The 57671-nt window shown below is 36.2% G+C and carries 51 protein-coding genes and 1 pseudogene (1 of these 52 running past the window's edge); 19 read left to right on the top strand and 33 right to left on the bottom strand.

Annotated features, from left to right (window positions below; translation table 11 throughout):
• The 4 genes from ACQKIM_RS10080 to ACQKIM_RS10065 all read right to left on the bottom strand — a co-directional run.
• On the bottom strand, positions 1 to 446 hold the 5' portion of the coding sequence (locus ACQKIM_RS10080) for an SAM-dependent methyltransferase (RefSeq protein ID WP_427542821.1). 358 nt of this gene lie to the left of the window's left edge; 446 of the gene's 804 nt are visible here — the first part of the coding sequence; its start codon is at positions 444 to 446; its stop codon lies beyond the left edge, outside the window.
• A 24-nt stretch (positions 447 to 470) separates the two neighbouring features.
• Positions 471 to 1289: a diaminopimelate epimerase gene (locus tag ACQKIM_RS10075; protein WP_427542819.1), complete on the bottom strand. Its 819-nt coding sequence runs from the start codon at positions 1287 to 1289 to the stop codon at positions 471 to 473.
• Positions 1290 to 1577: 288 nt separating this feature from the next.
• Positions 1578 to 2492 (bottom strand): S-layer homology domain-containing protein, encoded by a 915-nt coding sequence (locus ACQKIM_RS10070; protein ID WP_427542816.1) that lies wholly within the window; start codon positions 2490 to 2492, stop codon positions 1578 to 1580.
• Between the two features lie 155 nt (positions 2493 to 2647).
• A complete protein-coding gene (locus ACQKIM_RS10065) occupies positions 2648 to 3352 on the bottom strand; it encodes a YjjG family noncanonical pyrimidine nucleotidase (protein ID WP_427542813.1) in 705 nt (234 codons plus the stop codon).
• A gap of 236 nt (positions 3353 to 3588) precedes the next feature.
• Between ACQKIM_RS10065 and yfkAB the strand changes: the two genes are divergently transcribed.
• Entirely contained in the window at positions 3589 to 4701 is a 1113-nt protein-coding gene (gene yfkAB / locus ACQKIM_RS10060) for a radical SAM/CxCxxxxC motif protein YfkAB (RefSeq protein WP_427542810.1), read from the top strand.
• A 47-nt stretch (positions 4702 to 4748) separates the two neighbouring features.
• Here the strand turns inward: yfkAB and ACQKIM_RS10055 are convergent, their stop codons facing one another.
• Both ACQKIM_RS10055 and ACQKIM_RS10050 read right to left on the bottom strand, forming a co-directional pair.
• Complete coding sequence (locus ACQKIM_RS10055) at positions 4749 to 5741, bottom strand: LLM class flavin-dependent oxidoreductase (RefSeq protein ID WP_427542807.1); 993 nt, start codon at positions 5739 to 5741, stop codon at positions 4749 to 4751.
• A gap of 75 nt (positions 5742 to 5816) precedes the next feature.
• Positions 5817 to 6242: a hypothetical protein gene (locus ACQKIM_RS10050; RefSeq protein ID WP_427542804.1), complete on the bottom strand. Its 426-nt coding sequence runs from the start codon at positions 6240 to 6242 to the stop codon at positions 5817 to 5819.
• 453 nt (positions 6243 to 6695) lie between these two features.
• Here ACQKIM_RS10050 and ACQKIM_RS10045 point away from each other — a divergent pair, with 453 nt between their 5' ends.
• The 4 genes from ACQKIM_RS10045 to ACQKIM_RS10030 all read left to right on the top strand — a co-directional run bounded on the left by ACQKIM_RS10045 (position 6696) and on the right by ACQKIM_RS10030 (position 10858).
• Entirely contained in the window at positions 6696 to 7214 is a 519-nt protein-coding gene (locus ACQKIM_RS10045; protein ID WP_427542801.1) for an RNA polymerase sigma factor, read from the top strand.
• Positions 7207 to 8097, top strand: a complete 891-nt coding sequence (locus tag ACQKIM_RS10040; protein ID WP_427542798.1) for an RsiV family protein — start codon at positions 7207 to 7209, stop codon at positions 8095 to 8097. Before ACQKIM_RS10045 ends, ACQKIM_RS10040 begins: the two co-directional genes overlap by 8 nt.
• 170 nt (positions 8098 to 8267) lie before the next feature.
• Positions 8268 to 9392, top strand: coding sequence for an endospore germination permease (locus ACQKIM_RS10035; RefSeq protein WP_427542795.1), 1125 nt, complete (start codon positions 8268 to 8270; stop codon positions 9390 to 9392).
• Positions 9392 to 10858 (top strand): spore germination protein, encoded by a 1467-nt coding sequence (locus ACQKIM_RS10030; RefSeq protein ID WP_427542792.1) that lies wholly within the window; start codon positions 9392 to 9394, stop codon positions 10856 to 10858. Before ACQKIM_RS10035 ends, ACQKIM_RS10030 begins: the two co-directional genes overlap by 1 nt.
• 91 nt (positions 10859 to 10949) lie before the next feature.
• Here ACQKIM_RS10030 and ACQKIM_RS10025 read toward each other — a convergent pair.
• Positions 10950 to 11147 (bottom strand): annotated as a pseudogene (locus tag ACQKIM_RS10025) (multidrug ABC transporter ATP-binding protein); the annotation flags it as partial.
• 570 nt (positions 11148 to 11717) lie between these two features.
• On the opposite strand from ACQKIM_RS10025, the gene ACQKIM_RS10020 reads away from it, so the two are divergent.
• Complete coding sequence (locus ACQKIM_RS10020) at positions 11718 to 12017, top strand: hypothetical protein (protein WP_427542789.1); 300 nt, start codon at positions 11718 to 11720, stop codon at positions 12015 to 12017.
• A 343-nt stretch (positions 12018 to 12360) separates the two neighbouring features.
• On the opposite strand, the gene ACQKIM_RS10015 is transcribed toward ACQKIM_RS10020, so the two are convergent.
• Positions 12361 to 13104: a CsxC family protein gene (locus ACQKIM_RS10015; RefSeq protein ID WP_427542884.1), complete on the bottom strand. Its 744-nt coding sequence runs from the start codon at positions 13102 to 13104 to the stop codon at positions 12361 to 12363.
• A gap of 568 nt (positions 13105 to 13672) precedes the next feature.
• Here ACQKIM_RS10015 and ACQKIM_RS10010 point away from each other — a divergent pair.
• The 4 genes from ACQKIM_RS10010 to ACQKIM_RS09995 all read left to right on the top strand — a co-directional run bounded on the left by ACQKIM_RS10010 (position 13673) and on the right by ACQKIM_RS09995 (position 16023).
• Entirely contained in the window at positions 13673 to 13804 is a 132-nt protein-coding gene (locus ACQKIM_RS10010) for a YjcZ family sporulation protein (RefSeq protein ID WP_427542786.1), read from the top strand.
• Between the two features lie 392 nt (positions 13805 to 14196).
• Entirely contained in the window at positions 14197 to 14307 is a 111-nt protein-coding gene (locus ACQKIM_RS10005) for a YjcZ family sporulation protein (protein WP_427542783.1), read from the top strand.
• A 617-nt stretch (positions 14308 to 14924) separates the two neighbouring features.
• Complete coding sequence (locus tag ACQKIM_RS10000) at positions 14925 to 15020, top strand: YjcZ family sporulation protein (protein ID WP_427542780.1); 96 nt, start codon at positions 14925 to 14927, stop codon at positions 15018 to 15020.
• A 613-nt stretch (positions 15021 to 15633) separates the two neighbouring features.
• On the top strand, positions 15634 to 16023 hold the full coding sequence (locus tag ACQKIM_RS09995) for a spore coat protein (protein ID WP_427542777.1): 390 nt from the start codon (positions 15634 to 15636) through the stop codon (positions 16021 to 16023).
• 1094 nt (positions 16024 to 17117) lie between these two features.
• Here the strand turns inward: ACQKIM_RS09995 and ACQKIM_RS09990 are convergent.
• Positions 17118 to 17318, bottom strand: a complete 201-nt coding sequence (locus ACQKIM_RS09990; RefSeq protein WP_427542774.1) for a ParA family protein — start codon at positions 17316 to 17318, stop codon at positions 17118 to 17120.
• A 359-nt stretch (positions 17319 to 17677) separates the two neighbouring features.
• On the opposite strand from ACQKIM_RS09990, the gene ACQKIM_RS09985 reads away from it, so the two are divergent.
• Both ACQKIM_RS09985 and ACQKIM_RS09980 read left to right on the top strand, forming a co-directional pair.
• Complete coding sequence (locus ACQKIM_RS09985) at positions 17678 to 18439, top strand: TerC family protein (protein WP_427542771.1); 762 nt, start codon at positions 17678 to 17680, stop codon at positions 18437 to 18439.
• Positions 18440 to 18800: 361 nt separating this feature from the next.
• Positions 18801 to 19310 (top strand): ferritin, encoded by a 510-nt coding sequence (locus tag ACQKIM_RS09980; protein ID WP_427542768.1) that lies wholly within the window; start codon positions 18801 to 18803, stop codon positions 19308 to 19310.
• Between the two features lie 118 nt (positions 19311 to 19428).
• On the opposite strand, the gene ACQKIM_RS09975 is transcribed toward ACQKIM_RS09980, so the two are convergent.
• The 21 genes from ACQKIM_RS09975 to ACQKIM_RS09875 form a co-directional block, all read right to left on the bottom strand.
• The gene (locus tag ACQKIM_RS09975; protein WP_427542765.1) at positions 19429 to 21510 is read right to left on the bottom strand and encodes an ankyrin repeat domain-containing protein; all 2082 of its coding nucleotides are present in this window, start codon (positions 21508 to 21510) and stop codon (positions 19429 to 19431) included.
• A 13-nt stretch (positions 21511 to 21523) separates the two neighbouring features.
• Complete coding sequence (locus tag ACQKIM_RS09970) at positions 21524 to 21862, bottom strand: hypothetical protein (protein ID WP_427542763.1); 339 nt, start codon at positions 21860 to 21862, stop codon at positions 21524 to 21526.
• 152 nt (positions 21863 to 22014) lie between these two features.
• Positions 22015 to 23313 carry a DUF4179 domain-containing protein gene (locus ACQKIM_RS09965; RefSeq protein ID WP_427542760.1) on the bottom strand — a complete coding sequence of 433 codons (1299 nt, stop codon included), beginning with the start codon at positions 23311 to 23313 and terminating at the stop codon, positions 22015 to 22017.
• The gene (locus tag ACQKIM_RS09960; RefSeq protein ID WP_427542757.1) at positions 23314 to 23787 is read right to left on the bottom strand and encodes a sigma-70 family RNA polymerase sigma factor; all 474 of its coding nucleotides are present in this window, start codon (positions 23785 to 23787) and stop codon (positions 23314 to 23316) included.
• Between the two features lie 113 nt (positions 23788 to 23900).
• Positions 23901 to 25082, bottom strand: a complete 1182-nt coding sequence (locus ACQKIM_RS09955; protein ID WP_427542754.1) for an iron-containing alcohol dehydrogenase — start codon at positions 25080 to 25082, stop codon at positions 23901 to 23903.
• A gap of 17 nt (positions 25083 to 25099) precedes the next feature.
• On the bottom strand, positions 25100 to 25945 hold the full coding sequence (gene ahlS, locus ACQKIM_RS09950; RefSeq protein WP_427542751.1) for an AhlS family quorum-quenching N-acyl homoserine lactonase: 846 nt from the start codon (positions 25943 to 25945) through the stop codon (positions 25100 to 25102).
• Positions 25946 to 25966: 21 nt separating this feature from the next.
• On the bottom strand, positions 25967 to 27388 hold the full coding sequence (locus ACQKIM_RS09945) for an aldehyde dehydrogenase family protein (RefSeq protein WP_427542748.1): 1422 nt from the start codon (positions 27386 to 27388) through the stop codon (positions 25967 to 25969).
• A 100-nt stretch (positions 27389 to 27488) separates the two neighbouring features.
• Entirely contained in the window at positions 27489 to 28484 is a 996-nt protein-coding gene (locus ACQKIM_RS09940) for a LacI family DNA-binding transcriptional regulator (protein ID WP_427542745.1), read from the bottom strand.
• Positions 28485 to 28590: 106 nt separating this feature from the next.
• Positions 28591 to 29811, bottom strand: a complete 1221-nt coding sequence (locus ACQKIM_RS09935; RefSeq protein WP_427542742.1) for an RtcB family protein — start codon at positions 29809 to 29811, stop codon at positions 28591 to 28593.
• Between the two features lie 975 nt (positions 29812 to 30786).
• A complete protein-coding gene (locus ACQKIM_RS09930) occupies positions 30787 to 32637 on the bottom strand; it encodes a dynamin family protein (RefSeq protein WP_427542739.1) in 1851 nt (616 codons plus the stop codon).
• Between the two features lie 204 nt (positions 32638 to 32841).
• Entirely contained in the window at positions 32842 to 33723 is an 882-nt protein-coding gene (gene rbsK / locus ACQKIM_RS09925; protein ID WP_427542737.1) for a ribokinase, read from the bottom strand.
• A 365-nt stretch (positions 33724 to 34088) separates the two neighbouring features.
• Positions 34089 to 34679 carry a 3-isopropylmalate dehydratase small subunit gene (leuD, locus tag ACQKIM_RS09920; RefSeq protein WP_427542734.1) on the bottom strand — a complete coding sequence of 197 codons (591 nt, stop codon included), beginning with the start codon at positions 34677 to 34679 and terminating at the stop codon, positions 34089 to 34091.
• A 30-nt stretch (positions 34680 to 34709) separates the two neighbouring features.
• Positions 34710 to 36119: a 3-isopropylmalate dehydratase large subunit gene (gene leuC / locus ACQKIM_RS09915; RefSeq protein ID WP_427542731.1), complete on the bottom strand. Its 1410-nt coding sequence runs from the start codon at positions 36117 to 36119 to the stop codon at positions 34710 to 34712.
• A 16-nt stretch (positions 36120 to 36135) separates the two neighbouring features.
• Positions 36136 to 37236, bottom strand: a complete 1101-nt coding sequence (gene leuB, locus ACQKIM_RS09910; RefSeq protein ID WP_427542728.1) for a 3-isopropylmalate dehydrogenase — start codon at positions 37234 to 37236, stop codon at positions 36136 to 36138.
• A gap of 174 nt (positions 37237 to 37410) precedes the next feature.
• Positions 37411 to 38949 carry a 2-isopropylmalate synthase gene (locus tag ACQKIM_RS09905; protein ID WP_427542725.1) on the bottom strand — a complete coding sequence of 513 codons (1539 nt, stop codon included), beginning with the start codon at positions 38947 to 38949 and terminating at the stop codon, positions 37411 to 37413.
• Entirely contained in the window at positions 38936 to 39970 is a 1035-nt protein-coding gene (gene ilvC / locus ACQKIM_RS09900; RefSeq protein ID WP_427542722.1) for a ketol-acid reductoisomerase, read from the bottom strand. Before ilvC ends, ACQKIM_RS09905 begins: the two co-directional genes overlap by 14 nt.
• A 97-nt stretch (positions 39971 to 40067) precedes the next feature.
• Complete coding sequence (ilvN, locus tag ACQKIM_RS09895; protein ID WP_427542719.1) at positions 40068 to 40583, bottom strand: acetolactate synthase small subunit; 516 nt, start codon at positions 40581 to 40583, stop codon at positions 40068 to 40070.
• Positions 40580 to 42346: a biosynthetic-type acetolactate synthase large subunit gene (gene ilvB, locus ACQKIM_RS09890; protein WP_427542716.1), complete on the bottom strand. Its 1767-nt coding sequence runs from the start codon at positions 42344 to 42346 to the stop codon at positions 40580 to 40582. Before ilvB ends, ilvN begins: the two co-directional genes overlap by 4 nt.
• 474 nt (positions 42347 to 42820) lie before the next feature.
• Positions 42821 to 44491, bottom strand: a complete 1671-nt coding sequence (gene ilvD, locus ACQKIM_RS09885; RefSeq protein WP_427542713.1) for a dihydroxy-acid dehydratase — start codon at positions 44489 to 44491, stop codon at positions 42821 to 42823.
• 358 nt (positions 44492 to 44849) lie between these two features.
• Positions 44850 to 46172, bottom strand: a complete 1323-nt coding sequence (locus ACQKIM_RS09880; protein ID WP_427542710.1) for a D-arabinono-1,4-lactone oxidase — start codon at positions 46170 to 46172, stop codon at positions 44850 to 44852.
• On the bottom strand, positions 46160 to 47335 hold the full coding sequence (locus tag ACQKIM_RS09875; RefSeq protein ID WP_427542707.1) for an amino acid deaminase/aldolase: 1176 nt from the start codon (positions 47333 to 47335) through the stop codon (positions 46160 to 46162). The genes ACQKIM_RS09880 and ACQKIM_RS09875 overlap by 13 nt, the downstream gene beginning before the upstream one ends.
• A 454-nt stretch (positions 47336 to 47789) precedes the next feature.
• Here ACQKIM_RS09875 and ACQKIM_RS09870 point away from each other — a divergent pair, with 454 nt between their 5' ends.
• Positions 47790 to 48338: a cysteine hydrolase family protein gene (locus ACQKIM_RS09870; protein WP_427542704.1), complete on the top strand. Its 549-nt coding sequence runs from the start codon at positions 47790 to 47792 to the stop codon at positions 48336 to 48338.
• 116 nt (positions 48339 to 48454) lie between these two features.
• Entirely contained in the window at positions 48455 to 48712 is a 258-nt protein-coding gene (locus ACQKIM_RS09865; protein WP_054771849.1) for a GlsB/YeaQ/YmgE family stress response membrane protein, read from the top strand.
• Between the two features lie 35 nt (positions 48713 to 48747).
• Here the strand turns inward: ACQKIM_RS09865 and ACQKIM_RS09860 are convergent, their stop codons facing one another.
• Complete coding sequence (locus tag ACQKIM_RS09860; protein ID WP_427542701.1) at positions 48748 to 49443, bottom strand: lytic transglycosylase domain-containing protein; 696 nt, start codon at positions 49441 to 49443, stop codon at positions 48748 to 48750.
• A 170-nt stretch (positions 49444 to 49613) separates the two neighbouring features.
• Between ACQKIM_RS09860 and mscL the strand changes: the two genes are divergently transcribed.
• From mscL to ACQKIM_RS09845, 3 genes are all read left to right on the top strand, one after another.
• Entirely contained in the window at positions 49614 to 50003 is a 390-nt protein-coding gene (gene mscL, locus ACQKIM_RS09855) for a large conductance mechanosensitive channel protein MscL (RefSeq protein WP_427542698.1), read from the top strand.
• Positions 50004 to 50365: 362 nt separating this feature from the next.
• Positions 50366 to 51481, top strand: coding sequence for a methionine biosynthesis PLP-dependent protein (locus ACQKIM_RS09850; protein WP_427542695.1), 1116 nt, complete (start codon positions 50366 to 50368; stop codon positions 51479 to 51481).
• A 2-nt stretch (positions 51482 to 51483) separates the two neighbouring features.
• Entirely contained in the window at positions 51484 to 52644 is a 1161-nt protein-coding gene (locus tag ACQKIM_RS09845) for an aminotransferase class I/II-fold pyridoxal phosphate-dependent enzyme (RefSeq protein ID WP_427542692.1), read from the top strand.
• Positions 52645 to 52703: 59 nt separating this feature from the next.
• Here the strand turns inward: ACQKIM_RS09845 and ACQKIM_RS09840 are convergent, their stop codons facing one another.
• Both ACQKIM_RS09840 and ACQKIM_RS09835 read right to left on the bottom strand, forming a co-directional pair.
• Entirely contained in the window at positions 52704 to 53330 is a 627-nt protein-coding gene (locus tag ACQKIM_RS09840) for a response regulator (protein WP_427542689.1), read from the bottom strand.
• Positions 53305 to 55425: an ATP-binding protein gene (locus ACQKIM_RS09835; RefSeq protein ID WP_427542686.1), complete on the bottom strand. Its 2121-nt coding sequence runs from the start codon at positions 55423 to 55425 to the stop codon at positions 53305 to 53307. The genes ACQKIM_RS09840 and ACQKIM_RS09835 overlap by 26 nt, the downstream gene beginning before the upstream one ends.
• Positions 55426 to 55749: 324 nt before the next feature.
• On the opposite strand from ACQKIM_RS09835, the gene ACQKIM_RS09830 reads away from it, so the two are divergent.
• On the top strand, positions 55750 to 56139 hold the full coding sequence (locus ACQKIM_RS09830; protein WP_427542683.1) for a hypothetical protein: 390 nt from the start codon (positions 55750 to 55752) through the stop codon (positions 56137 to 56139).
• Between the two features lie 14 nt (positions 56140 to 56153).
• A complete protein-coding gene (locus ACQKIM_RS09825; protein ID WP_427542680.1) occupies positions 56154 to 57026 on the top strand; it encodes an ABC transporter ATP-binding protein in 873 nt (290 codons plus the stop codon).
• Positions 57027 to 57671 lie beyond the last annotated feature (645 nt).

The raw sequence follows: 57671 nt of genomic DNA, 5'->3' as shown, positions 1-57671 counted from the left end.
AAGACTTCGGCACCTGTTCGTTCTGCAATCAATAATAAGGTCATAGGAAAAGCACCAGATCCCACTAATAGCACCTTTGATTGATTGGTAATTTGAAATCCTCCAAATTCCTTTTCAATACAGTCTTCAATATTACGAAAATAGTTAGCAATCTCCTCATTTTCATGTAATAATTTTAAAGCTCGATATTTTTCCATAATTTTGACGCAAATAGAGGAATTTGCTCTTAAATTCTTCATTAACGGTACTATTTCAATTGATGTCTCTAAATGAAGCCAATATTTTTCATGATCAGGGTTCGTAATAAATGAAGAATAGTCATCAATTATTTCTCGTAGCTCTAGATTTTCATTCTCCGCTTGATGCTGATTGCTTTGGTCTATCAAGAGCTGAAATTTTTTATCGAAGTCATGTAGTTTTCCTAAAAACGATTGTGCAACCTTCACATACTTCACTCCTATGCCTTGGAATTAAAGTTCAATATATGCTGTTCCCTTTGCTACTATTTCAACGACACCCTTAATGTGTGCATACTTTGATGTCTCTGTGTAGTTAGCAAAAACTTGGATAATGCCTCCGGGCTGCTTCACATTGGCCATAACCTCTGCCCTGTTTTTCCATGCTAAAAAATAACCAATAGATGCTGTTCCTGAGCCACATCCACTTTCCCATACCATGCTATCTAAAGCTGGTACAAAGATAAGAGGCTCTAACTCGGCACTTTCTTCTTTGTACAATAATATACCGATTAGCTGTTCATCCATTGCGCTTCCCAATAATCTAGCAAGACTCTCCGCATTTTCCTTTACAGCATTGTCAAAAGCATTCACTTTTACAATAATGTGAAGAAAACGGTCATATTTGATAAAGATTGTTTCAAGTTTGATTGCTCCAAAAGGAAGCTCTCTTCTCCAAACTTTATGAGGCACAGGCATAGTTACTTGGCACTCAAATTGCTGAGCATTTTTTTCAACAGTACAAATAACTAAATCCTCCATCCCTGAGGACTCCAGTACAACATTTTTTATACTTGGCTGTTCCGAAGCGAGTAAACAAGCAAGAGCCATACAAGCATTTCCACAAAATTCGCCACCTGACATGCAGAGTCTTGCATGTACATCATCAAGTGCTGATTCACATATAAAGCCAACTTGTTCAGCATGGACATTGCTATAGGACATTATTTTTGTCGCAATTTTTGCGTAATCTGCGATAGCATGAGGTGTTTTTATTAATACGGTCATATTTTCTGTAGGGTTCATTTTTATAAATTCAACTTCCTGTAACATAGAAAACTCCTTCTTAATATTTCACCCATATTTAGAAAAATAACGTTAATCGTAATGATTACTATTATCATTCATGTTTTTTAATTTACCATATTTTTCACGGTTGTCAATAGATGAAATAACAAATTTTGAAAACTTATCTTTGAAAAGCAATCAGCATATACTTCAACCACATAGGAGCAAATTCAAATTGATTCTGTACTTTTTGCAATGTAATTAAACAAATTTACTGATAAAAACAATAAAAAAAAAGTCGAGAGACATAATGTCCTCGACTTACTGTTGCTATTATAATCTTCCGGCAGCTTGTAATGAGACCGCTAGCATTTTAGCAAACTCTCCTCGTGTAATCGTTTGATTTGGTAATAAATTTATATTGTTGTTTAAAGCTCCAATGGCATATAATGTTTGCGTATGGTGCAATGCTTCCTCGTGTAGATTGAAGCTATCTTGATAAGGTAAAGCCACAAATCCTTCTTGAACAAAATCCACTGCATCCAATGTTCTACCAAGCATTAATATTGCCTGCTGTCGTGTTATTTCCCCATTAGGATCAAATAAATTTTGAGATTTTCCTTTAATAATTCCTAAAGAATGTAATGCACCAACATAGCCTCCATACCAGGATTTCTTGGCATTAATATCTTTAAATTGAGTTGCTTGAACTGGTTGAAAGCTGAAGGCACGAACTAGTAATGCACTAAATTGAGCACGTGTTAAAGAATCATTGACACCAAAACGATCTGCTGTTCTGCCTTGAACAATCCCCCGTTCCGCTAATGTAGAAATATACGTACTATACACTGAATGATCTGTATCTCGAAAGTAAATTGGCTGTGGATTGACAAATTTTAATTCTGCATTATTATGAATTGTGGCAATCACACGATCTCCTAAGTCTCGATACGCAACAGGCTCCATTACCCCTTTTTTAGCCACTTGTTTTAAAATTCCATCCCGTCCATTTTTGAAAATTTCAATTTCTAGAGGCTGGCGGTTATTGACGATAGTAGCTTTTATACTAAACGTATCACCCTTTTCAGAGGCATTAATTTTGGCACCATAGGCAGAGTAAACGATCATATTTGATGTTTTCATATGTACATAATCCGTGGGCTCTTGATAGGCGTGCGCTTGCAAAGGAGTTACCAATGAAATACTTAGTATTCCTACTAGTACTCCCACTCGAATTTTTCCTTTCATGTTGCTGCTCCTTTCTTTTCATCTAAAACTATCATACTGGAATACACTTTGTAAAAATATAGTATTTTTAGCATATACTCCATCAAGCTCTCTAGTCCTAGAAATTTTCCAACAAAAAACTACACCTCAATTTGCGAAGTGTAGTAAGTATGTTTCTATAGTATTGTTATTTTATTGTCTAATAAGACATGTAGCTCGTGTAGTTTTTTTATCTCGTAATGCGGTTGAATCGTACTTGTATTGTCAATATGGCGTATATTAAACCAGCATGTATCAATGCCTGCTTGTAATCCGCCTTTTATATCAGAGGTTAATGAATCTCCAATGATTAATGTTCTATTCTTTTGTAAACCATCAATACGTTCAAAAACGTAGTCAAAAAAGGCTGGCATAGGTTTCTGAAAGCCAGTTTGCTCTGAAATAAAGATGCCTTTAAAAAATTGAGCTAGCTGTGCATCCTGTAATCGTTTATTTTGAGTGCCTGTTTTGCCATTAGATACAACATATAAATCATAGTGGTTCGCTAGCTGCTCAATGACTTCATAGGCACCGTCAACATAATGGTGTGCCTCCTGCAAATATTTTTGAAAGATTGCTTCAAAATAAGCACCATCAACATCATAGCCGAATTCCTTTAATGCAGTGGAAAATCTCGTATTATGTAGCGTATCTTTAGCCATTTCACCGAGTTCAAAAGCACGCCACATAGATTCATTTATTTCTTTATAACGTGCAACCAATGTTGGGGTTGCTGTGATGTTTTCCTGCTTAAATAAATAATCAAGTGCTGTATTTTCAGCAACATCAAAATCTAATAAAGTGTCATCTACATCAAACAATAATGTTTCATACTTTGTCATGTTATTTCCTACTTTCTTTGGTGCTATGATACCATTTCGCTCTTTCTATCATAACGTTTTTCTAAAAAAATAACAGCTAAATCATTTTTCTTTATCCAATATTTGGTTTGAACAAGCAGATTATTCACTAAATGATGGTGAAAATTATCCTAAAAATAGCTAGTTTGATAATTTCATATTTGAAAATAGCAATGAATATGAGACAATAGATTGCTAGAAAGGAAGATGTACGAATTATGACTACCCTACAAAAAATTACGCCTGCATTTGATCCTTGGGAAGCGTATTTAGATGTTCAGCAACATGGGCACATGACCCTATCAAATATTGAATTTACAACAACAACCCTTTGTAATATGCGCTGTGCTCACTGTGCAGTTGGCTATACATTACAAACTAAAGACCCTGAGGCACTGCCAATGAACTTAATCACGAAACGCCTTGATGAGATTCCACACTTAAAAACACTCAGCATCACTGGCGGCGAACCTATGATGAGCAAAAAATCTGTACAAAACTACGTACTACCACTATTAAAGTATGCACATGCTCGAGGAGTCCGCACACAAATCAACTCAAACTTAACGTTGGAGCCAGAGCGTTATTTACTAATTGCCCCCTATTTAGATGTACTACATATTTCACATAACTGGGGTACTATTGATGAATTCGTCGAAACTGGCTTTGCGATGATGGAGAGAAAGCCGACGTATGAACAGCGTGCAGCTTTATTCCAACGCATGATTAATAATTCAAAAATGCTTGCTGAACATGGTGTCATGGTATCTGCGGAAACGATGCTCAACAAAAGAACATTACCTTATATAGAGCATATCCATCGTCAAGTTGTAGACGAAATGAAATGTGCTAGACACGAGTGGCATCCAATGTACCCTTCTGATTTCGCCAGTTCCCTCACCTCTTTATCATTAGAAGAAACTCGTGATGCGATTCATCATCTGCTGGATGTTCGAGATGAAAACACATGGATGCTATTTGGTACCCTACCGTTTTATCCATGCAGTATGAATGAAGAAGATCAACTGCTTTTAAAACGATTAAGAGCAGCAAAAAATGTAACAATGCGTAATGATCCCGATGGTCGCTCTCGCTTAAATATCAATATTTTCACAGGTGATGTAATTGTCACAGACTTTGGTGATACACCAGCACTTGGCAATATTGTGAATGACGAATTACCAGCTATTTTTGACAAATGGATGGGCACGGATTTAGCAAGGTCACTTAACTGTCATTGTCCAGCAGTCAAATGCTTAGGTCCAAATGTGCTTGTTAAAAATATGTATTATAAAGGATCGGAGTTTGTTAGTGGCTCTGCTAAAATATAAAAAAATGTCCAATGCGTAAATCAACAAGCATTGGACATTTTATGTTTCTATAATAACTCTTTTGCAAGAAGCTTATAGCTATTCATACGGCTTTCTTGTGCATATTGATTGCAGTTCAGCATAACTTCGTCAAAGCCGTAATGCTCTTGCTCTGCTACTAAAAAGTCAGCGATTTCCTTAGGCGTTCCTACAAGATTAGCCTTGCGATTATTCGCAATTGCCATTTTATCCATTTCTGTCAGCGGGAAATCCTTTGCCTCCTCGGGTGACATCCCTTGAATGATTTGCCCTTTCATCAAGTACAGACGTGTAATATCAATAGGCTTAGCCAAATATTCTGCTTCTTCCAAGGTATCTGCAACAGTTGCAGCATAGGTAACGATAATTTGAGATTTTTCCATGTAATAGGAAGGCGTAAAGTGAGATCTATAGGAATCGAAAATATCCTTTGACATATCACCTGTAAAAAATTGAGCATATGAATAGCCCACACCAAGCTGTCCTGCCTGCATAGCACTTTGTCCGCTAGAACCTAGCAACCATGCCTCAGGTAACTGAATATCAACGGGTGCTGCTATAACCTGATCATAGACATACTCTCCCGTTTTTTGATTATTCATCAATTTTAATATAATTTCAAGCTTGTCATATTGCTCTGTAAAACGCTGTCTTCGCCCTTCTGCTAAAGCATAAATAGCGGCATGATCGCCACCAGGGGCTCTGCCAACGCCAAAGTCAATACGATTTGGTGCCAAGCCACTCAATGTTTTAAAGACCTCTGCTAGCTTATAGGGTGAATAGTGCATCATCATTACTCCACCAGTACCAATACGAAGCCGCTTTGTTTTCGCAGCTAAAAAAGCAGCTGTAACTTCTGGAGCAGAGCTTGCCAACGAGTTACTATTATGGTGCTCCGCCAGCCACATACGATGAAAACCAAGCGCTTCACCTAAAAGTGCCAATTGTTCTGTACGTTGAAATGCCTCCTCAGCCGTGTGACCTTTAGGTATAGGCATTTGATCTAAAATACTTAACTTCATTGAAAACATCCTCTCTCTCTGTAGGCTCCCCTTTCTACTGTAATATAGGATGCATTTTTTATAAAATAAAAGAGCTTATTGATAAGCAAGCTGCTTCATCTGCCAAGTCTTATAAACCATGCCAATCAAATTGTTTTTTTGCTCAACACTTAACACTGCTTCATTAAACTTCATCGCATGAGCAGAAAACGCCAAGTTTTGTTCATCTACAACAAATTGTAATATGACATGTCCTTTTTTGCCTTGAAACGTAATATCACCTGATAATTCGACAACATGCTCCCCCGTTTTTGCCTCATAGTATCGCCAATAGGGTTCAAAAAACGCATAATTAAATGCATTGCGAACCGTTACATCTGAAAAATTGGACAAATATCCCTCTTTTACTACTTCAATATATTCATTGTCTGTTATATCCTTTTTGGCATTAAAAACATACCCCACCAATACACCCATAAACACTACACAAATAAACACTCTGAGATGATTTGTTAAACTCAAATGTCATCACATCCCCTTTACGTAAAAAACACCATTATCTACATAATACATTAAAATGAGTACTTAAAATAGAATATTTTCGTTTTTTATAGAAATGTAATAGATACATAATGCTCACATACAATTTCAATTAGTCGACGGATATTTACAGCTAACTTTCATTTCGCTACGATAAATCAGCAAAGAAAGTAATTAAGCCAGGCAATAATATGCCCTCCTTATGTTTATATACTTTGAACATTTAAATTATGACTATGATGTCCTCTTTATATGTAAGATTTACGTAATAGCCCGAAATATGAAGATTGCCTAAATTAGTATGTAGCTACACTGAAATGATAAAACTTATCTCATATTAGGATAAGTTTTTGAATGTCATCAACTTTTTTTGTTTCCCCATACGTCTAGTAGGTGTATACAATTTGAAAATGTTAAAAAGGAGCTTCTTTGGACATGAAAACAAGAAATGCATTTCAACATGAAGAGGTGTTTGTCCAATTCATTCGTGAACAAAAAGAGCGGTTTTATTTGCTCGCATATAGCTATACAAAAAATGAACAGGACGCACTAGATGTCGTACAGGACAGTATCCAAAAAGCCATGCTTTCACTTCACCGCCTCGAAAATGTCGAGTATATGAAAAGCTGGTTTTATAAGATTGTCGTACGGACAGCCATAGATTTTTTACGTAAGCATAAACGCTTACAAGTGACAGACGATGATACATTGCAATATTTAACACCTGCTCAGGAGGACGTCTATGAAAATGTTGACTTAGAACATGCATTAGATGAGTTACCTCAAATGTATCGTGAAGTTGTTATTTTACACTATTTTGAAGATTTAAAGCTCGCTGATGTTGCCACTATCCTTAACATAAAGCTGAGTACAGTCAAATCGCGTCTATATAAAGCGCTAAAACTTTTGAAAATCCAATTGCAAGATGTGAAGGGAGAAACAGCACATGGATGAAAAATTAAAAGAACTAGAAAAACAATATAATAAAGTCCCCATTCCAAAGGAGCTTGATTTTGTAGTTGAACGTGCATTACAACAAGGTAAAAAGAAGAGAAAAAAACGAGCGCCTCAATGGTTACTTGGTTCAGCAGCGGCCGCTATGCTTTTTACAGCAGGTTTAAATGTCAGTCCTGCAATGGCACGTACACTTTCTGAAATCCCTTTAGTTGGTAGTGTTGTGAAGGTTTTAACATGGACGGAATATGAAGTAGCTGAGGACACATACGATGCGAACATTAAGGTGCCCTCTATTGAAAACCTTGAAAATCAAAAGCTTGCTAATACTTTAAACGAAAAATACCGTGCAGAAGGTAAAGCCCTCTACGATAACTTTATCACCGAGGTCGGAGATTTGAAGGCAAATGGAGGTGGCCATTTAGGAGTAGATAGTGGCTATGACATTAAAACTGACAATGACCAAATCCTATCAATTGGACGTTATATCGTAAATACAGTCGGATCGTCTTCTACAGTTATGCACTATGATACGATTGATAAAGAAAATGAAATTTTAATTACACTACCAATGCTCTTTAAAGACGATCATTATATTCAAACTATAAGTGATAATATTAAGGAACAGATGCGGGCACAGATTGCTGCATCCAACCAAGAAAAAGTATATTGGATAAAAGGTGCAGGTCTCTCTGATGAAGAGCTTATGGAAGAATTTAAAACAATTAACACTGAGCAGCAATTCTATATTTCAGATAAAGGGAAGCTTGTAATTTCCTTCGATAAATATGAAGTTGCTCCTGGTTATATGGGTGTTGTTGAATTCGAAATCCCAACCGATGTGTTAAAAACTGATCTTGTAAGTATGCAATACATTCATTAAACATATAAAATTTAAAAAGCGAGGAATTTGATGTATATACGTCAAGTTCCTCGCTTTTTCAATAGCTTGAACCATTCAACAATTCTCCATTTGAGAGAGTCAACGTACTTATAAACCGCTCACTTTTTGTCAAAACTAAATGGTATCAATTAACGTTAGAGGGTATTCATATGAAGGGTGTAGGATCAATCAGTATTTTACATGTTATTTTCTTATCTATGACTGTTATTGGCTTAAAAAACCATGTGACTATTATTCCACCGCTTCTTGACGTAGCAAAAAGAGATGGCTGGGCTTCCGTGATAATAGCCGCTGTAATTATATTCTTCTGGCTATTTTTGTTAGTTTATATTCAATCAAAGTCAAAACAAGAATCTATTAGAGATTGGTTAGATGGAGTTTTTGGAAAAACAGGCTCAACAATTGTTATTTATTGTATCGCTATATATTTGATTATTTTAGCAGCTTTTACAATGGTTGAAACACTACAATGGGTGAACACTACATTTTTACCGCAAACACCAGTTATCATTTTGTTATTTATTTATACAATTCTTTGTATTTTACTTGTCACAACAAGTCTACAAACGATCGTTATTTTAAATGTTTTTGTATTGTTTGGGGTAGTAGTCTTTGGTTTCTTTGTAGCATTTACGAATATACAGGTGAAGGAATACCATTTATTACTTCCCCTTTTTGAGCATGGCTTTTCACCTGTTCTAAAGGGAATGATCTATCCTACATCAGGATTTATTGAGCTATTGATGTTGTTATTTCTACAGCATCAATATAAAGAACGCATCCGCTGGTATCATTTTGGCATCATGCTTTTCATATTAATGGGGCTTACTTTAGGACCTCTTATTGGCGCAATTACAGAATTTGGCCCGGTGGAAGCCGCTAAACAAAGATACCCTGCCTATGAGGAATGGGGCTTAGTTTCCATCGGTCGCTATATAGAGCATTTAGACTTTTTCTCAATTTATCAGTGGCTTACTGGAACATTTATCAGAGTCAGCTTCCTTTTATATATAGTGGCTGATTTATTAAAAATGACTAGTAATCCAAAGCAAATTTGGAGAATGCTCGCTCCACCATTTTTCATTATTTGTTTACCATTAATTATTTTAAATGAAAACATATTTTTAAAGGTGAAAGGGAACTATATATTAACAACTACTGTTATTTTCTTTTTTGTAATCTCCATTCTACTCGTCCTAGCAGCATTCTTTTCAGATAAATCCTCTAAAAAGGGTAAGTCTGACAAACAAGAAATGGAAAGTGGTGAATCATAATGCCTCAGCAGGAGAAGGCTATTGACCTAAGCACCTTAAAAAAATTGTTTCAAAAATCTGCCGATATACAGTTTCAGGAATATACATTTAATCAACAGAAAGTACATTTCGTTACCTGTGATTCAATGATTGACCAGCGGTTACTCAATGAAGTCATTATAAAGCGCGTTCAGTATCTCTTCGACCATTTAACGGATGCACCGCTGGAAGAAAATATTGAAAACGAACTCCATGTCCCTACACTGCAAAAAGTTAAAGACAAAGAAGAGGCCATTACATTTGTCTATACGGGGTTTCTTCTGCTGTATTTTGAGGAAGAGGAATTATTATATGCAAGTAATATTGCGAAAAAGCCTAATCGAAATCCTGAAGAAACGAGAATGGAGGTTCTTGTTAAGGGACCCCGAGATAATTTTATTGAGGATATACGTGTCAATATAGCTCTTTTGCGAAAAAGATTACCAACTAACTCTTTTTGTGTTGAAAAAGTAGAACTAGGTAAACGCTCGAAAACGACTGTAGCCATTCTATATTTTGATGATATTGTCGATATGGATATTTTACATGGCATTAAGAAGCAATTGGCATCTGTTGATACAGATATAGTGTTTAGTGGGGATTTATTAATGGAACGTATTAATAAAAACTCTAAGCTTTTCCCAAAATTCGATTATACTGGACGTCCTGATTATGCCATACAGGCTTTAATCAGAGGGCGTTTTCTTATTTTTGTCGATGGTGTAGCTTATGGAGTCATCACACCTGTCAACTTATTTTTATTATTAAAATCTGCTGAGGATAACGAATATCCTATTATATTTAGTTCCGTTGAACGCTTATTAAGGATATCGGGTATTTTAATTGGTTTATTGCTACCTGCATTTTGGTTAGCCTTGACCACCTACCATCAAAACCAGCTACCATTGCAGCTTTTAGCAACAGTAGTCCAAGCGAAAACAGGGTTGCCACTCCCCTCCTCACTCGAAATGCTGCTCATGCTGCTGATGTTCGAATTATTCCGTGAAGCTGGTTTACGGCTCCCCTCTGTTATTGGAGGAACGATAAGTGTTGTAGGTGGATTGATTATTGGAGATGCAGCCATTCGCGCTGGTGTAACAAGTCCAGAAATGATTGTAATCATTGCCATCTCTACAATTGCATCATTTACATTAGTGAACCAATCTCTAGTCACTACAATCAGCTTATTACGTATTGTTTTTATTCTTGCAAGCGGATTTTTGGGTTTATTTGGATTTTTCGTCTCTTTATACGTGACACTTTTATACTTATGCAACATTCGAATCTATGGTTATTCTTACATGAATCTTGCCACAGATTTAAATTGGTCTACCATTAAAAAATCCATCTTCCGACTCTCACCAAAGGGCTATACAGAACGTAATAAAGCGCTAGCTCCACAAGATTACACACGAACTTCTTCAAATAAGCAAAAGAAAACAAAGTAAAGCTTCTATTAGTTTGAGCATTTCTTAGTTGATGCTTGATAATAAAATAAATCTCCCCTTTTAATTATTGATGAGGGGAGATTTTATTTATTTATGTGTTTATTTCTACAAAATGTTGTATAGATAATTCGCCTTGACCTTTGCGGAATTGAATAAGATGTAGCTTAGCGAATAGTCCATTTTGCGCCACTAGCTCATCATAAGTGCCATCTTTTTCAATTCCATTTGGCGTAACAACAAGAACCCGATCAGCATTGCGAATAGTTGCTAATAGATGGGCAATCACAAGTAGGTTCAATACTTTGTCCAATTGTTGCTTGGCTATTTTTCTAAAATTAAAACTTAGAAATTTTATCTATCCTTAAAAGGTTTTTATAACTATGCATTATAGGAAAGCAATTACTAAATTCCCCATGCCTTATACTTACCAAATTGTATTTAGAATCTTCCGTAACAGGAAAGTAATCTATAATACTCAAGATGGAGTAAAATCAACAAACCTATACCTTTACATTTCAAGTCATTGATTCCAAATAAATAGCTGGTGCCAACTTCTATCGATCTACTGTTGACACAAGCAAACGTAGTTGGTCCCATTTCGTTTAGTGACTTAGCTATAAAGAATTAACGATAATAGCACTTAGTAGACTTTTTGAAGACCCTAAAAAAGTGGTCTTTTTAAATAATTATCTCCGCCAATATAACCCTCCTTACGAGAACATTTAGTTTTTTTCTTATTGACAATTGTAGAAAACATTCTGTCTATAGGAGGCAATTTACAAACAACTTGTGTCTTAGTCTAAGCCACTCCATTGATTGAACATAGCCTATACTATATCAATTGAAGGGAGTTAAAAAAATGGTAAATCCAATGCGCTTTAACGAAGGGCGCCAATTTCCCCCAGGTATGAGACCATTTTTTCCAGGTACGAGTCCGTTTTCTCCAGTTGGAAGACAGTTCTTCCCAGGTATGAGCCCGTTTTTTCCAGTTGGCAGACAATTCTTCCCAGGTATGAGCCCGTTTTTTCCAACAGAGATCGAGTTTTTCCCAATTGAGATTGAGAGCCCATTTTTCCCAGTCGGAACTCCGTTTTTCCCAGGTATGAGACCATTTTCCCCCGGCTTTGGAAATCAAATGTTTCCCCGTTTCCCTAGATAAATAGGAACTTTTTTTTTTGGAATTACCAAGATTTATTAGATACAAAATTATAATAAGAAGCTGTAGAACTTGATTTTGTTAAAACAAACAATGGAGAGACAACAACATAGAAGAAAGAATCAAAAAAATTTTTCAACACACATTCCAGCCAATTATCTAATGATAGTTCACCATGCACTAAAAAGCAGTTGAAATTCAGATTTAACCGAACTTTCAACTGCCAACTCAAATATTAGATTTTTTAATAGTGCCCATTAAATATTATGAGTTATTTTTTCAATTACATTTTGTTACTGTGAACTGCCTTTTTTATTTGTTCTGCTCCACTAAAAACTAGAGAATATCAAGGGCTAGTAGGAGGAGTAAGTCCGAAAAGAACAGGAGTTATTACAGCACTACCAGCGCCAAGGCGGACTTGTTGAACTTGCAGTACTTTTACAGTTAATTCAAGCACGATTTTTTCACGCAATGTGCGGAAAGCACCTTCAGGTGATGCCATAACTGGTGAAAAATCAAGTTCAAAGAAGTTAGCAGCGACTAACTCGCCAAATGGTTGTTCATTGTACTTAACGAGATTTTGGAAGAAAGCCTTATCCAATCGAGCATCCAATTGGGTTCTTTCATTCAGGAAGTTCGCTTCTGCAAACTCAGAAATTCCTAAGATTGGAGTAGGACCTCCAGGTGTTTGCGGGAAAGTTAGGTCTGTAAAGCCAGAAAACGGAACATCAGCAATTCTATCTTGTAGCGCTCCATTACATGCCGCTGATGCATATTCTATATTTTTGCGAATATGCCCTGCTACAAATAATTTAGCTCTTGTTACTCTAAAAAAGTCAGTGTTGTCAATACGTGCAAACCTAACTGGTACTAGTTTAACTTGATTTAGGAAAACATTTTTCTTCACTCTTTTAATTTCAGTTGCTGCAGGATCAAGCGTAATATCTGATTCCACAACTATTTGAAGTGTTGGTTCTGCAAGCGCAACTGGAACTTTAATAATTGGAGCCGTAATCGATGTAACGGCTAGTGGAGTAGCCTCACTATTTAATGGTATTTGTTCAGTTGACGTTACTGGGCAAGGTAGCATTTGATTATTTAATTGATCACTCAAAAAAAATCCCTCTTTTCATTTTTTTAGTATTAGAGTGCGCTCTCTATATTGCTAGAATATGTAGCGATTAAATCTATGTATGGATGTGTATACTAGTTTTTTCTGATTTTAAAAAAGGGAATTTTAGAATTAAAGATAAGAATGAACATTAAAATGCTGGATACTCACCTTTAATGTGCGTCTGGTTTTAATTGTTTAGTTATATTCTCTAACTGGAAAACTCAAAGAATAGATAGTACATTTTTGAGTCTCCCTTCCTAACCAAATCAATCTTTTCTCCCCACATTTTATTCCTTGTAACTTATACTTGTATCCTTACAAAAAGTGGACTTGGGATAGCAAACTCTCACCTCCCCAAAGTTTTATACGTCCCACCATTGCAAAATTAAAAGCCATACCCCATTGGATATGACCTTTAGAGATCACCATATTTATTCCCTTGAAGGAAACAATACATTTTATTACTAAATGTTGTTTTATAGATGAATACCTTTTAATTTTCTACAACTATACATATTATAGATCATAAAAGGAGGGATATTTTATGGGATACTACGGTAATGTAGGAGGCATTAATAACAATTGCTATTATGGCGGCAATAGTGGCTCATCATTCGTCCTAATTGTTGTGTTATTTATTCTTCTGATTATTGTCGGCGCAACTTTCATGTATTAATATAATTAATCTTTCATGTATTTTAATCTAAAAAACCTCCGCTGCTAACTATTACAAAATCGAAATTTAATGATGTAAAGTTTATCAAGCTTTACATCATCTCATTACATGAGGCTGGGACAGAACTTAATTATTTTGAAAAATAACGAAAATGGATAATAAATTTTCCGTTTCACTGAGTTGATTGATTCTTCTTAAATCAAAAAATGTTAGACCGAGATACAATCGATCTAACATTTTTTCTTTTTGTCCCAGCCTCTTTTTTTCATTAAACCTCTTGATATATATCTAAGATATAAAATTTTAAAATTAATTTATATTAAGTAGATAATTATCGCAGTTCATTTTAACAACCGTTCATATGATAGATAATAGAAAGGGGGGAAGATATTATGTCAGAATGTAATGGCGGCGGTGGCTATGGTTCTGGTGCAGGATTTGCACTAATTGTTGTTCTTTTCATTCTACTGATTATTGTTGGTACTAGTTTCATCCGTTATTAATAATACCCATTAGAGCCTCTAATGCTATTATTAATAGAATAAAAAATTACCTTTCCTTCTAATATATCAAAGGGTCACTATCCTCCGTGTGACCCTTTTAAATTTTTCTTACGTAATTTGATATAGTATTATAAACAAAAATCGTATTCAAGAGTTACTCTCTTAAATGCGATTTTTTCATTATTCAAAGTTCTTTCATAGATGTAGTTTTTTATCACTCAACAATCTGGGAACCAACGTTATTCACAGAAAGTTAATGATTTAATTAGTATATTAAATTAGCTTTTACTACGTCTTTGCTGAAACGTAATATAAAGCCCAACCAAACGATCAATGATCATTGTTCCGTTCTGGATATCCTTAAAGTGTGATTCCTGAATAATATTTTCTTTAACCGACTGTGTAATAAAGTTTTGCGGTGGGAAGCCCTTTGGAGAACGCAAACAGGATTAAAGAAATTGAATTCATTTCTTATCATACTTGGTTAACTGAACGTGACCCGAAAACTTATTGATTATTTTCCAAAATTTTTTATTCAAGGAACTCTTAGTTGGATAAATACCTCCTCACTTTCTACAACTATGCATATTATAGACATAGAAAGGAGGGAAAATATTATGTCTTATAGTAGTGGTTCTGGTTCATCATTTGCTCTAATTGTTGTTCTATTCATTCTTCTAATTATTGTTGGCGTTAGTTTCATCAGTTATTAATATTCAATACCACCACCTCTATGCTCATAACTATTAGAAACTTATCCTTTTACACATTCAAATCATTAGTAAGGGTCACTATCCTCCGTGTGACCCTTTTAATATTTTTTTCTATAGCATGTGACGACGCTGAGCTTTTTAAGTCTATTGCTCAGGCTATGAACTATACAAAAATTGCTATTACGTCATATTAATAGTAATGTAAGCTAATTTAGTCTTACACCTCCGAATTTCGTTACTGAGGGTCACTCCATCCCAAGTGACCCTCTTAATATTTTTCCTTTTTCAATTTTGCACTCAACCTCTCAGGGCATAATAAAAAGCCACACTTGGTTAGATATGACTCATACAAAAATCTTACGCCAATCTTAAAGAATGTTAAAAATGAAAATTAACTGAACGATCTGTTCATAGAACTGTTTTTCTCCCATACCAATCATATCTTTCAAACCATGCTGTAACCACAACCATTTATCCATCTGCCTTTTAGTAGCATGCTAGAACAATTACTATAAATGGTTATTTTTATTATTCTTCACTTCGCCTTCCTTATTGTCCAAACAACTGTATTCGATATGAATAAAATATTATATGAAAAGGAGGTGAATATAAAATGGCATCATTTGAAATTGGAGCGAGAAGTCTTTTCAATTTTCGAAACGAACGCTTTTTCCTATTAGTTGAAGATGAAATTACAATTCCAGATAAAGGTGTGGAGATTGATCCAGTTAATATCTATGAGATTGACCAACAAACTTTCAATTTTATCAGAGATGAAGGAGATACACCTGTAGTTGTACCACGTTTTAACCTTCCTCCTGTACCACCTGGATTTAAATTAGAACGGAAATGTATTTTTACAGTCAATAATTCATACTTTGTAATCTATGATTTAGAAAATGGCACTGATAACAATGTTTTATTAAGAATCAGTGCAGCTTTATTTAACTCATTAAGAAATTCTGGTGTTCGTGAATGTGTTCCTCAAGATTTCATTAATTAATCAATTTCGCCTTGGCGTAATTGTAGCAGCCGCTTTGTTTTCGCTACAAAAAACATTTGTTGCTGACGCTTCGCTTTGCACAGATAAACAATTTTAAATTGTGCCCAGGCCTGCACGAGGGTCGATACGATGTCGATCATTTCTGTAATGCCACAGGACGTGGCGTTTTTACCGATGCAGGTCGGTTAGCCGTTTTTGCAGGATGCGAAGGTTTTAGGCTCATTCCTTTGAAAATCCGTGACATCCACTGGAGACTTTGGGCCAACAGATGTTTTTTGCGCGAAAGCGTAGTGCTAACGCAGCGGCAGCAACATGATGTTGGTCACTCAGGCGTTTTCACAGGATGTGAAGTTCTTAGCCTGAGTTCCTCTATTTCAGTAGGTGTTTTGACACCCACTGAAAAGGAATCAAGACTGCTTCCAGAAAACCATTTATCCTTTGCAATAACCTTGTTACATTCCTTATGTAAGTGAAAGCTCATAGATTTCTCGTCTTACTTACCTACAAGATACCGCCTTTTTACCCTTATCTATTGTTTCAGTGCACCCAAAAGATGTATGCTCTTTTCCAGTCGTTAATTTCTAATATCGATCATTGTGATTTAGCCCCTTTTATTTCCTGTTCTTAAGCAGGTTTGAATTTGCTTATTATTAAGTTTTAAAACATTTTTGGGTAAACCATATTTTTCTCTTACTTCTTCACGACTCATACTATGCTCTAATCGACAGTGAGCTTTAGTAAGTTGCAATCCTTTACAGGGCACTTTATATAACCACCGTGTTTAGAACTCCAACAAGTTTCCACCGCGATTCACCCCTTAATGTGATAATTTTGTGTTATAAATTCGTAGCAACGTTCGATATTTGGAAAGATCTCTTCGAATTCTGCTTCTTTTTCTACAACAAAAAACGTTTAGTTCTTATTTGTAATTCTCCAACATGTAATCTGTGCTCTATTTCTACAGCTTCTAATCTCTTAAAAATCCAATCGTTTTTCGTTTGCTAAGGGCGTGACACATTCACCAAGATTTCTTTATTGGCTCTTAACAAATTCATATGGCAGTGATAATGTCTAGCTCTTCATAACCTGTTTTTCTAATGACTTGTTAATAACTCTGATAATCCATTACTATTGGGGTCGTACAGCCTGAAAAAATTAGATGTGTTACCTTGTTTGTCGTTATCAATGAGCAATACACGTTTCCCATGCACCACTACCAGTGTGAAAGCGATATTGATAGCCGAAATTGTTTTAGCTACCCAGCCTTTTAAATTAATAATGCTGATTGTTTTCATTCATCCAATCTAGTATTTTTTCGCCATATTTACATATTTCTATTTGCATTTAATTTTTAAAGTGTTATAATTCGTATATAAAGAATTGAATAGCTTTTGACATTATTGTCAAAGGGGAGTAGCTAGCAGATGCGAGTAATCCATCTGATTTCACATTCGTCATTACATGGTTTTTGACCATCGGGTGTGAAGGCATATCTTAAATGATAAGATATTTTTTCTGTATACATACAGTTAATCGCTTAGCAAGACCTTTGCCTATTTTTTAGGCATAGGTCTTTTTCTTTTGCCTAAAATAGGGAAAGACTAAGTTAAAAGCAGTCATTCACTTCTATTTAAAATTAAAGGAGGAAACAAATTTGGAGGCAATTTTATTTGAATACGCATGGGTACTCGTTGTATTAATTGTACTAGAGGGTTTATTAGCTGCTGATAACGCTGTCGTGATGGCTGTAATGGTTAAACATTTACCAAAGGCTCAGCAACAAAAAGCATTATTATATGGTTTAGTGGGTGCATTTATTTTCCGCTTCGCCGCGCTATTCCTTATCACAACACTCGTTAATTTCTGGCAAATTCAAGCTATAGGTGCTGCCTATTTATTATTCATGTCTATCAAGCATATTTATGATTCTCGGAAAGCCTCGCAAAATCCAGAAGAAATTGAAGAGCCTAAAAAGAAATCTGGCTTCTGGATGACAGTAGTGAAAGTAGAGCTAGCTGACATCGCCTTTGCAGTAGATTCAATTTTAGCAGCAGTTGCTATTGCAGTAACATTACCACATATCGGTGATTTTGATATTGGCGGTATTAATGCAGGGCAATTTGCAGTTATGTTCCTAGGTGGAATTATCGGTGTTATTATGATGCGATTTGCAGCACGTTGGTTTGTACGTGTGCTCGATAAATTCCCATCTCTTGAAACAGCTGCCTTCCTAATTGTTGGATGGGTTGGTGTAAAGTTAGCGGTATTAACATTAGCACACGAAAAACTAGGTGTAATTCCACATGAATTCCCTCACTCCACTTTATGGAAAGTGACTTTCTGGATTGTGTTAGTAGGTATCGCCCTTGGTGGTTATTTAGTGGGTGTCAAAAATCAAACGAAAAATCCAAAATAATATACTTTGAAAAAATTGCCTAGAATTATTAAGGACACTGAAAGACTAAAAAAATTCACTTTTTTATATTAGAAATTTGTCTTTTGTTAGATTTAAAAACTTAAAAAAGTCGATTTGCATCACAATTTTTGTGGCAAATCGACTTTTTCAGTGCCCTCGAAATATTCTAGGCGATTTTTTATATCCATTATCTAAAGCATCAGTATTTCAAAATGATTTTGATTAAAAATTCTAATTGAAAACTAATATCAATTAAGTTTTGTAGGATTTACTGCGAAAAATTAAATTTTTGTATGTCTGCCTCTCTTCGCTGTATACTAGAAGTGAGCAGAAGGTATTTACTGCAAAGGGAGGAACTTTTATGTTATCTGAAAAACTACACACAGCACTAAATGATCAAATGAATTTTGAATTTTACTCAGCACATGCCTATATGGCGATGGCTGCCTACTGTACAGATCAAGATTATGATGGCTTTGCTAATTTCTTTTTAGTACAGGCGGAGGAAGAACGCTTCCATGCTATGAAATTTTATAATTTCCTAAGTGATATGGGCTACCGTGCAACCATCCAAGGCTTTGATAGTCCAGGTAACCATTTCGAATCGATTTTAGCTGCCTTCAAAACTGCGCTTTCTCATGAAAAAGAAGTGACACGTCGTATTTACAATTTGTCAGACATCGCTTTAGATGAACGTGAGCATGCGACAATGGCATTCTTAAAATGGTTTATTGATGAACAGGTAGAGGAAGAATCAACATTCGATACTCTAATCCGTAAAATTGAACGTATTGAAAATGACTCCAATGCTATCTTTATGCTAGATGCAGAATTAGCTACACGTACATTTACGCCTGATGCTGAGGCATAGAATTTCATTTAGCCTATTTTAAATGAAAATTTAATTTGGAAAATGCAAAAGCGACTAAGTTTTTGAAGAAATTTTTCTCGGAAACTTAGTCGCTTATTTTTGCTAATTAAATAACAGCTCAATTTTTATCGTAATAATAATAAAAATTCCCATCCGCATATGAAAGAAACCCTATCTCTTCATTCGGTTTTAATAGTAATGTTTGTTCAGTACCCTTTAAATAGAAGATAGGGGCTTCTTCATTAACAAATGGTTTTCCTAAATTTTTATACCATTTTTCATTCAGATGTTTAGAATAAAAATCAAACGAAATAGATTCAATTGTATCGTCATCATAAAAGCAATATTCTGTCTCTATCTTTCCTTTCCCCGTACTATCGTTTAAGTAATAATAATTACAGGCTATAGTATTATCAAAATATTTAAAATCCTTTTTATCTGGAGCACCTAATCGATTTACTACATCTTTTCTCGAGGAACCTAAAGCAATCCCATTTACTAAAAATTCATTTTTTTGTTTATCGATCTTAATGATAAATTTACCCCGTTCAAATAATTCCACCAATGATTGGTTATGCTTTTCAGCAATCTCCACTGCTGACTCCCCGTTACTATTTACACTATTTAGATTTACCTTATTTTTAAGTAGCACCTCAACAGTATTTTTATCTCCATTTAATATTGCTAAATATAATGGTGTTTGACCTTGCTTATTTAGTCCATTTAGATTTGTTCCCTTTTTGATTAGCTCAGACAAGAATGTCATATTATCTGTTTTATGAGTAAGTAAGATATGAATAGCATTATTTCCATTTTCATCAACCTTATTGAGATTTAGTCCATTCTCAATAAATATTTGAACAATATCCTTATTTTGAGTAAGAATAGCCGTTTCATATGTATTTTGACCCGTTGCATTCTTTCTATTAAAATCAAGGTCTAGGTTCAATAATTCCTTTATTAAATCTATATTGTTGAACTGATGTAATAGGGCTACTTGCACTATATTATTTCCCTCATTGTCCACTTCCTGAAGATTTACTTTAATTTCATGAACAAGATAGTCAATCATATCTTTGTTCCCTATTTTTATCGCATAATATAACACCGTGTGCCCTTGCTCATTTTTTACGTTCATATCAACCCCAAATTGATGAAGCTCTTTTAGTATTTCATATTGTTTATTTATGGCCGCAATATGTGCAAGAGTATCTTTTTCTTTACCAACCTTTATACTTCCTATTTCTTTATTCATTAATGACAAAGCTATTTTTTTATTTGGTAATTTTATAGCTTCACTTACCGAATTTTCACCGTCTTTATTTGTAAAAGTAACATCTGCACCATTTTTAAGTAAAAATTCTATATTCTTTATATCCTCCATTTTAACTGCCTCAATTAAAGAGTTATTCTTATCTTTTAATAAAAGATAATTATCCCATGAAAATGTAAACTTGGTGATAAAGCCATAAACTGCAATACTGATAAGCAATAAAAGGCTTATAAAGATTGAGCAATATTTAGCAACTCTCTTTACCTTTTTCTTATATATTTTATGTTGACGTTCTTTTTCTGCTAGTTCTTCCTTTTTATTATCCTCTATCTGTTTTTCATATAATGTAATATTTTCATTTATTGCTTCATCATTCCTATACATTGAAAGAACACGCTTTTTTTCTCTTTTACATCGTTTACATGTTTTCGTATCCTCCAAGTTAAGACGTCCACATACACATAGCCATTTATCATTTACTATTTGTGAATAGTATTTTGCATCATTTCCTTCATGTGTTTTTACATAAGATAATTGCTTGGGGTGATTAATTTCTTTTAGTTCTACATTCTCTAGTTCAGTTTCCTTTTTAGTCCATGTAGTTTCATCACTAAATAGTACTTTATGAATAACGATATCAATTTTCCTTGTATTGCGAAAATTATCTAATGAAATTTTTTCACCATTATCAAATAACTTGTTGGGCTTTATAGATTCAGTAAACTGCTGTGTATATTCAAAGCTATTTGATTCCATTCCTACTGGTTCACCAAATTGATCATAACAATAGACGGTAGCATTAAAACCTTTTATACTTTCTTCTGATATATTATTAAATCTAAATGAACAATAAATTTTGCCTGTTTTTTTACTTCTATATAGCTGATACTCAAGCAATTCAACTGGACAATTTATATCAACTAACATTCTATTCCTCCTATTAATTCAACAATTCGAATTCTTCTTCTTGAGGCTTATTAGTAACTTTTGAACTTATTTCTTGAAGTAATGAAATAATTTTAGCTATTGCTAGAAAGAATATTCCTGTTAACACAATTGATATTGTTGATACCAAAGTTGTTGTAAGATGAGTGGTATAACTATCTTTAAAGATAAAATATCTTTCTTCTATAAGATTGTTATCATAATGTTCATTCGCTGCTTTTTCCCAGTACTTCATATCCTCTCTTTCTTCCTTTAAACTTGATATTTGAGATAAACTAAAGATTAAAGCTGTAACAAATAAAATCATACTTGTTATCTGTAGTACCAGTTTCATTAGCACATCCTCCACATATTGAAAAATAAATAATATTATATACTAATTACCCATTATTTACTATATATTTCAGGAACCTTGATTGATTTTGATATAAAAAAGAAACGCTCAAAATGAACGTTTCTCTCTTTCCAAAATAAGGAAATACCACTCTATTTCAAGGAAATATCTACTTGTTGCGTTCCCTCTAAATAGAGTTCATCTGTTATAAAATACAGGCGAACTGGATTAGTAACTCCATTTAGGTCTAATATTTCAATTTGTTCAGACAGATAGTCATTATTACTATTTATAACTTCACTTTCTGCGTCTACACCATAATCATTTGCATCTGCTGCATTACCATTAAATCCTTGTATATAACTTGAGGTTGGTATATTTAATGTCACCATTGGTTTCTCTACTTTTATTTGTAAACCTGGAATAGGTGGCTTAGATAACACCTTATTCTGATTAAAATCTACTTCAATATAATCCTGTTCTTTTCGAAATACTAGTACTTTACCAATAGATAAAGTTAGCTTCTCCGGCTCTCTAAAGTAATTACTTTGCATAAAGTATGTTGTTTCTCCAGTAGCTGATCCTGTAGCTACTAAACCTCTACGAATTGAAGACCATTCCTCCCCTTTTTCATCCAAAAGACGTATATCATCAAAATCATAAATACTTTTATCATTATTGGGGTCGAGTGCGATTGTCACACCGGTGCGAATTGGTGAAATCGAGACTGACTTAACCGTAATATTTTGTCCTTCGAAGCTCATTTTCTCATTCAATTCATAGGTCTTTGTTTGCGCAATTTCCCTTTTAAGTGTAAATGGAAACGAAAATTCAGTTTGTTTCTCATCTGCAAATTGAATATATAATTCAAATTGGGCATTTTCATAATTTATTGGTTCAAAGAATGTAACAATCAAATTATCTTCAATTTGAAAAAATTCTACTTCACGATACCTGTAAAAATCTACTTCAGCATTTAATACTTCACCGTTTAAACGAAGCTCTATTTTCTCAGTATCTAAACCTCGAAGATCCATTGGTGCAGAAAATTTATAGGGTAAAATCATCCCTGTTTCATCGGCAATTACCCCCTGAAGTGTAAACGATAAGTCATTTTTGGCTTGGGTTTGCCCTAATTCCTCATAATAGTGATTATCAAGGATATCAGCAACACCTTTATCATACGTAATCATCTGAACAAGTGGTGAAAGCCCTGGAATATTGCTAACGACACTAGCAAAAGCTGGTGATAAACGGATAGATCCCAGAAAAATCATTAGAAGTGCACAAGTTAGAGCCATGCCTTTCCATATTTGCAGTCGTTTCCGTTTTTCTTTTTGATAGCGACGGACACTTTCCATATGTGCTTCAGCTAATTGATCATGTGGAACATGAATTTGTGCTAATTCTTGGATAAATGTATCATAGTCATACTTTTCTTCCTTCTTCACCTACAACTCCCCTTTCTCCTGAAAATAAAGTTTTAGCTTTTTCAATGCCGAATGCAATCTAGATTTCACAGTACCTTCTGGTATATTTTGAAGGACAGCAATATCTTGATTTCTATAGTCATGAAAATATTTTAGAAAAATTAGCTCCTGTTGCTCCTTAGGTAGTTTGGTAATGATATCCGTCATTTCAAAGCGGTCGTGGGTATGTACGTTTTCTCCAATTTCTATATCTTCCTGTAAATGAAGTCGCATACTTTTATTACGCATATCATGACAAACATTCAGTAAAATTCGAACAAGCCAAGTACCAAAATAAACTGGTTCTTTCAAAGTATGTTTCTTTTTTAAGCTTCGATAAGTAGCTTCTTGTACAGCTTCAATAGCATCATGCTCATTTTTTAAATAGGCAAAAGCCATTCGATACATGGTCTGTTCATATTGTTTAAGTAAATATAAAAAATCCTGTTCATCCATCTTTCTCTCTCCTTTCTATTTATTAGACCGTTGAAATAACAGTATCGTTCATTTTAATGTTAAATTTCTTCATAAAAAAGAGAAACGTTAAATCAACGTTTCTCTTATCTTCATTATGATCTATGAGGCTCGCGAACTTCTCCATCAAATGCAGCTCTATAAATAGCATAGATATCTTCTCGTTCTAGTAGCATTGGACTTCGGGCTAAAATTCTTGTTTGCTTTGTTGCATCAGACGTTAATTGTTCCAAGGCTTCTTCTGGTATATTAAATCCCTTTAATGTTGAAGGAATATTAACATCTTGAACGAGTTGTTGTAATGCATCTACACATTTATAGGAAGCTTCTTCTTGTGATAAATAGGCAGATGAGATACCCATTGCATCTAAAATATCTTTCATACGCTTTTCACAGCTTTGACGAATATACCCCATGACATATGGTAAAAGCACTGCGTTGGAATCGCCATGAGCTATATGAAATTGACCGCCCAATGGATAGGCTAGAGCATGGACACCTGCTACTCCAGCATTGAAAAAGGCCAAGCCAGCTAAATAACTACCATAGCTCATATCTGAACGAGCCTGCTTATTTTGTCCGTCCTGCACAGCCGTGCGAATCGAGCCACTGATTAAGCGAATTGCCTGTAATGCAAGGGCATCAGTTACTTCATTTGCATTGATTGAAACATATGCCTCAATTGCATGTGTTAAGGCATCTACGCCTGTTGCAGCTGTTATTTTTGGTGGTAATGAAATCGTTAACTCTGGGTCTACGATAGCAATATCCGCCAATAAGTAGTCATGTGCCACAACGTCTTTTGTTGTTTCAAGCGATAGCACAGAAATATTTGTCACTTCTGAGCCAGTTCCAGATGTAGTGGGTATTAAAATTTTGGGTAATCCTTTTTGTTCTAGTGTTTTTGTGCCTGTTAAATTTAAGTAATCCGCTACTTTTCCATCATGTACTGCTAATACGGCAGCAAGCTTGGCTAAATCTAGAGCACTTCCGCCACCTAAACCGATGACTAAATCAAAGTGATGCTTTCTAGTAAAGTCAACTAGCTTTTCTCCAATAGCAAGTGGTGGCTCTGGGGCAATATCTGTATAAATCGTAGTCGCGTATCCCTTTGAAAGCAAGGGTTGTTGGATTTTATCTGTTAACCCTAATTCTTTTAAAAATGGGTCTGTGACAATTAATATATTGGTAGCTTTAAATCTTTCTACTTCAGGTAGAAGTTGATTTAAGCATCCCCAGCCTGTATAACTTACAGGAGTAAAGGTTAATTTATGCATAAATGATCTACTCCTAACTATTCATAGTGACCTTCCGTCGATTTTCTAAATGATTTAAATTGGACAGGATCATGACCAAACCAAACCTGTGAGTTCGTTTCATTGGCAAGTCGGCGAATTCGTTCAACTGTAGAATTATAGCCAACCGAATCATAAATAATGCCTGGTGGCTTGACAGGTGGACCATAGCTTTCGGCTGTGTAAATGGCATCTGAAGCTAAAATAATACCACCCGTTTCTGGCATATTAATATGCAGACCAAGCATACCCCAGGCATGACCACTGCCAAAATTCAATACTTGAATCCCTTCTGCAAGCTTCACGTTATCCTCACCACGTTTAATGAGGCGCCATTGTAAATTATTTTTAATCCACATATCAATGTCACCCCAAATATAGGCACCTTCTTTTACATTTCTCGCATAGGTTTGAAGTGTACCATTGAATTCATCTTCCTGTACGATAATCGTAGCATTTGTAAACAGCTCTAAGCAGCCTGCATGATCTAAATGTAAATGGGAGGCAACAACATATTTAATATCCTCAGGACGCACATTCAACTCTTCTAATCGATGATGTAAATAGCATTCTTCTGGCATGTTAATAGGAAATGCTTTCTGTGTAAATTCTCCCCAACGCCCCTCAGGTCCCATTGAGTTTGGATTACATGCTGTATCAAATAATATTTTCCCTTCTGGATGATCGATTAAAACTGTATAAACGGGAAATTCTACAAATTCATTTGGCTGGTTTGGATGATCAATCGTTGCTGGGTTATGCATGGCAATCATATAGTTTTTATCCATTCGCATCGTACCATTATCCATTACATACAATTTTGGGTGTTGTTTGATAATCTTCATTTCTTCCATCTCCATTCGTGATTATTGGTTATTCCAAATAACAAGCTTCATTTCTGTCATTTCCTCTATTGCATATTTTATGCCCTCACGACCTGTGCCACTTTCTTTTACGCCACCATATGGCATATGATCTACACGATAAGTTGGCACATCATTGATAAGGACACCCCCTACCTGTAATGCCCTTGAAGCCTTAAAAGCAGTCTCTATCGATGGTGTAAAAATACCTGCCTGTAAGCCATAATGAGAATCATTAACAGCTTCTATTGCCTCCTCTATAGTAGACACTGAATTCACGATCACAACTGGTGCAAAAATTTCTTCACATAACACTCTGCTATGTGAGGATACGTTGGATAACACAGTTGGCAGTAAAACATTATTATCAATATGACCACCAGTTATTATTTTTGCCCCCTCAGCAACCGCTTCTTCAATCCATTGTAGGGCCCGCTGTTGCTCTGATTCTGAAATCATCATGGCTATATCTGTTGTTTGCTCAAGTGGATCGCCAATGATAAGCTGCGCAACTTTAGCACTTAGCTTTTCTAAAAACTCATTCAACATACTATCCATTACATATATTCGCTGCAGTGAGATACATACCTGACCTTGATTTGAAAATGCCCCCATAACAATTCGGTCCATAATCTGATCAAGTTGAACCCCTTCGTCAACAATCACCCCTGCATTTGAGCCTAATTCTAATGTGACCTTTTTTAAACCAGCACGATTTCGTAGTGAAATACCTACAGCAGGGCTTCCCGTAAACGTTATCATTTTTACATTAGGATGTGCTAAAAATACATCCCCTACTAATTTCCCTTGCCCAGTCACTAGATTAAAAGCTCCTGCTGGTAAATTAGTTTGTGCCAATAATTTTGCTAGAAAATGAGCTGATAAAGCTGTTTGAGTAGCTGGCTTTAACACAATCGTATTGCCCGCAGCTAAAGCTGGTCCTACTTTATGAGCTACTAAATTTTGTGGAAAATTAAATGGTGTAATAGCTGCAATAACGCCTATTGGTTCCCGAATCGTATAGGCAAAGCGCCCTTCCCCATTTTTAGAAGCGTCCATCGGAATCATTTCGCCAGATAAGCGTTTTGCTTCCTCTGCTGCAAATTTATAGGTTTCAATCGTGCGATCAATTTCAGCAAAGGCATACTTTAATGGTTTTGCTGATTCTAGTGAAATAATACTAGCTGCTTCCTCACGATTTTCCAAAAACAAACTGGATAGATGCTCCAATATTTCTGCTCGTTGGAACGCAGTTAAGGCTGCCATGTCAGTGGCTGCAGCTTGTGCGCTTTCAATGGCATCCTGTACATCCTGTTCAGTTGCCATCGCAAACTTTGCAATTACCTCTTTTGAATAGGGGGCTTGAACCTCCATAAATTCATCTGTCATTTGCCATTGTCCATTCATCCATAAGCCCCTTTTCAAGACTTAATCACTCCTTTCTTTTAATGGTTACGTATTCATTTCAGAATATAAAGAAATGAATACGTAACCATTTCGGTGTAAAAAAACAAACTGACGTATATCAGTTTATTTTCTTACACGTTGTATTTCTTGGGAAAAGTTTAACAGATTCGGTTTGCTGGATGCAAGTATTTTTTTTCTCCATAACCTCAAATAATTTTTCAATTGCCATAAATCCAAGGTTTTTTTCTGACTCTAAGCCTACCGTTGTTAAGGCAATAGAATGATGTTTACTAAGCTCAACATTATCTATACCTATTACGTTAAATTCCTCTGGCACCCTAAAGCCCTGCGCTAAACATAAATTTATTATTTCAATCGCTATAGCATCTGTCGCTGCACAAATAGCAGTTGGTCGCTTCGGAAGCTGTACAATCTCTTCAAATACTCGTTCAATATCAATTTTATTGGTATTTGTAAAAAAAAACGGCACTGTTTTTGCATCAATTCCGTGATCCTCTAAGGCCTTTTCAAAGCCCTTGTACCTTCCATAAAAAGTACTCATTTCATGGGGACCACCAATCCAGCAAATATCACGATGATCTAAAGATAAAATATGATTTGTTGCGATATATCCTGCTTTTACATTATCAATCTCTACAAAATGCCTATTTTCTTGATGCTTGCGATTAAACATGATAAACGGTATGCCCAATTTTTCTAGCTTAAAAAATAAAGTATCTGTATACAGCATTGATGATAAAATAATCGCATCAGCCTTCGTTTCTAAAACGGAATTATAAATCGTGTCTAAGTTATCCTCTGTTCCAAAATAAACATGAACTTTATAGCCTTGAGCATTAGCATAGTTAACAATTGCTGTTGTTGTATCTACAAAAAAAGGATTGTGTAAAGGTCCTGAAATCAATGTGATTGTCCCTGTTTTTTGCTGAACAAGTGATCTTGCTATATCATTTGGAATGTAATTTAATTCCTCGATCGCCTTCATTACCTTTTCAATTGTTTTAGGCTTAACTAACTCAGGCGTATTTAATACTCTAGACACAGTTGTTTGAGAAACACCTGCATACTTTGCCACATCTTTTGAAGATACCAAAAAACCACCCATTTCATCTTTGTAAGCCTATTTTATACCATTACAGGGATAATGTTAATAGACAGTCATAGATGTATAATGAGTGATTTAACATCTTGGAAGGTATTTATTTTTTTCGGTCATAAGGCATTGCTGCCTCACTCGCTTTAAAATTATAAACAGGTTTAATAATTTTGATGATATCTACCGTTTCTTCAATGGCAGATGTAATCTCTATCATTGGTTTATAGGCCATAGGAGCCTCATCTAATGTTTCCTCATTTACAGATGTTGTCCATATACCTTGCATTGTTTCTTTAAAATCATCCATATTTAATGCCGCCTTGGCAGCTCTTCTAGAGTACATTCGCCCTGCCCCATGTGGCGCTGAGAAATTCCAATCTTCATTGCCTTTTCCCACACAAATCAACGAGCCGTCTCTCATATTCATAGGAATGACCAATTTTTCTCCTTTATTGGCACGAACTGCTCCTTTTCGCAACGTCATAGTATCTGTATCAATATAGTTGTGAATAGTATCGAAGGTTTCGTTAAAATCCCAGCCCATATGCTGAGCAATTGTTTCAGCAATGATCCATCGATTCATTCGAGCATATTGCTGCGCGATTTTCATATCATGCATATAATCATGGAAATACTCGCCTTCTAAATAAGCTAAGTCTTTGGGAACTAAAGGGTTTTGTTCTTTAAAGGTCTTTATCATTGCTTGAATTTCTTTTTGACGCCCCTGTGATTTCAGCTCCTCAATCTTTACTGTTAAATCTTCTCGACGCAACGTTTCGTAGGCTCTCTTTTGGTGCCAGCTAGCAACTTTGGCGCCAACATATCGGGAGCCAGTATGAATTAGTAAATAATGTACATTATTTACATCTTTTGACAATTCTATAAAATGATTTCCCCCTCCAAGTGTGCCTAAGGATAGATTGGTATACTCATCCTTTATACCGCTCGCCCTAAATTGATTTCCTTCAAATTCCACAAATTGGCGTTTAGGTGAAACTTCAGAATGAACGTCCTGCCCACTAGGTACAAAATCTCGGATAATTGCATCCAGCTTGGCAAAATCAATTGCCGACTTATTCAATTCCGCTACAAAAACACCACAGCCGACATCAACACCGACAAGATTTGGGACTACACGATCTTGAAGCTGAATCGTTGTGCCAATCACACACCCCTTACCTGCATGATAATCAGGCATAATCCGTATTTTTGTGCCTGCCATAAATGCCTGATCTGTTAATTCTTGAATTTGATCAATGGCTGATGGCAGTGCCGTTTTAGCATAAATTTTTGCTTCTGTAAAACGTCCGTTAACAGTAATCATAAAAATCCCTCCTCCCTAACTATACGTAAAAATACCATCATTTGTTTCAAATGAATAAAAGTTCTAAAAGTATTGTCAACTTTTAGAACTTTTCATGTTGTTGAAATACTATTATGTCAATGACATCAAGGTGACAAATTAAAAAGTATAACCCTTTTTCAAAACGAGGGGTTGATCTCCGTTCCGACTGAGTGCTTTCCTGGGGGCGTCCGATGAGCCGCTTGGGGCAACAGGAGGTTGGTCACGAAGGCGTTGTCACAGGACGTGACGGTTTTAGCCTTCGTTCCCCTAATCTGCTCGCTCCAGGGTCTCATCTGTGACGCTGAATCCCCGAGGAGTCACTCAGTCTACACTCCAATCAACCGTCGCTCATCGTATTTTCTATTGGCATTTCACATAAATGTGTAGTGATAAAATGAAGTCTTAACCAATATTATTTTGCGCAATAGTGGAGCTTTGAAAACAATTTTCTATGAGATAACAGAGTGACAGCAATAAGTGGCTTTATGTAAAGCAACAAAGTGATTCAATACATAAAGTGTAGGGCAACAACTATAGAATTGCGCCATTATATCCATTTAATGAGGGTGATTAACATACTTTTACTTTTGAAGGAAGAAAATATTTAAAGTTCTACACTATTGTTGATTGGAGTGCAAGGCTACTCGACTCCCGTGGGATAGCGAGACAGACGAGAAACTGAGGCCAACACGATGTTGGTCACGAAGGCGTTGTCACAGGACGTGACGCACTTAGTCTTCGTTCCTCCAGCGCAGGAAGCGGCTCGTCGCTCGCCCACTGGAAGCCTTGCTCTGCGCGAAAGCGAAGCGTCAGCGGCAAAGCGAGTAGCCTGGAACGGAAATCACCTTCATTTGACTTAGTAGTATTCACAAAGAGTCCCTTGACCATTTAGTTTTTCAACACTATGAAAAGTTCTAAAAGTATTGTCAACTTTTAGAACTTTTTTGTAGCATCTTACTCTTCATAATGAATATCTAATTTTTTCGGTATATCTGGAATATCATTTGATTTTACATCTGTTTCTATTAAGCTTAATGTATAAATTGGATATTTGTCTTGAACATCAAAAGGAATTGCAATACTTTCCATTTTATTATTCATCTGGCTACGTGCAAGAATACCATTATAGGATAAATCAATGCTCATAATATTGTGGATCGTTTCTTTTAGCATTTCAAGGTCTTTTGCTTTAAGTGGCATTTGTCCGTTTAATAAAAACGGCTGAATGTTATCTTTGATATAGCCCTGTGCTTCGATTAAACAAGAAAATTCATTTAATTTATTGGCATATAATTTTAATTGGCGTTTTTCTTTTGAACGTTGTTGATTGAGCTCTTGCACCTTTTTCTCAATACGTAGCAAACGCTTTTTTGTTAAATTCATGAGATAACCTTGGATAGGCTGAATAGCTTGAAGCATTATTGCCTCTGCTTCCTGTACTTTCTCAAACTGTTCAATACAAACAGCCTGCTGCTCATTTAGCTTATTAACCCGTTCCTTGAAAAATTCATTTTGTGTATGCTGACCAAAAATTGCTTTCATCAGCCCTTTCCCATGAATTTTTTTATGCTGTGCATCCAATCGATCATATTCACGTTTATATTCGCTATACATATTGCGATATTCTCGTAACACTTGCTGATAGTGTATAGCCTTTTCTGTAAAGCCTTCTACAATATTGTCCTGCAAATAATCATGTTGAGAAATGGTTTGTAAAAGCTGGTATAATGTCTGAACGTTTTTAAATACATTGGCAACATCTTCATATTCTTGTTCATATTCAGTGACAATCGTTAAATCACGTTGATAGCGAGAAAACTCATATTGAGTATCACCTGCGTATTTTTCAATGTTCTCAACAGCAGATTGGAATGGATCACGTTGAGGAATCACAGTTAATTCAAAGCGGAATCGTTCTAACCATTGCAAAAAGCGAATTAAAATTGCATACGTTTTTTTATCACTATTTTGTGCAACTCGATGAATCTGTGTAATTAAATGCTCATATCGGCTCTTTTGCCATAACTCATCATTATTAGTTTGTTTAGCCATCAATGCATTTGTTGCCGAGATAGGAATAAAATCACTGACTAAATGACCAATTCGTTCCTTTTCCGAAAGAATAAATTCCTCCGTTTCGTCATTTGAATCAATACCATTAATCACACAAAGTGGTTCAACACCTTTATTTTTTAATGTTTCCATTAATAATATTTCTGCATCAATAGCCATAGAACCTGAGCGTAATATCCAAAAAATTTCATCTACTCGGTTAATCAATGATTCAGAGAAATAGGCTCTTTCCCCGCCGCCAGCTTCCAATGACACTGAATCAATAATTGTTACTGACTTTAATAAATCATTTTTTAGAAATACCTCCAAGTAATCTAAATGTTCTCGTAATATTTCCGACGCAAAAGTATCACCAGTTGTCAGTAATTCAAGCTTACTCATATCAAATATTGCCACAACACCATCTAAAAAATAGGCTCTTATTTCTTCATGTTCGCCATATCGCAAAAATGTATTTACACCAGTTGGATGCTGTTCACTCACAGGTAAAACGTGACGCCCTAAAAGCCCGTTCACAAGTGTTGTTTTGCCAACACGCTCTTTCCCCACAATTAGAATCATCGTTTGATTATTAGCATCCTGTATAATTCGATTAAGATGCTTAGCTGTGTCCTTTACATATGTATTCTGTACGATGATGCCATGCAATTGTCGTAAACGATCAACAAGCTGTGGTAAAATATTATTCGCTGAGGCTGTATTTTCGATTGGCAGTTTGTCAATGTTTGTCATCCTCAAAACCTCTTTTCGTATGTATCTATAAATCCATTATAAATGATACGAATCCCTTTCTAATACATAGTACTAAGAAATATTGACAAAAAAGGACAAAATACTCACCAATAGTCGTCATAATTAGTAATTATTTCATGCATATCCAAGTAACAATTACATGTATTATTACCAATTTTATTGAAAATATAAATTTCATATCTATTATTCTTCTAATCCAGCCATACGTGCATATACCTCTCCAAGTGTCGGCATGCCTCCTTGAGCACCAAATTTCTCTACGGATAAAGAGGCTGCAATATTAGCAAAATAGAGAGCCTGATCTAATGATTGTCCTTCAACTAATGCATGGGAAAGTGCTCCGTTAAACGTATCACCTGCACCTGTTGTATCTACCGCTTTCGTCATATAACCTGGCACATGAATCGGGTATTCCCCATCAAAATAACGAGCTCCATCACTTCCTAAGGTAACAATCAATTTATTTGGATATTTTTCTAAAATAGCGTCAAAATCATCGCCAAAAATTTCTGCACATTCTGTTTCATTCGGTGTAATATACGTAATATCTTCCATCCATTGGACATCAAAATTAGTTGCTGGTGCGGGATTTAATAGTACAGGTATATGGAATTCCTTGCATAATCTTATAGCATAGTCCACCGTTTCTTTGGGGATTTCGAGCTGTATAATGACCATCTGACTTTGCTGAATGATTTCCTTTGACGCTTCTATCTGTGCAGGCTTTAATTCATAATTAGCACCAGGCACTACAATAATGCGGTTATCGTGATTATAGATTAATATATTTGCAATTTCAGTAGGCACTGCTGTGCTAATAATAGCCTTTGTTTGAATAGACTCTTGCTGTAAAACCTTTTGTAAGGTATCACCAAAGCTATCTGCGCCCACACAGCCGATCATAGTGACCTCACTTCCAAGTCGTGCAGCAGCAATTGCCTGGTTGGCTCCCTTACCTCCTGGTGCAGTTTGAAACACTGAACCTAAAATTGTTTCACCTTGCTTTGGAAAAGTATCCATTTGTACAATCAAATCCATATTTAAACTTCCTATAACTGTAATCATCTTTTTCACTACCTTTCATTGCTTATATTCTATCGAAGAAAATATGACTGGAACAAGGATAAATTAATCATTTGACATAAACGTAACCTGAGCGGTTCTTTCTGGTACCTGAGCGCGTTCCTCTACTACCTGAGCAGTTCTCCTGTTATCTGAGCGGGTTTCTCTACTACCCGAGCAGTTCTTCTTGGTACCTGAGCGGTTTTCTTTACTACCCGAGCAGTTCCTCCTGCTACCTGAGCGATTTTCTCCCCTACCCGAGTATTCAGCATCCACCATTTAAAGAGAGCTTACAATTTTTTTAAGTACAACAAAAAACTGAAGACAATTATAACCTTGCCTTCAGTCTTAGAAAAAGTATTTATCTATTAAAATGCAATACGTTTTGCTTCGTAAGCAGCGATTTGTTCCTCGTATTTAATCGTTAGAGCAATTTCATCCCAGCCATTAAGTAAAGTTTCTTTATAATAAGAATCGATGTTAAACTTATAAACGTTTCCATCTTCACCCGTTACTGTTTGAGCTTCCAGATTGACTTCCATCGTGTAAGGTTTATTAAGGCCCTTTGCTAAAATTTCATCACATTCTGCTTCTGTTAGCTTAATTGGTAAAATGCCATTTTTAAAGCAATTATTATGGAAAATATCTGCAAATGATGGTGCGATAACAACATTGAAGCCATAATCTAGGATAGCCCATGGAGCATGTTCACGAGAAGAACCACATCCAAAGTTATCTTGTGCTACTAAAATTTTAGAGTTTTTAAATTCAGGTTTATTTAACACAAAATCTGAAATTTCATTACCCTGTGCGTCAAAACGCCAATGGTAAAATAAAAATTCTCCAAAGCCTGTGCGTTCAATTCGTTTTAAAAACTCTTTGGAAATAATTTGATCTGTATCTACGTTTTTATGATCTAGTGGTGTTATGACACTCTTCACGATATTAATTGGTTCCATGTTCAATCATCCCTTCCGTGTAAAACAAACTTACACCGTTTCCTTTACAAATTCACGTACATCCACAAAATGTCCAGCTATAGCTGCGGCTGCTGCCATTGGTGGTGATACAAGATGTGTACGAGAACCCGCTCCCTGGCGCCCTTCAAAGTTACGGTTGGATGTAGATGCACAGCGTTCACCAGCAGGAACGACATCATCATTCATAGCTAAGCACATGGAGCAACCTGATTCACGCCATTCAAAGCCTGCTTCTGTAAAGATTTTATCTAACCCCTCTGCCTCAGCTTGTTTTTTCGTAGAATGGGAGCCTGGCACAACGATTGCTGTGACATTTTCATGCACCATTCGTCCTTGGATGACACTTGCTGCTGCACGTAAATCACTGATACGTGAGTTTGTACAAGAGCCGATAAATACATGTTGGATATCGATGGATGTTAATGGTTGACCTTCTTCTAAGCCCATGTAGGTAAGGGCTTTACTAAGTGCAGCTTTATCTGATTCATCCTCGTAATCCGCTTGTGTTGGAACAGTTCCTGAGACACCTGTACCCATCGAAGGATTTGTTCCCCAAGTAATGATTGGCTCAATCTCCTCTGCTTTAATGATACGAACTGTATCATATGTTGCATCCTCATCAGAAGCAAGGCTTACCCAATAGGCTGCTGCTTCATCAAATTTTTCGCCTTGTGGTGCATATTTACGATCACGTATATAGTCCACAGTAATTTGGTCAGGTGAAATAAGACCAGCCTTTGCACCTGCTTCAATTGACATGTTACAAATCGTCATACGTTCTTCCATTGATAGTTTGTGGATAGCCTCTCCAGTGAATTCCACAATATGTCCAGTACCAACCCCGATACCGAATTTAGCAATAATTGCTAGAATAATATCTTTTGCAGCTACACCTACAGGCAACTCGCCTTCTACACGAATTTCCATTGTTCTTGGTTTGTTTTGCCAAAGTGTTTGTGTTGAAAGTACATGCTCTACCTCAGACGTACCAATACCAAAGGCAATAGCTCCAAAGGCACCATGTGTGGACGTATGGGAATCACCACAAACTATTGTTTTACCAGGCTGTGTTAAGCCTAGTTCTGGTCCAATAACATGAACAATTCCCTGATCAGGATGCCCCATTCCAGCTAGCTCCACACCGAATTCTTCAGCATTTTTAGCCAAAGTTTCTATTTGATTACGCGCAATCGGGTCATTGATTGTCGGTAGATTTTTAGTTGGCACGTTATGATCCATTGTTGCAAAGCTTAAATCTGGACGACGCACCTTACGTCCGTTCATACGTAGACCTTCAAAAGCCTGCGGAGAAGTAACTTCATGAATTAAATGAAGATCAATATATAACAGGTCAGGTTTGCCCTCTTCCTGATAAACAACATGTTTATCCCAAATCTTTTCAATTATATTTTTGCCCATTGTCTTCACCTATTTCTTAAATGTATGTTGTCATAATGCTTTCTGAAACAAAGCTAGTATCAATCTCGTTAATTACTTTATCTGTCCATTCATTTGTAGATAGAATACGGTCACCATCACGAGCAAGATCTGCTGTGAAATAACCATCATCAAATACTGCACTGACTGCACGTTCAATTTCTGCAGCTTCTTCTTTTAAGCCAAATGAATATTGCAACATCATCGCAACAGAAAGAATAGTTGCTGCTGGATTTGCTACACCTTGGCCGGCAATTTCTGGTGCTGAGCCATGTACTGGTTCATATAGACCGAAATTATCGCCACGAATGGATGCCGATGGTAATACTCCTAAAGAACCTGTAATAACAGATGCTTCATCACTTAAAATATCACCAAACATATTTTCAGTAACGACCACATCATAGTGACCTGGATTTGTAATTAATTTCATCGCCACCGAATCGACTAAATTGTGCTCAACCTGTACGTCTGGATACTCTTTTTTCTTCGCTTCGACTACTTCTCGCCACAGTCGACTAGTTTCAAGCACATTTGCTTTATCGACAGAACATAATTTGCCTCCACGTAAGCGTGCTAATTCAAAGGCATTTTCAACAATTCGTTCAACCTCAGCAGTTGAATAAACAGTTGTATCAATTGCGCCATTTTCAGTACGCATACGTGGTTCCCCGAAGTATACGCCACCTGTTAATTCACGTACAATCATTAAATCGACGTTTTCGGCAACTTCACGCTTTAATGGTGAAGCATCAAGTAAACTCGGGAACGCCTTTACTGGACGTAGATTTGCAAATAAATCAAAATGCTTGCGAATACGCAATAAACCTTTTTCTGGACGTAATTCAGGTGGATTATTATCCCATTTTGGACCACCTACAGCCCCAAGTAAAATAGCATCACTGTTTTCACACATTTCAATTGTCTCATCTGGTAGTGGATTATTGTGTTGGTCGATGGCAGCGCCTCCGATTGTTGCATAACCTAAATGGAATTTATGGTTGAAACGTTTTCCAATTACTTGCAATACACGTACAGCAGAAGCAACAACCTCTGGCCCAATTCCGTCACCAGGAAGTACTGTAATCTTTTTCTCCATCGTCAAAACACCTTTCTTTGTATAGCGTAGATACACTATTTTAGTAAAGACTCTCACCTACATGTATAGATGAGAGCCATCAAATTACACCATGGCATAATTGCCTTTTGTTTGTGAATGTTACGAAGTCCATTCACTATTACTGATCTGTGACATTCACCAGAGGCTTAATGCTTAACTAACAGGTTGTGCACGTAAACTTGCCTGAATTAAATGACGATTAATAGCATTTAGATAAGCTTTTGCGGAAGCTTCTAATACATCCTGTGAGGAATTTCTGCCAGTTGTCGACACATCATCATAACGAATATTAATGACGGCTTCACCTAGTGCATCGCGCCCCTTGCCAACAGATTTTACACGGTAATCAATAACATGAATATGTCCCTGTACAAGTTGTTCAAGCGTATTGAAGATTGCTTCCACCGAGCCTGAACCTGTTGCAACAACCGTCTTTTCAACCCCTTCAGGTGTGTGCACGATCGCTGTTGCAGTTGGAATATTTTCTGTACCATATTGTACCTGTACCATCTTTAATTCAAAGAGTGGTACATTTTCTAATTGAACTTGTTGTTCTGTTAAAAGAGTTAATAAGTCCTCTTCCGTAATTTCTTTTTTACGATCAGCAAGTTTCTTAAATTCAGTAAACGCTTTGTTTAATTTATCATCCGAAAGATTGAAGCCCATTGTTTCCGCGCGATCACGGAATGCCGCGCGACCTGAGTGCTTTCCTAAAACAAGAGGTACCTCACCTTCACCAATAAGAGCAGGTGAAATAATTTCATACGTTTCTGGATTCTTTAACACACCATCTTGATGGATACCAGATTCGTGTGCAAATGCATTTTTACCTACAATCGCTTTATTCGGTTGAATAACCACATTCGTCAATTTACTGACTAATTGAGATGTGCGTTTAATTTCTTGTAATTGAATGCCTGTTTCTATGGGAAAGATATCTTTACGGATATGAAGAGCAACTGCAATTTCTTCAAGTGCGACATTTCCAGCACGCTCTCCTATACCGTTAATCGTACCCTCAACCTGAGAGGCCCCATTTTCAATAGCAGCGATCGTATTTGCAGTCGCCATACCTAAATCATCGTGACAATGTGCAGAGAATTTTACTGTTTCAGCACCTTTCACATTTTCAAGGAGAAATTTAAATAATGCACCATATTCTTGTGGAGATGCATACCCCACTGTGTCAGGCACGTTAATTGTTGTCGCTCCCGCTGCAACCACCTCATTGATAATACGGACTAGAAACTCACGATCTGAGCGGAATGCATCTTCTGCAGACCACTGTACGAGCGGAAAGAATTTTTTTGCGTATTTTACAGCTTCAACCGCCTGTTCCACCACTTGATCCGGTGATTTTTTTAGCTTATATTCCATATGAATTGGTGAGGTTGCAAGGAAAATATGGATATGTGGCTGCTCGGCTACTTTAATCGCATCCCATGTTGTGTCGATATCCTTTTGGACACAGCGAGCTAAACCTGTAACGATGGAGTTTTTCACGGTGCCTGCAATGCGATTTACCGCATCAAAGTCACCAGGTGACGAAGCAGGAAAACCTGCTTCAATAATTGTCACCCCTAGACGCTCTAGTTGCTTGGCGATTTCAATCTTTTCTGCTGTATTTAAATTAATACCAGCAGATTGTTCGCCGTCGCGAAGAGTTGTATCAAAAATATCAATTTTTCGCACTTGTAGCCACTTCTCTCACAACTTTTTCTTTCCCTTCGTTGATGAATGGCATCATAGCACGTAATTTAGCACCAACTTCTTCGATTTGGTGGTTTGCACCTGCTTCTTTGAATTTTGTATATTCAGGACGACCGTTTTCGTTTTCTTGAATCCAACGGCGAGCAAACGTACCATCTTGGATATCTGTTAATACTTCTTTCATACGACCTTTTACAGATTCGTCGATAATACGTGGTCCTGCAACATAGTCACCCCACTCAGCTGTATCTGATACTGAGTAACGCATTGTTGCCATACCGCCTTCAAACATAAGGTCAACAATTAATTTTAATTCGTGAAGTGTTTCAAAGTATGCTAGTTCTGGTTGGTAACCAGCTTCAACTAATGTTTCAAAACCTGCTCTTACTAATTGTGTAGCACCACCACAAAGTACTGCTTGTTCACCGAATAGGTCTGTTTCAGTTTCCTCTTTGAATGTAGTTTCAAGCAGACCACCGCGAGCTGAGCCAATTCCTTTTCCGTATGCTAGAGCTAAGTCTTTTGCTTGACCTGTTGCATCTTGATGGATTGCGAATAAGCCTGGTACACCTGCACCTGCTTGGTATTGACGACGTACTAAGTGTCCTGGACCTTTTGGTGCCACTAAGAATACATCGACATCTGCTGGTGGTGTAATTTGTCCGAAATGAATATTGAAGCCGTGTGCAAACATAAGTGCTTTCCCCGCTTCAAGATGTGGAGCAATTTCAGCCTCATAGACAGCTTTTTGGCGCTCATCTGGAAGTAAGATTTGGATAACATCTGCTTCTTGTGCTGCCTCTGCAACAGTTTTAACGTCTAATCCATCAGCCTTAGCTGCATCAAAAGATCCACCTGGACGAACACCTACTACTACATCAAAACCTGATTCTTTTAGGTTAAGAGCGTGTGCATGTCCTTGTGAGCCGTATCCGATAATTGCGATTTTTTTTCCTTTTAATACTTCCTCGTTGATGTTTTGTTCATAGTACATAGTAGTCATTGTTTGTTTCCTCCTAAATTGTGGGTTTAAATTTTGACTTTAAATGCACATTACTGGATTGTGCTATGCATCTAAAGCGATCAATTTTATATGCAAACTATTTTAAAATAGAGAGCTGTGGATTTGAAATTTTTTGTGTTTCTCGAACAGAGGCAGTTGCTCCTGTGCGTGTTAATTCTTTAATACCATATGGTCGAATGAGCTCTATAAAGGCATCAATCTTTTCTGGATGTCCTACAACTTGATATGTGACAACGTTTTTCGCTGTATCAATAATTTGTGGACGGAATGGTTCAACAATTGAATTCATTTCCAGTCGTAAATTTGGTGGTGAAATAACTTTGACAAGCGCTAACTCACGTAACACGATTGATTTATCTGTTATATCATTGACCTTTAATACATCAATTTGTTTTGATAACTGCTTCACCAACTGTTCAATCTTACTCTCATCTTCTACATGTACAACAAATGTCATTTTTGAGAAGTTAGGCTGCTCTGTATGACCAACTGTAATGGATTCAATATTGAATTGACGTTTCATCAGCAAGCCTGTTACACGGTTTAATACGCCACTTTGGTTAATCACTGTTACTGTAATTACTCGTTTCAATTCTTTTTCACCCCAATCATTTCGTGCAAGCCTTTACCAGGTGCTACCATAGGATAAACACATTCAAGCTGTTTAACACGACAATCAATCAATACTGGATCATCTGAAAGAAGGGCCTCACGGAAAATGCTTTCTGCTTCATCGATTGTGTTAATACGATAGCCCTTAATACCATATGCATCAGCTAATTTAACAAAGTCTGGTTGGATTGGCATTAATGAAGATGAATAGCGTTCCTCATAGAATGTTTGTTGCCATTGGCGTACCATTCCAAGACAGCTGTTATTTAAAATAACCACTTTTACTGGTAGGTTGAATTCTTTTAGTAGGGATAGCTCTTGTGCAGTCATTTGGAATCCTGCATCCCCTACAATAGAAACGACCTTTTTGTCTGGCTTCGCAAACTGGGCTCCAATTGCAGCTGGGAAGCCGAAGCCCATCGTACCAAGTCCACCAGACGTTACCCATCCATGATCATTATTTAAGCGATAATATTGTGCAGCCCACATTTGATGCTGCCCAACATCCGTTGTAACAATTGCATCGCCTTCTGTAATTTTATGCACAAGCTCTAATGCTTCCTGTGGTAAAACTTCCTTTTCTTCAGAATCTTTACAATACCACAGAGGGTATTCATTAGCATTATTTCTTAAGTATGCCAACCATTCTGCTGTATCAGGACCCTCAAAATCCTTTTTCAACAATGCTTTTAATGCTTCTTTTGCATCTGCCACAATTGGAATATCAGTTGGTACATTTTTCCCGATTTCTGCTGGATCAATATCAATGTGTATGATTGTTGCATTTGGTGCAAATGTTGCTAAATTCCCAGTTAGGCGATCATCAAAACGGGCACCAATATTTACTAATAAATCAGATTTTGTAATAGCTGTATTCGCAGTAACAGTACCATGCATACCAGCCATTCCGATAAATAATTCATGTTCTCCATGAATAGAGCCAAGCCCTAAAAGCGTGTTAGTTACTGGAATACGGTATTTTTCAGCAAATGTTGTTAATTCTTCACGTGCATCCGCAAAGAGAACGCCAGCACCAGCTAAAATAAGGGGATTCTTTGCTAATGAAATTGCCTGAATCGCTTTTTGTATTTGTAAATAGTTCGGCTTATAGGTTGGTTGATAACCTGGTAAATAAATTTCATTTGGAGCTTGTGGAGGATTTTCCACATCAAACAGCATTTGAGACACGTTTTTTGGGAAATCCACTACTACAGGACCTTTTCTGCCTGTGTTTGCGATATGGAAAGCCTCTTGTACAATACGCGGAATATCGTTGACATCCTGTACCTGGTAGTTATGCTTTGTAATTGGCGTTGTAATTCCCATGATATCAGCTTCTTGGAATGCATCTGTACCAATGACAGATGTGGCCACTTGACCTGTAAAAACAACTAACGGAATCGAGTCAATCATGGCATCAGCAATACCTGTAACTAGATTTGTTGCTCCTGGTCCACTAGTGGCAATGACAACACCTGGTTTATTGGAAACCCGTGCATATCCCTCTGCTGCATGGATTGCACCTTGTTCATGTCTAGTTAAAATATGACGAATTGGATTTTTATACATTGCATCATAAATTTGTAGAACAGCTCCACCTGGATAACCGAAAATAATTTCGACACCTTGATCATGCAATGCTTGCACTAATACGTCAGCACCATCTTTCGCTTGATAGGTTTGTTCAGCCTTTGCTGTTGTTGCTAATTCTTCTTTTTCATTGATTGAAACATTCGCACTCATCAAATATGCCTCCTTCTTCTTAATTCATTCAATTTCACATTAGCGATGCGCATCAGTGAAGTATAACTGGCTGAAGGTCTCCTAAAAAAGTAAGAGATCTTCTGAAACGTCGACAAAAATAATAAAAAGCCTTTTTCTCCACACGCAAAGAACTACCTTACGTAGGGATGAAAAAGACTTTCCATGGTACCACCCTTTTTTATAGCAAAAAACTTGCTACCTCGTGAATAAATGAAAGCATTTATGGACCAATGCGAAATCATCGCATCCAATACGGCGTCATAAAACATTTATTCATTAATAACGAGCACTTTCGATTATGCCCGGAGCTATCTAATGGCAACTGCGTTTAATAGCTCACTCCGAGGGGATGTCGGATCTAGTTGTATCGCCGGCTTCCAGCACGACCGGCTCTCTGGTAGATACAAGGCTCTAGAACCTTTAACCTCATCAACGTTTTAACATATCAAATTGTTAAATTTTCATCACGCCACCTGTAGAAGCGTTTGTTACTAATTTCGAATATCTTGCAAGCCAACCACGTTTAATTTTTGGTTCAAATACTGGTAGTTTTGCACGACGTTCAGCTAAAACTTCATCTGAAACTTCTAAATTAATTGTACGATTTGGTAGATCAATTGTGATGATATCACCGTTTTCAACTAATGCGATTGGACCACCTTCTGCTGCTTCTGGTGAAATATGTCCAATTGAAATACCGCGAGATGCACCTGAGAAACGTCCATCTGTAATTAATGCAACCTTTGTGCCAAGACCTCGACCTTGAATCGCAGATGTTGGTGCGAGCATTTCAGGCATCCCTGGGCCACCTTTAGGTCCTTCGTAGCGAATGACGACTACATGGCCCTCTTTCACTATTCCATTATCAATATTTTCTTGTGCCGCTTCCTGTGAATCAAAGACGATTGCTTCGCCTCTGAATACCTGAATAGAAGGGTCTACAGCTCCTACTTTAATAACAGAGCCTTCTGGTGCGATATTACCAAATAAAACTGATAAGCCACCGACTGGGCTATATGGATTGTCTTTTGTGCGGATAACTTGATCATTTGTGATGTGATAATCCTTTACAAGTTCTCCCATAGTTACACCAGCAACTGTTGGACGATCCGGATGAATAGCTCCCTGAATAGATACTAATTCATTAATAATGGCACTAACGCCACCTGCTTTATTAATATCATCCATTGAAAGATCTGAAGCTGGCATAATTTTTGCTAGATATGGAACACGTTCTGCCACTTTATTAATATCTTCAATGTTATAATCGATTTCAGCCTCATTAGCAATGGCTAACGTATGAAGGACTGTGTTTGTTGATCCACCCATCGCCATATCCAGTGCAAATGCATCATCAATTGCCTCTTTTGTAATAATGTCACGAGGCTTAACATCTTCTTTAATCATACGAACTAGCTGTTTAGCCGCCTCTTTTATAAGCAGATGGCGTTCTTCAGATGTAGCAACGATTGTACCATTACCTGGTAAAGCTACACCTAACATTTCCATTAAGCAGTTCATAGAGTTTGCTGTGAACATTCCTGAGCATGAGCCACATGTTGGACATGCGTTATTTTCAATATCTAATAGCTCTTCAGCTGACATTTTCCCTGATTTATGTGCCCCTACCCCTTCAAATACAGAAGTTAATGATAGTTGCTTGCCTGATGCAGAAGTACCAGCCTCCATTGGACCACCAGAAACGAAAATTGATGGTACGTTAGTACGAACTGCTGCCATTAGCATTCCCGGTGTAATTTTGTCACAGTTTGGAATGTAGAATACTCCATCAAACCAGTGTGCATTAATTACAGTTTCCGCAGAGTCTGCGATAATTTCACGGCTCGGTAAGGAATAACGCATACCAATATGCCCCATCGCAATTCCATCATCTACACCGATAGTATTAAACTCGAATGGAATTCCTCCTGCTTCAATAATGGCTTCTTTGACAACATCAGCAAATGTACGTAAATGAACGTGACCTGGTATAATGTCAATGTAAGAATTACAAACCCCAATAAATGGCTTGCCTAAATCTTTTGCTTTTACTTTGCCTGTTGCATATAAAAGGCTTCGATGCGGCGCACGATCTACGCCTACTTTTATCATGTCACTTCTCATTTTAAACGCCCCTCATTTATTGCTATGTTCGTTGCTATATACAAAATGTTCTGTCTATTTTGTTTTTGTCTATATGTTATCTGCCTGAAAGACAGCTAACTGCTATAACGAACGTGTTAAATTGTTGTTATCATAGTACGAAAAAAAGGTCTCGTCAACAGTATTTTTTGAATTGTTTAAACAATTTAAATTATTCGTCAAATTTGAAATCGTTTTCATGCTGATTAAGCATCACTTTTATCTCGTTTTGATAAATTTTTTGACATTTCGTTCAAATTTAAATTTTTCATAAATTATCTTCGTGCAGACTCCCTAATTCATTTAAAGATGAGTGGAAAACTACAGTATAAAACAATGTCTATAATGTAAATAATTTACTTAAATAACCAGTAAAAAACACATTATCTGGATCATACTGACGACGGATCACTAAAAACTTCTCGATATCTGGATATAGTTCGTACACATATTGAGCTGTTAAATGGTTTTGTTTTCCCCAATGTGGACGTCCCCTATATTTCTTCATCATCGTATGAACCCATTCAAAATAAGGTCCTTCAGGCATTCCTTTATACATATGAAAAGCAATAAAGGCTGATTCTTGTCCCTGTGTAGGACTTAAATAACCCGCTTCCCCCGCTGTAGTTCTACATTCTAATGGAAAATGAACATTAAAATGCCCCTTTTTGAAAGTTGCATGTATCTCCTCCATACAGGCTTCGAAATATATTAATGGAATAGCATATTCACTCTCTTGGAATCTTACGCTTCTTGGGGATGGATAAATTTCATAACTAATACCTGTTTTCTCCCCTTCTACAACATTTGCTGCAGCTATTTTACTCATAGCACCACTTAACGAAGGTTTCCATTTACAAAGCTCAGACATTGCAAAAAAAGCACCGTTTTCTACTATTTGAAGTTTCATTGTTTCAATTCTCTTGCTCCAATCACTCTGATAAACTGGGTCTACCACATTCATGCGTTTAACCTGTATGGTTTCACTTCCAGGAAAATAAAACCATTCCACATGACGATGCTGTCGAATATCCTCTGCAAAGTTTGTCAGTCCGTTTGTCAGCTTATCCCTTGTTCCTACATAATGTAAGCCATAAAGAGGTATTACTTTAATGGTCACCTTCACAAGCACACCAAGCATACCAAGTGATACATGTAAAGCTTCAGATAAATCATCCAAGCCTCTAGTATGCTCTAGATAAGTCCCAGTACCGTCAATAAACCCCCATTTTGTTACTGTTGAAGATAACGAGCCTAGTGTTACCCCTGTTCCATGTGTACCTGTTGACACAGCTCCTGCAATGGATTGCTCCTGAATATCTCCCATATTACTAAGAGCAAAGCCATGTTTTGCAAGCAAAGGTCCTATTTCATATAAATAGGTTCCAGCCCATAGAGTTGCCTCTTGCTTTTCCTCATTTACAGCTATAAGCCCACGCATATTATGTAAAGAAAGTGCGATATGCTCAGGCATAGCTACAGCACTAAAGGAGTGAGCCGCACCTGTGACACGAATTGTTTTTCCCGATTCACGTGCTTGCTTCACTATATTGACTACATCCTCAATCGATTGGGGCAAATACATCTCGCCTGGATAAGAGATTACATTGCCAGCCCAATTTGTCCATTTTTCACCATTTTTCCATTTCTCTATAGAAAACATTGTCCATCCCCCCTATAAGTATTATAAGCCCCTGTATATTTGTCCCCCCGTATACCATACAGCTTTTGAAACCGTTCACAAAGCTCTCCTGCCTTTGCATGTCGAAAATACAATGTATCACCTACTCTAATTTTTTTATGCTTTACCTTAATCGGTGACTGAACTTCCCCTGCTCCTTCTAAGCTAAGATATGAATAAAAGGCAGGCTCGTAGAATACCGGTAAACGATCAACACCGATTGCTCCAGAGGCAGTGTATCCTCCTCCATGACAAACAACAATATTTTCTTCTGGCTTCCTCGTTACTCTTAAAGCAAATCCAGCTGCCTTTTCAAGTTGTAAATGTGTGAACTGATCAAACAGTGCTGGTGCATAAAATGCTGAGCCCACTGTTATTTCCGTTACTTCTCTCTGCTGAGCAGTATACGCCATACTTCCTGAACCGCCACCATTGATAAAGCGCACTTTAGGAAAATACGCCTTTATATGAGCAATGGCTAATCGGCGGAACTGAGTAACTTGTTTTTTAGCTTGTTGCTGCATAGCGTCTATTATTCTTCCTTTTATAGCATTTGCAGGGCGATTGCCCACTCCAGCAATTTGTGCCTCATAGCCCATAGCCCCCACTATCTCGATATATGGCTGTTGTTCTATAAATTTCAAAAACGGTGTTAATGACTCTAATGAATAAAGTGAAGAACGTTTTGTACCGAAATAAAGAAATTTAAAATCATTGGACACATTAATATCTATACATACCTGCACACGAACGCCAAGCTCTTGTCCTAGCCCAGCTAAAAATGTCACATGCTCCTGCTTATCCACCATAAAAGTGACCGTTTTTCCTGCTTTTACGAAGTGTAATAACTGTCGTACTGAGTCTTCTTCCATTACTGGATAGCCAAGTAATACATCGTCAAAATGCTGCTGCAATAAGAAAAGAGTCTCAGCAGCTGTAAACGTCATATATCCAATACTATTTGGAAGGTTATCATGTATATAACGTAGTATCTCTACAGAGCGAATCGATTTTGTAGCAATTCGGATATTTTTTTCTCCGCAATCATTGCGAACAGTTGCAATATTTTTATCTAAAGCATCAAAATCTATCCAAGCAAATGGCCGCTCTATTTCTTGAAAAGCTTGGTCAAATCTTGTTGTCATCCAATCACTCCTTTACATGTACTATGTATTTGTTAATTGTCTAAAAAATTCCTTTTCATATCACGATTTCAAAAGTTTTTCATATAATAGTTCAAGACAACAAAAAACAACCGTGGACATATCATCAGAATAGCCATCACGGTTGCTTTAGTTTTCGACAAGCATTAAACTCACCTTTCTATATTATTATTATTAGCTTAAGAGGCGAAAATAAAATCTGCTGCTATATTTAGCATCACAACTAAATGTAAACCTGCAATAAGTAAACCTTGTCGATTTAAACGCTTCATAATTGTCATATCCATAAATAACACTCTCCTTTTTTCATATTATACTCACTCGAAAACCAATTTTCAAACTATTCTTAATATTAAAATATAATCATTTTTCTGACAATCAGGCCCAAATATGGCATGATAAAAGTGAAATTATACCTATTAGGAGAGTGGAAAAATTGAAAAAAGCGTTATTAGTTATCGATTATACGTATGATTTTGTAGCCTCTGACGGAAAACTAACATGTGGTGAACCCGGTCAAGCATTAGACGAAAAAATAGCTTCCTTAATTGAACAATTTATTGCTGATCAAGAATTCGTTGTTTTTGCCAATGATTTACATGAGGAAAATGATAGCTTTCATCCTGAAACAAAGCTATTTCCTCCACACAATATTCGTGGCACAAAGGGACGCCATTTATATGGGCAAACAGGCGAAATGTATAATCTTTACAAAGATAAGGTATTATGGCTTGATAAAACACGTTATAGTGCATTTGCAGGCACCAATTTATCCATATTATTGAAAGAACGTGGCATCGAAGAAATTCATTTAGTTGGTGTATGTACGGATATTTGCGTATTACATACAGCTGTCGATGCTTATAATTTGGGTATTTCCACAGTTGTTTATGCACGTGGTGTTGCAAGTTTTGATACTGCAGGTCATGAATGGGCATTACGTCATTTTGAACATACATTAGGTGCAACAGTAATTCAAAAATAAAAGCCATATCATGGATTTGTAATAAAAACCATAGAAGCTAGGTGCGTTTAATATGCCCTTTTCAGGGTATAACTAAGTAATCGCCATTATATCTTAATTTTAAGGAGATGAAGAAAATGATTAGCTTCATTTGGTATTTAATCATCGGCGGTATTTTAGGTTGGTTAGCTGGCGTCATTTTAGGTAAAGATGTACCTGGCGGCATCATTGGAAATATCGTTGCGGGGATTGTCGGTTCATGGGTTGGTAGTATGGTTCTGGGCAACTGGGGTTGGAGAGTTAGTGATTTTTACGTATTCCCAGCATTAATTGGTGCGATTGTGCTTATCTTCATCGTAAGCATTATTTTAAAGAGTATGCGTAAAGCAACCTAAATATGTTGGAAAGAGCCATCAATTTTGGTGGCTCTTTACTTTTTGTCATTTAACAGCATTGCTTGTTTCAACTCATCATGATAATCATTATATAAATTGAAATAATGTAACACCTTTTCAACGTATTCATCACTATGATTGTACTGAAAAACAGCCTGTTTTATATCTCCATCTGCTGCACCGTATTTTGATAAATAGTTTGCCGCACTATAAATAGCATCCTCAATATCATATGGATCAGCAATTCCATCACCATTAGCATCAATACCATATCCACCGTATTTCTTTATGGCTTCTGGACTCATTAGTTCTGTTTTTGAAATATTTCCTTTCCCTAAGCCTGAACAGGAAGGATGTTTCCAGCCCACGAATGTACAAGGCATAAATTGCATGTGACCTTCAGCCCCTGCTGGTGAAACAAGGGATTTCATGGAGGAAAAGCGAGTTTCAATTCGATGATGGGCTGCTAGTAAAGTCCATGGCACACCATATCGCTCCTCTGCTGCTACATAAATTGGAATAAATTGTTCAGGAATTTTCATATCAAAATTTTGTTGAATTTCTTCTATTGCCCGTTGTTGAGCAATTTTCTCGAATATCGGTAGTGTTTGAAGCTCCTTCCAAGCAAAAAAAGCAAGGACAAAAATGGTTATTGCTATTGGTACTAATAGTGCTATCATTCCCAATTGAACGGATGTTGATAATGGTTTTTTCTTCATGTTTTTCGTCATAATTCACACCTAATTAATTTTTCTCTTTCTATATTACCAAATTTGTCGTTTTTTGTAGTAGGTTTTTCAAATATATAATTTCCACTATTTTAACAGTTGAAAAGATCGGGATAAATATAGTAAAATATATTTTGATTATTTTGTATGGATAATTATAGGAGGAATTTATTTTGTGGAAAGACTTTAAAGAGTTTGCTATGAAAGGCAATATTGTCGATCTTGCTGTAGCAGTAGTAATTGGTGGTGCTTTCGGTAAAATTGTTACCTCCTTAGTTGCAAATATTATTATGCCATTAGTCGGAATTTTAACTGGTGGTATCGATCTAACAGAAAGCTTTGTTTATGGCTCTGGAGATGCCTCTGTTAAATTGGGTGAGTTTTTACAGTCGATTATTGACTTTTTAATAATTGCCTTCGCAATTTTTATGGCATTAAGAATTATGACCAAGTTTTCTCGTAAAAAAGAAGAAGCAATTGTGGAAGAACCAGCACCTGAATTAGATGCGAAGGAAGAGCTGTTGAAGGAAATTCGAGATTTATTAAAAAAAGAACAAGCATAATATTTCTAAAAGAATCTGTCGCATTTCCTATTAGGAAGCAGGCAGATTCTTTTATTTTTAAAACAATAATTAAGGAAGCTTTTTGAGTAAGTGTCATGAATTAAAGAAATATAATCCCTTGCCTAACTAGCCATAAGGGCACATTTTTTAGCATTCCCTGTTCCACCTATTATTCCCGGGTACTCCTCCTTCTATCATCTCCTACTATTCCTAGGCGATTTACCTTAAATAATCTAGCTAATTTTCTGAAATCATCTTGTTCTTCTTTACTATACATGTTAAATTGGTAACAATTATTGAGAATATGGATAAAGAGAAAATTTGACTCTTTCCATGACTATGATGAAGAAAAGAGTGACGATATGACAATCAACAGAAGTATTGAAACAAAACTTGTACAGCTTGGCAATTTAAGTGATCCAGGAACAGGCGCTGTCAGCCCACCGATCCATCTATCAACAGCGTACAAGCATACAGGGATTGGAGAATCCACTGGTTTTGACTATACACGTACAAAAAATCCTACCCGTACCTTACTAGAGGAAGGAATTGCAGATTTAGAGGGTGGGGACGTGGGCTTTGCCTGTAGCTCAGGTATGGCAGCCATTCAGCTAATTCTATCATTATTTAAGCCTGGTGATGAATTAGTCGTGCCTGATGATTTATATGGAGGTACATATCGACTTTTTAATTTCTTCGAAGAGACATATAATATTAAGCCTATTTACTCAAAATTTGAAACCGTTGAACAGGTTGAAGCTTTAATCAATGACAATACGCGTGCCCTTTTTATTGAAACTCCGACAAACCCACTTATGCAGGAATTTGATTTGCAAACATACGCGGAATTAGCCCACAAGCATGGTGCATGGTTAATTGTTGATAACACATTCTATACGCCATATTTCCAACGCCCAATCGAATTAGGTGCAGATATTGTTATTCATTCGGCTACTAAGTATATTGGTGGTCATAATGATGTCTTAGCAGGTTTAGTTGTCGCAAAAGGCGCTGAACTAGCAGAACGTATTGCCTTTCTTCATAATGGCAGCGGAATGGTATTAGGAGCAATGGATGCTTGGTTACTTATTCGCGGCTTAAAAACAATGCATCTTCGTCTAAAGCAGCATGATGCAAATGCTAAAGCTATTGCAGCCTATTTAGAGGAGGAAGAGCTTGTAACAGACGTATTATATACTGGAAAAGGTGGTATGCTGTCCTTCCGTTTACAGGAGGCTGACTGGATTGATCCATTCCTTCGTAACTTAAAATTAATTACGTTCGCTGAGAGCCTTGGCGGTGTTGAAAGCTTTATTACGTATCCTGCTACTCAAACACATGCAGATATGCCATATGAGGAACGTATTGAACGTGGCGTATGTGATCGATTACTACGCTTCTCAGTTGGAATTGAAGAGGCTGATGATTTAATTGCTGACTTAAAACAAGTATTCGATATCCTTAGAAAAGAGGCATAGATATGAAGCAACGTATTGAAACAAGCCTAATTCACGCAGGTGTTCGTGACGGCTACGCTAATAAAAAAGGTGCAGTCAATGTGCCTATGTATTTATCATCGACGTTTCATCAGGAGAGTATTGATGAGTTTGGTGAATATGATTATGCTCGTTCAGGAAACCCTACAAGAGATGCATTAGAAAAAGCAGTTGCAGAACTTGAAGGCGGAGTACGTGCACATGCATTTTCTTCTGGGATTGCCGCTGTGTCAGCGGCCTTGATGCTATTATCTCAGGGTGATCATATTGTGATGACTGAAGATGTTTATGGCGGAACATACCGTTTTGTTACAAAAGTATTACCTCGTTTTGGCATCACGCATACTTTTGTTGATTTCACAGATTTAGCAGCAGTTGAAGCGGCTATCACACCTACAACTAAATTGCTATATATGGAAACACCATCGAATCCAACTCTTGGCATTACAGATATTCGAGGTGTAGTTACCTTAGCCAAACAGCATAATTGTTTAACATTTTTAGACAATACATTTATGACACCTTTACACCAACGCCCACTTGAACTAGGTGTTGATGTTGTCATCCATAGTGCTACAAAGTTTTTATCTGGACACTCTGATATTATTGCAGGATTGACTGTTACAGCCGATGAAAAGCTAGGACAAGACCTTTACTTTATCCAAAATTCATTTGGCAATATTCTAGGTATACAGGATTCCTTTACATTATTGCAAAATATAAAGACAACTGATGTACGCTTTAGTCGCTCAGCTGAATCTGCACAAAAAATTGCAGAATTTTTATCTGCGAACTCTCTTGTGGAGCAAGTATATTACCCTGGGCTTGAATCCCATCCCGGCTATGATATTCATCGTAGTCAGTGCACAAGCGCAGGCGCCGTTCTATCTTTCCGCCTGCCAAGCTACAAAGCAGCAAAAGCTCTTGTAGAAGCAATGAAAATTCCTGTTTTCGCTGTTTCTCTTGGTGGTGTTGAATCAATTTTATCCTATCCTGCTAAAATGAGTCATGCAGCGATGGAGCCAGAGGAACGTGCAAAACGTGGTATTACTGATGGACTATTACGCTTCTCAGTAGGACTAGAGCATGTTGACGATCTGATTGCTGATTTCGCTCAAGCATTAGAAATTGCCGAAAAGGCTTAAAAACTAGCAAACAGAACAACCGCGTCTCTATAACTAGAAACGCGGTTGTTTTATTTGCTTCACTCAATAAAGCCCTTATCTTTTGCCATAGCAACTGCTTCCGCTCGGGATTCCACATTCAAGCGTGCAAAAATCTTAGTTAAATAATTTTCTACTGTTCTTTGTGTAAGTGATTGCTCGATGGCAATCGCTTTATTTGTATATCCCTTTGCCACTAATTCAAGAATGGCAAGTTCCTTCTCCGTTAAAGCTGTTTGAGAATTGATTGTTGAATGCTTAAATTTTTGATTTATATAATCGACAAAATCATTAGATATAACAAGATCATCTCTTAAAACTCCACGAATAGTATGAATCACCTGATCCTTCATAACAGCTTTAGATAATAAACCATCAATCTCTTTTGATAAAATTAAATCATAATAATCCTGTAAATCATAACCTGTATATAGTATTATACGTGCATTAGGGCAAAGATTTTTTATCATCTTCGCTAATTCAATTCCATTAACAGGCTGCATGTTGATATCCACTAAAAATACATCAAAGTTATTTTCATTCATCAACTGTAAAGCATTCGTTGAATCATAAGCAACTCCAATCTCAAAATCTTCAACATTCTGTAGCAACGCTTTTGTCCCTTCCAATACAACTGGATGATCATCTACTAATAAAATTTGTATCATTGAAACCCTCTCCTAATGGTATTTTTACATGAATTTTCATACCTTTATTTATTTCAGACAAAATAGTAAAGGTTCCATTAAAAGCATGTACTCGCTCCATCATTCCTCTCAGCCCCATCGAATTACTTGTTTGATGTACTTGTACATCTTTACATCCAATTCCATTGTCTTCATATAGCAACTGAACAATACTATCTTCCTGATAAAGTTTAATTGTCACGCTAGTAGCATCTGAATGCTTAATGGCATTGTTAAAAAGTTCTTGCATTAAACGATAAATAACTAAATTTAGTACTTCATCTTCTATAAGCAAACGCTCTATCTCAGTAATTAACATAAAATTAGCACGCATTTTAATCTTTTTTATTAATTTATCTAGTGCTACATCTAATCCCCTTGTCGTTAGTAACGGTGGATTTAGATTTTCACAGTAGGCCCTTAATTCATGGGAAGCATCCAATAATTGCTCACGTATTCTTTCAATTTGCTGGATAGAAATAGCACTGTCATTTATTTGAGAACCTATTTCTCTTACAAGATGTAATTGTTCTTGTAATACCGTATCATGTAATTCTTGTGCCAATTGCTTTTTTTCCTTCTCAAACATGCTCCACAATAATTTATCAATCCAAGTGCCCCTGTAAGATTTAGCATTTTTCAAACTTTCTATTTCTGACAGCAACTCTTCAATAATACGCATATTCTCAACAAAGTTATTTACATATAACGTTAATAACTCCACCCACAATAGTTCTTCCTTTGTTAGGTTCAAGCGTTTGTTTTTAGTTGAAAAGCGAAGTATATATTTCTCTATTGAATTTTTATTGAGTAGAGTAAAATAATCTGACTTAATTTTCTTCATCTCACCTAATGACAAATGATTAAATTGCTTATGTGAATTCTCATCGTTTATCACCATAATCTCCACATCCTGGATAGCTAATTTTAAAGATAATTCATTTTTCAAGCGATGAAAGAGATCCGTTCTATTACTTGCTAAACCGATCCGATTGACAGATCCATATAACTGATGAATATAGTTTTTCTTTGTTGTAAAAATAACTTTTCTTTCTTTGAAATCAATCATTTCTTTACAATATAAAAAAAGTAACTGACCAAAAAACAACAATAAACAAACTTGCATATAATTTTGCATAGTACCTTCTGATACTAAAAAAATGGCTGTTGTAAAAATAACGGCAGAAATAAATGAAAACAGTGAATAATAACGTAAGCGGTTAATATAGTAATTTAAATTTTCCAGACGATCTGTTAAAGCCATGAACATAAGGCCAAAGGGAATGAATAATATTCCCATCATTGCAATATCATCTGTTGCTAGATGTCGCTTTAGGAATAAGAATGGCATAATGTATAATGTGATAAATAACAGAATTGGTGAAAGGATGATGTACAGCAAAAATTTTAACTTTTTCAAGCGATATGTAAAGTACCCCTTTATCAATAAATAAAGGATAATGCTGCCTAGTATACAAATAAACGAGGCAAATATGATATAGCGTATATTGATAAATGAACGATTAAACATCACTATCGAATCACAAATCATCATAACTACCACTAGGATATATAAATGATGATGGTTTTTAAAATACGGCCATGCCATTTTCTCTTTCGAAAAATAAGCCTTTAAATAATAGATAGCAGTGATACATGTCAGCAATGAAAAGATCCCATTCATCATGAGCCCAATATAATTTAATCTATTAGCAACGCCCAAACTTACATAGGCCATCGCAAGACAAAGCATTAATAAGATTAATTGAAATGTTGTTTGCTCGTGCCCTTTCCGTTTATATAAATAAAGAGCTAATATAAAAACGATTCCTGCATAACAAGCAGGGATAATTAATTGAATAAACAATTGTTTAGGTAAATCCAAATGATTCACTTTTACATCTACGATATCTCCTGCCTGCTTCAGAAGCGTTAACTTCCGTGCAGCCCTAATCCCCTGATCCTGTATGTAAATTTTATTGTCATCTATAGCTGTATCATTTACATTTAAAACCATGTCCCCAATGGAAATTTTCTTTTCTTTAGCCCAGTCCTCATAATAAATATCCTTTATCACCCAATTCCCATGTTCATTATCCAACTTTAAGGCAATGAATGGTTCTTGATAAATGAACCATAAAAGTATCATCTCTATTACGATATACAAAGAGATAAGGAATCGAAACAAGCATTTATTGATAGTTAATCCCCCTTTTACTAGTCTAGCGCTATTAACTTACTTAAAATCCACAGAAATTACAAGCTTATACAAAAATTTTTCGGAAAACCACCATTCGTTATTGCGGTTTACCACTAGCCATTTTTCGGAACTAGTGGATTGTGTGGAGAATACTTCACATGCTAGCCTTGAACTATCCACTCACAAGAAAGGAGAAAATGGATGTCAAAAAAAACATCATACTTCATCATTGTTGCGCTAGTAATTATTGCATGTGCAATTTTTTTAAAGGCACAAACAAATATACGGGTAGGTTTTGGGGTTAAAGACGAGATAGTTCTCAAAAATGGTGACTATAGGGAATTAAACTTAACAGGACAATTTGCTGTTATTGCTGTCTCAGGAGAAGGTCGAATCGATATTTTAAGAGACAAGGAAAAAATTGAAATTAGCTCACTAACTACTATACTCTACAATGATGTGAAGTTAAGGGCACCACAAGTATTAAATCAGGTGTTATTTGAAGAAGGTAAAAAAATCAACCTAATAGAGACAGATCGTATCATCGTTGATGGTACAGAGGAATTTGAAGTGAAATTAATTCAACGCTAAGGAGAGGGACGTCATTGATTGAGCTAAAAAATATTAACAAAGTATTTGGTGAAAAAAAGGTACTTACTAACATTGACTTATCTATTCGCGAAGGTGAATTTATCGGATTAATAGGTGCAAACAGTGCAGGAAAAAGTACACTTATGAAAATACTTGTAGGATTATTGCCAATTTATTCAGGTGATTTTTATTTACAAAATCAAAAAATAACTAAGAAAAATTATATGAACGTTCTTCTACATACAAAGGCTTTAATAGAAACACCACAGTTTTTCCCACATTTAACGGGGTACGAAAATATTAAATATTTTACAAAATTAGATGGTACCTTTTCAAAGCATACAGTTCTTGATGCATTGGATTTCGTCAATTTATATGATGCAAAGGATCAATTGTTTCGACAGTATTCATTAGGAATGAAGCAGCGACTTGGTATTGCTAGAATTTTTGCGTCAGAATGTAATTTTATCATTTTAGATGAACCTTTTAATGGATTGGACCCATTAGCAAAAGAAGAAATAAAGAATATTTTAAAGAAATTACATCAAGAAGGTAAAACTATACTTGTCTCAAGCCATTTATTAGATGAGCTAGAAACTCTATCAACAAGAATTATTTACCTAGAACAAGGCGCAATACTTCACGATATTGAGTGGCATCAACAACAAACATCCACTTTTGAAATTTTAGTGGATCTTGTAAATTCACAGCATTTCCAACCTGGTCAATTTAAGGCAACAATCGAGAACCATATCATTACTATCACTATTGAACGGCAACAGCTTCCAACTTTTTTGCAGTACTTAAATGTACAAAATATTACTTTTTATGAGGTGGTTAATTGTACGAAAAATTTAATGAAATATTTCGCTCAAGGGAGAGAATAACAGTGTTAGTAAAATTAATACAATCAGAATGGGTAAAATATCAGCGTAATCTATATTTTTATATGTATTTTCTACTCCTATTGTTACTACCCTTTCTGCTTCGTATCCTTAACATACAAACATTTGATGAAACACTAACTATGATAATCATTACATTAACCATCACTGTCGTAGCAGCAACTGAAATACCTCGCTATTGCGAGACAGGAATAATTCGAACAATTACGTTAAGTAATATTAGTAGACGTTCCTTTTATTTCAGTCGCTTCATAAAGTATATCTTGTTTTACATCCTATCATTTGTAGTTGGATTTACGTCCTTAGCAATCGCTTTTTCAAATACAATAACTTTTACAAATTGCATTAAAATATTTTTCATTTATTTAGTCATTAATTTTTTTTATGTAACTTTTTCACAATTTCTCAGCTTATTACTCTAAATGAGCATTTTTAAATACAAAAATTACCATACGCGAATCAATGACAGGTACCCTAAGCTACTTGTAACTCATTTTTGATTTGTTCAAGTGGCGTGCCATCTGTTGTTGCAGCGTAGACAAACTCTATAATACTCTCGAATTTTTTCGTTCTGGCGATATGTATGGCATAGGTAAATGGTGTGTCGTACAAATAACCAAGAAATAG

This window comes from Lysinibacillus sp. NPDC047702, from assembly GCF_050272555.1.
Classification (GTDB): Bacteria; Bacillota; Bacilli; order Bacillales_A; family Planococcaceae; genus Lysinibacillus.
The sequence above is the reverse complement of the archived record's forward strand: the minus strand, read 5'-3'. Positions and strand labels throughout refer to the sequence as shown.

What these genes read in the sequence shown, in the direction of transcription:
- ahlS (WP_427542751.1), bottom strand. Translation starts at nt 25,945, where the DNA reads ATGAAGATTATCAAACAACACCCAAAATTGTATGTAATGGATAATGGT.
- ACQKIM_RS09975 (WP_427542765.1), bottom strand. Translation starts at nt 21,510, where the DNA reads ATGTTAGTTGATATAAATTGTCCAGTTGAATTGCTTGAGTATCAGCTA.
- ACQKIM_RS09955 (WP_427542754.1), bottom strand. Translation starts at nt 25,082, where the DNA reads ATGCATAAATTAACCTTTACTCCTGTAAGTTATACAGGCTGGGGATGC.
- ACQKIM_RS09845 (WP_427542692.1), top strand. Translation starts at nt 51,484, where the DNA reads ATGAAGCAACGTATTGAAACAAGCCTAATTCACGCAGGTGTTCGTGAC.
- ACQKIM_RS10020 (WP_427542789.1), top strand. Translation starts at nt 11,718, where the DNA reads ATGGTAAATCCAATGCGCTTTAACGAAGGGCGCCAATTTCCCCCAGGT.
- rbsK (WP_427542737.1), bottom strand. Translation starts at nt 33,723, where the DNA reads ATGATTACAGTTATAGGAAGTTTAAATATGGATTTGATTGTACAAATG.
- leuC (WP_427542731.1), bottom strand. Translation starts at nt 36,119, where the DNA reads ATGGGCAAAAATATAATTGAAAAGATTTGGGATAAACATGTTGTTTAT.
- ACQKIM_RS09960 (WP_427542757.1), bottom strand. Translation starts at nt 23,787, where the DNA reads ATGGATGAACAGGATTTTTTATATTTACTTAAACAATATGAACAGACC.
- ACQKIM_RS09970 (WP_427542763.1), bottom strand. Translation starts at nt 21,862, where the DNA reads ATGAAACTGGTACTACAGATAACAAGTATGATTTTATTTGTTACAGCT.
- ACQKIM_RS09850 (WP_427542695.1), top strand. Translation starts at nt 50,366, where the DNA reads ATGACAATCAACAGAAGTATTGAAACAAAACTTGTACAGCTTGGCAAT.
- ACQKIM_RS10070 (WP_427542816.1), bottom strand. Translation starts at nt 2,492, where the DNA reads ATGAAAGGAAAAATTCGAGTGGGAGTACTAGTAGGAATACTAAGTATT.
- ilvC (WP_427542722.1), bottom strand. Translation starts at nt 39,970, where the DNA reads ATGACTACTATGTACTATGAACAAAACATCAACGAGGAAGTATTAAAA.
- ACQKIM_RS09930 (WP_427542739.1), bottom strand. Translation starts at nt 32,637, where the DNA reads ATGACAAACATTGACAAACTGCCAATCGAAAATACAGCCTCAGCGAAT.
- ACQKIM_RS10010 (WP_427542786.1), top strand. Translation starts at nt 13,673, where the DNA reads ATGGGATACTACGGTAATGTAGGAGGCATTAATAACAATTGCTATTAT.
- ACQKIM_RS10005 (WP_427542783.1), top strand. Translation starts at nt 14,197, where the DNA reads ATGTCAGAATGTAATGGCGGCGGTGGCTATGGTTCTGGTGCAGGATTT.
- ACQKIM_RS09865 (WP_054771849.1), top strand. Translation starts at nt 48,455, where the DNA reads ATGATTAGCTTCATTTGGTATTTAATCATCGGCGGTATTTTAGGTTGG.
- yfkAB (WP_427542810.1), top strand. Translation starts at nt 3,589, where the DNA reads ATGACTACCCTACAAAAAATTACGCCTGCATTTGATCCTTGGGAAGCG.
- leuD (WP_427542734.1), bottom strand. Translation starts at nt 34,679, where the DNA reads ATGGAACCAATTAATATCGTGAAGAGTGTCATAACACCACTAGATCAT.
- leuB (WP_427542728.1), bottom strand. Translation starts at nt 37,236, where the DNA reads ATGGAGAAAAAGATTACAGTACTTCCTGGTGACGGAATTGGGCCAGAG.
- ACQKIM_RS10055 (WP_427542807.1), bottom strand. Translation starts at nt 5,741, where the DNA reads ATGAAGTTAAGTATTTTAGATCAAATGCCTATACCTAAAGGTCACACG.
- ACQKIM_RS09990 (WP_427542774.1), bottom strand. Translation starts at nt 17,318, where the DNA reads ATGAAAACAATCAGCATTATTAATTTAAAAGGCTGGGTAGCTAAAACA.
- ilvD (WP_427542713.1), bottom strand. Translation starts at nt 44,491, where the DNA reads ATGAGAAGTGACATGATAAAAGTAGGCGTAGATCGTGCGCCGCATCGA.
- ACQKIM_RS10075 (WP_427542819.1), bottom strand. Translation starts at nt 1,289, where the DNA reads ATGTTACAGGAAGTTGAATTTATAAAAATGAACCCTACAGAAAATATG.
- ACQKIM_RS10065 (WP_427542813.1), bottom strand. Translation starts at nt 3,352, where the DNA reads ATGACAAAGTATGAAACATTATTGTTTGATGTAGATGACACTTTATTA.
- ACQKIM_RS10015 (WP_427542884.1), bottom strand. Translation starts at nt 13,104, where the DNA reads ATGCTACCTTGCCCAGTAACGTCAACTGAACAAATACCATTAAATAGT.
- ACQKIM_RS09860 (WP_427542701.1), bottom strand. Translation starts at nt 49,443, where the DNA reads ATGACGAAAAACATGAAGAAAAAACCATTATCAACATCCGTTCAATTG.
- ACQKIM_RS09840 (WP_427542689.1), bottom strand. Translation starts at nt 53,330, where the DNA reads ATGATACAAATTTTATTAGTAGATGATCATCCAGTTGTATTGGAAGGG.
- ACQKIM_RS09980 (WP_427542768.1), top strand. Translation starts at nt 18,801, where the DNA reads ATGTTATCTGAAAAACTACACACAGCACTAAATGATCAAATGAATTTT.
- ACQKIM_RS09935 (WP_427542742.1), bottom strand. Translation starts at nt 29,811, where the DNA reads ATGATTACTGTTAACGGACGTTTTACAGAAGCAAAAATTTATGCTAAA.
- ACQKIM_RS09875 (WP_427542707.1), bottom strand. Translation starts at nt 47,335, where the DNA reads ATGACAACAAGATTTGACCAAGCTTTTCAAGAAATAGAGCGGCCATTT.
- ACQKIM_RS10040 (WP_427542798.1), top strand. Translation starts at nt 7,207, where the DNA reads ATGGATGAAAAATTAAAAGAACTAGAAAAACAATATAATAAAGTCCCC.
- ACQKIM_RS10000 (WP_427542780.1), top strand. Translation starts at nt 14,925, where the DNA reads ATGTCTTATAGTAGTGGTTCTGGTTCATCATTTGCTCTAATTGTTGTT.
- ACQKIM_RS09880 (WP_427542710.1), bottom strand. Translation starts at nt 46,172, where the DNA reads ATGTTTTCTATAGAGAAATGGAAAAATGGTGAAAAATGGACAAATTGG.
- ACQKIM_RS10030 (WP_427542792.1), top strand. Translation starts at nt 9,392, where the DNA reads ATGCCTCAGCAGGAGAAGGCTATTGACCTAAGCACCTTAAAAAAATTG.
- ACQKIM_RS10035 (WP_427542795.1), top strand. Translation starts at nt 8,268, where the DNA reads ATGAAGGGTGTAGGATCAATCAGTATTTTACATGTTATTTTCTTATCT.
- ilvB (WP_427542716.1), bottom strand. Translation starts at nt 42,346, where the DNA reads ATGAGTGCGAATGTTTCAATCAATGAAAAAGAAGAATTAGCAACAACA.
- ACQKIM_RS09995 (WP_427542777.1), top strand. Translation starts at nt 15,634, where the DNA reads ATGGCATCATTTGAAATTGGAGCGAGAAGTCTTTTCAATTTTCGAAAC.
- ACQKIM_RS09830 (WP_427542683.1), top strand. Translation starts at nt 55,750, where the DNA reads ATGTCAAAAAAAACATCATACTTCATCATTGTTGCGCTAGTAATTATT.
- ACQKIM_RS10045 (WP_427542801.1), top strand. Translation starts at nt 6,696, where the DNA reads ATGAAAACAAGAAATGCATTTCAACATGAAGAGGTGTTTGTCCAATTC.